General features: G+C 67.2%; 63 protein-coding genes (1 of these 63 running past the window's edge). 55 read left to right on the top strand and 8 right to left on the bottom strand.

Annotation, left to right across the window (positions count from 1 at the left end):
* The 3 genes from ACFVM3_RS00315 to ACFVM3_RS00305 all read left to right on the top strand — a co-directional run.
* On the top strand, positions 1-1,038 hold the 3' portion of the coding sequence (locus ACFVM3_RS00315) for an MCE family protein (RefSeq protein WP_378434179.1). It extends 228 nt beyond the left edge of the window; the window shows 1,038 of its 1,266 coding nt (coding positions 229-1,266); its start codon lies off the left edge, out of view; its stop codon occupies positions 1,036-1,038.
* Between the two features lie 31 nt (positions 1,039-1,069).
* Entirely contained in the window at positions 1,070-1,591 is a 522-nt protein-coding gene (locus ACFVM3_RS00310) for a hypothetical protein (protein ID WP_378434177.1), read from the top strand.
* Positions 1,592-1,861: 270 nt separating this feature from the next.
* Positions 1,862-2,623, top strand: a complete 762-nt coding sequence (locus tag ACFVM3_RS00305; RefSeq protein WP_378434175.1) for a hypothetical protein — start codon at positions 1,862-1,864, stop codon at positions 2,621-2,623.
* A 135-nt stretch (positions 2,624-2,758) separates the two neighbouring features.
* Here ACFVM3_RS00305 and ACFVM3_RS00300 read toward each other — a convergent pair whose 3' ends face one another.
* Positions 2,759-3,937: a hypothetical protein gene (locus ACFVM3_RS00300; RefSeq protein WP_378434173.1), complete on the bottom strand. Its 1,179-nt coding sequence runs from the start codon at positions 3,935-3,937 to the stop codon at positions 2,759-2,761.
* A gap of 646 nt (positions 3,938-4,583) precedes the next feature.
* Between ACFVM3_RS00300 and ACFVM3_RS00295 the strand changes: the two genes are divergently transcribed.
* From ACFVM3_RS00295 to ACFVM3_RS00255, 9 genes are all read left to right on the top strand, one after another.
* Positions 4,584-8,084, top strand: coding sequence for a DNA-directed RNA polymerase subunit beta (locus tag ACFVM3_RS00295; protein ID WP_219146135.1), 3,501 nt, complete (start codon positions 4,584-4,586; stop codon positions 8,082-8,084).
* Positions 8,085-8,175: 91 nt separating this feature from the next.
* Entirely contained in the window at positions 8,176-12,087 is a 3,912-nt protein-coding gene (locus ACFVM3_RS00290) for a DNA-directed RNA polymerase subunit beta' (protein ID WP_378434171.1), read from the top strand.
* Between the two features lie 191 nt (positions 12,088-12,278).
* On the top strand, positions 12,279-14,033 hold the full coding sequence (locus tag ACFVM3_RS00285) for a hypothetical protein (RefSeq protein ID WP_378434169.1): 1,755 nt from the start codon (positions 12,279-12,281) through the stop codon (positions 14,031-14,033).
* A gap of 827 nt (positions 14,034-14,860) precedes the next feature.
* The gene (locus tag ACFVM3_RS00280) at positions 14,861-16,705 is read left to right on the top strand and encodes a hypothetical protein (protein ID WP_378434167.1); all 1,845 of its coding nucleotides are present in this window, start codon (positions 14,861-14,863) and stop codon (positions 16,703-16,705) included.
* An 81-nt stretch (positions 16,706-16,786) separates the two neighbouring features.
* Positions 16,787-18,535 carry a hypothetical protein gene (locus ACFVM3_RS00275; RefSeq protein WP_378434165.1) on the top strand — a complete coding sequence of 583 codons (1,749 nt, stop codon included), beginning with the start codon at positions 16,787-16,789 and terminating at the stop codon, positions 18,533-18,535.
* 32 nt (positions 18,536-18,567) lie between these two features.
* On the top strand, positions 18,568-18,801 hold the full coding sequence (locus ACFVM3_RS00270; RefSeq protein WP_378434163.1) for a hypothetical protein: 234 nt from the start codon (positions 18,568-18,570) through the stop codon (positions 18,799-18,801).
* A gap of 26 nt (positions 18,802-18,827) precedes the next feature.
* Positions 18,828-19,061 (top strand): hypothetical protein, encoded by a 234-nt coding sequence (locus tag ACFVM3_RS00265; RefSeq protein ID WP_378434162.1) that lies wholly within the window; start codon positions 18,828-18,830, stop codon positions 19,059-19,061.
* Positions 19,062-19,115: 54 nt separating this feature from the next.
* Positions 19,116-19,634: a hypothetical protein gene (locus ACFVM3_RS00260; protein WP_378434160.1), complete on the top strand. Its 519-nt coding sequence runs from the start codon at positions 19,116-19,118 to the stop codon at positions 19,632-19,634.
* Positions 19,635-19,688: 54 nt separating this feature from the next.
* Entirely contained in the window at positions 19,689-20,189 is a 501-nt protein-coding gene (locus ACFVM3_RS00255; RefSeq protein WP_378434158.1) for a GNAT family N-acetyltransferase, read from the top strand.
* 4 nt (positions 20,190-20,193) lie between these two features.
* Here the strand turns inward: ACFVM3_RS00255 and ACFVM3_RS00250 are convergent, their stop codons facing one another.
* From ACFVM3_RS00250 to ACFVM3_RS00235, 4 genes are read right to left on the bottom strand one after another with little or no spacing between them, the layout of a single operon-like run.
* On the bottom strand, positions 20,194-21,630 hold the full coding sequence (locus tag ACFVM3_RS00250; protein ID WP_378434156.1) for a hypothetical protein: 1,437 nt from the start codon (positions 21,628-21,630) through the stop codon (positions 20,194-20,196).
* Positions 21,631-21,639: 9 nt separating this feature from the next.
* A complete protein-coding gene (locus ACFVM3_RS00245; RefSeq protein ID WP_378434154.1) occupies positions 21,640-22,803 on the bottom strand; it encodes a hypothetical protein in 1,164 nt (387 codons plus the stop codon).
* 13 nt (positions 22,804-22,816) lie between these two features.
* Positions 22,817-23,149 (bottom strand): hypothetical protein, encoded by a 333-nt coding sequence (locus tag ACFVM3_RS00240; RefSeq protein ID WP_340684760.1) that lies wholly within the window; start codon positions 23,147-23,149, stop codon positions 22,817-22,819.
* On the bottom strand, positions 23,146-23,724 hold the full coding sequence (locus tag ACFVM3_RS00235) for a YbaB/EbfC family nucleoid-associated protein (protein WP_378434152.1): 579 nt from the start codon (positions 23,722-23,724) through the stop codon (positions 23,146-23,148). Before ACFVM3_RS00235 ends, ACFVM3_RS00240 begins: the two co-directional genes overlap by 4 nt.
* A 160-nt stretch (positions 23,725-23,884) precedes the next feature.
* Between ACFVM3_RS00235 and ACFVM3_RS00230 the strand changes: the two genes are divergently transcribed.
* From ACFVM3_RS00230 to truA, 40 genes are all read left to right on the top strand, one after another.
* The gene (locus tag ACFVM3_RS00230; RefSeq protein WP_091597937.1) at positions 23,885-24,031 is read left to right on the top strand and encodes a hypothetical protein; all 147 of its coding nucleotides are present in this window, start codon (positions 23,885-23,887) and stop codon (positions 24,029-24,031) included.
* Between the two features lie 346 nt (positions 24,032-24,377).
* Positions 24,378-24,752 carry a 30S ribosomal protein S12 gene (gene rpsL / locus ACFVM3_RS00225; RefSeq protein WP_003102113.1) on the top strand — a complete coding sequence of 125 codons (375 nt, stop codon included), beginning with the start codon at positions 24,378-24,380 and terminating at the stop codon, positions 24,750-24,752.
* A complete protein-coding gene (rpsG, locus tag ACFVM3_RS00220) occupies positions 24,752-25,222 on the top strand; it encodes a 30S ribosomal protein S7 (protein WP_007031033.1) in 471 nt (156 codons plus the stop codon). Before rpsL ends, rpsG begins: the two co-directional genes overlap by 1 nt.
* A gap of 63 nt (positions 25,223-25,285) precedes the next feature.
* Positions 25,286-27,385 (top strand): elongation factor G, encoded by a 2,100-nt coding sequence (gene fusA, locus ACFVM3_RS00215; RefSeq protein ID WP_125679956.1) that lies wholly within the window; start codon positions 25,286-25,288, stop codon positions 27,383-27,385.
* 124 nt (positions 27,386-27,509) lie between these two features.
* Positions 27,510-28,703, top strand: a complete 1,194-nt coding sequence (tuf, locus tag ACFVM3_RS00210) for an elongation factor Tu (protein ID WP_034304241.1) — start codon at positions 27,510-27,512, stop codon at positions 28,701-28,703.
* A 408-nt stretch (positions 28,704-29,111) separates the two neighbouring features.
* The gene (gene rpsJ, locus ACFVM3_RS00205; RefSeq protein WP_003102098.1) at positions 29,112-29,417 is read left to right on the top strand and encodes a 30S ribosomal protein S10; all 306 of its coding nucleotides are present in this window, start codon (positions 29,112-29,114) and stop codon (positions 29,415-29,417) included.
* Positions 29,418-29,451: 34 nt separating this feature from the next.
* Positions 29,452-30,102, top strand: a complete 651-nt coding sequence (rplC, locus tag ACFVM3_RS00200; RefSeq protein ID WP_007031036.1) for a 50S ribosomal protein L3 — start codon at positions 29,452-29,454, stop codon at positions 30,100-30,102.
* 2 nt (positions 30,103-30,104) lie between these two features.
* Positions 30,105-30,791 carry a 50S ribosomal protein L4 gene (rplD, locus tag ACFVM3_RS00195; protein ID WP_034304244.1) on the top strand — a complete coding sequence of 229 codons (687 nt, stop codon included), beginning with the start codon at positions 30,105-30,107 and terminating at the stop codon, positions 30,789-30,791.
* Positions 30,788-31,099, top strand: coding sequence for a 50S ribosomal protein L23 (gene rplW / locus ACFVM3_RS00190; protein WP_126733348.1), 312 nt, complete (start codon positions 30,788-30,790; stop codon positions 31,097-31,099). Before rplD ends, rplW begins: the two co-directional genes overlap by 4 nt.
* 16 nt (positions 31,100-31,115) lie before the next feature.
* Positions 31,116-31,949: a 50S ribosomal protein L2 gene (gene rplB, locus ACFVM3_RS00185; RefSeq protein ID WP_005166779.1), complete on the top strand. Its 834-nt coding sequence runs from the start codon at positions 31,116-31,118 to the stop codon at positions 31,947-31,949.
* An 18-nt stretch (positions 31,950-31,967) separates the two neighbouring features.
* The gene (rpsS, locus tag ACFVM3_RS00180) at positions 31,968-32,249 is read left to right on the top strand and encodes a 30S ribosomal protein S19 (RefSeq protein WP_003102083.1); all 282 of its coding nucleotides are present in this window, start codon (positions 31,968-31,970) and stop codon (positions 32,247-32,249) included.
* Positions 32,250-32,278: 29 nt separating this feature from the next.
* Complete coding sequence (gene rplV / locus ACFVM3_RS00175; protein WP_007031038.1) at positions 32,279-32,695, top strand: 50S ribosomal protein L22; 417 nt, start codon at positions 32,279-32,281, stop codon at positions 32,693-32,695.
* Positions 32,695-33,546 (top strand): 30S ribosomal protein S3, encoded by an 852-nt coding sequence (rpsC, locus tag ACFVM3_RS00170; RefSeq protein WP_037314663.1) that lies wholly within the window; start codon positions 32,695-32,697, stop codon positions 33,544-33,546. The genes rplV and rpsC overlap by 1 nt, the downstream gene beginning before the upstream one ends.
* Before the next feature lie 3 nt (positions 33,547-33,549).
* The gene (gene rplP, locus ACFVM3_RS00165; protein ID WP_005166782.1) at positions 33,550-33,969 is read left to right on the top strand and encodes a 50S ribosomal protein L16; all 420 of its coding nucleotides are present in this window, start codon (positions 33,550-33,552) and stop codon (positions 33,967-33,969) included.
* Complete coding sequence (rpmC, locus tag ACFVM3_RS00160; protein WP_007031040.1) at positions 33,969-34,217, top strand: 50S ribosomal protein L29; 249 nt, start codon at positions 33,969-33,971, stop codon at positions 34,215-34,217. The genes rplP and rpmC overlap by 1 nt, the downstream gene beginning before the upstream one ends.
* The gene (gene rpsQ, locus ACFVM3_RS00155; protein WP_007031041.1) at positions 34,214-34,495 is read left to right on the top strand and encodes a 30S ribosomal protein S17; all 282 of its coding nucleotides are present in this window, start codon (positions 34,214-34,216) and stop codon (positions 34,493-34,495) included. The genes rpmC and rpsQ overlap by 4 nt, the downstream gene beginning before the upstream one ends.
* Positions 34,496-34,572: 77 nt before the next feature.
* Positions 34,573-34,941 carry a 50S ribosomal protein L14 gene (rplN, locus tag ACFVM3_RS00150; RefSeq protein ID WP_005166785.1) on the top strand — a complete coding sequence of 123 codons (369 nt, stop codon included), beginning with the start codon at positions 34,573-34,575 and terminating at the stop codon, positions 34,939-34,941.
* A 3-nt stretch (positions 34,942-34,944) separates the two neighbouring features.
* Entirely contained in the window at positions 34,945-35,259 is a 315-nt protein-coding gene (gene rplX / locus ACFVM3_RS00145; protein ID WP_005166786.1) for a 50S ribosomal protein L24, read from the top strand.
* A 2-nt stretch (positions 35,260-35,261) separates the two neighbouring features.
* Positions 35,262-35,825 carry a 50S ribosomal protein L5 gene (rplE, locus tag ACFVM3_RS00140; protein ID WP_007031042.1) on the top strand — a complete coding sequence of 188 codons (564 nt, stop codon included), beginning with the start codon at positions 35,262-35,264 and terminating at the stop codon, positions 35,823-35,825.
* 4 nt (positions 35,826-35,829) lie between these two features.
* Positions 35,830-36,015, top strand: coding sequence for a type Z 30S ribosomal protein S14 (locus ACFVM3_RS00135; RefSeq protein ID WP_005166789.1), 186 nt, complete (start codon positions 35,830-35,832; stop codon positions 36,013-36,015).
* A gap of 80 nt (positions 36,016-36,095) precedes the next feature.
* The gene (gene rpsH / locus ACFVM3_RS00130; protein WP_007031043.1) at positions 36,096-36,494 is read left to right on the top strand and encodes a 30S ribosomal protein S8; all 399 of its coding nucleotides are present in this window, start codon (positions 36,096-36,098) and stop codon (positions 36,492-36,494) included.
* 16 nt (positions 36,495-36,510) lie between these two features.
* Positions 36,511-37,050, top strand: a complete 540-nt coding sequence (gene rplF, locus ACFVM3_RS00125; protein ID WP_034304256.1) for a 50S ribosomal protein L6 — start codon at positions 36,511-36,513, stop codon at positions 37,048-37,050.
* A gap of 2 nt (positions 37,051-37,052) precedes the next feature.
* On the top strand, positions 37,053-37,451 hold the full coding sequence (rplR, locus tag ACFVM3_RS00120) for a 50S ribosomal protein L18 (protein ID WP_007031045.1): 399 nt from the start codon (positions 37,053-37,055) through the stop codon (positions 37,449-37,451).
* 34 nt (positions 37,452-37,485) lie between these two features.
* Positions 37,486-38,130, top strand: coding sequence for a 30S ribosomal protein S5 (gene rpsE / locus ACFVM3_RS00115; protein WP_007031046.1), 645 nt, complete (start codon positions 37,486-37,488; stop codon positions 38,128-38,130).
* Between the two features lies 1 nt (position 38,131).
* Positions 38,132-38,317, top strand: coding sequence for a 50S ribosomal protein L30 (gene rpmD, locus ACFVM3_RS00110; protein WP_378434148.1), 186 nt, complete (start codon positions 38,132-38,134; stop codon positions 38,315-38,317).
* Positions 38,314-38,760: a 50S ribosomal protein L15 gene (gene rplO / locus ACFVM3_RS00105; RefSeq protein WP_034304258.1), complete on the top strand. Its 447-nt coding sequence runs from the start codon at positions 38,314-38,316 to the stop codon at positions 38,758-38,760. The genes rpmD and rplO overlap by 4 nt, the downstream gene beginning before the upstream one ends.
* Positions 38,761-39,067: 307 nt before the next feature.
* A complete protein-coding gene (locus ACFVM3_RS00100) occupies positions 39,068-39,856 on the top strand; it encodes a hypothetical protein (RefSeq protein WP_378434146.1) in 789 nt (262 codons plus the stop codon).
* Positions 39,857-39,906: 50 nt separating this feature from the next.
* On the top strand, positions 39,907-40,539 hold the full coding sequence (locus ACFVM3_RS00095) for a LysE family translocator (RefSeq protein ID WP_378434145.1): 633 nt from the start codon (positions 39,907-39,909) through the stop codon (positions 40,537-40,539).
* 307 nt (positions 40,540-40,846) lie between these two features.
* Positions 40,847-42,154: a preprotein translocase subunit SecY gene (secY, locus tag ACFVM3_RS00090; RefSeq protein WP_034304262.1), complete on the top strand. Its 1,308-nt coding sequence runs from the start codon at positions 40,847-40,849 to the stop codon at positions 42,152-42,154.
* Positions 42,151-42,705, top strand: coding sequence for an adenylate kinase (locus tag ACFVM3_RS00085; RefSeq protein WP_378434143.1), 555 nt, complete (start codon positions 42,151-42,153; stop codon positions 42,703-42,705). The genes secY and ACFVM3_RS00085 overlap by 4 nt, the downstream gene beginning before the upstream one ends.
* A gap of 44 nt (positions 42,706-42,749) precedes the next feature.
* Positions 42,750-43,526: a type I methionyl aminopeptidase gene (gene map / locus ACFVM3_RS00080; RefSeq protein WP_378434141.1), complete on the top strand. Its 777-nt coding sequence runs from the start codon at positions 42,750-42,752 to the stop codon at positions 43,524-43,526.
* A gap of 540 nt (positions 43,527-44,066) precedes the next feature.
* Entirely contained in the window at positions 44,067-44,288 is a 222-nt protein-coding gene (gene infA, locus ACFVM3_RS00075) for a translation initiation factor IF-1 (protein WP_005166804.1), read from the top strand.
* Between the two features lie 36 nt (positions 44,289-44,324).
* Positions 44,325-44,438: a 50S ribosomal protein L36 gene (rpmJ, locus tag ACFVM3_RS00070; protein ID WP_004558882.1), complete on the top strand. Its 114-nt coding sequence runs from the start codon at positions 44,325-44,327 to the stop codon at positions 44,436-44,438.
* Between the two features lie 205 nt (positions 44,439-44,643).
* The gene (rpsM, locus tag ACFVM3_RS00065) at positions 44,644-45,024 is read left to right on the top strand and encodes a 30S ribosomal protein S13 (RefSeq protein WP_005166805.1); all 381 of its coding nucleotides are present in this window, start codon (positions 44,644-44,646) and stop codon (positions 45,022-45,024) included.
* Complete coding sequence (locus tag ACFVM3_RS00060; protein WP_005166807.1) at positions 45,021-45,206, top strand: hypothetical protein; 186 nt, start codon at positions 45,021-45,023, stop codon at positions 45,204-45,206. The genes rpsM and ACFVM3_RS00060 overlap by 4 nt, the downstream gene beginning before the upstream one ends.
* An 18-nt stretch (positions 45,207-45,224) precedes the next feature.
* The gene (gene rpsK / locus ACFVM3_RS00055) at positions 45,225-45,632 is read left to right on the top strand and encodes a 30S ribosomal protein S11 (protein WP_004558885.1); all 408 of its coding nucleotides are present in this window, start codon (positions 45,225-45,227) and stop codon (positions 45,630-45,632) included.
* 23 nt (positions 45,633-45,655) lie between these two features.
* Complete coding sequence (rpsD, locus tag ACFVM3_RS00050; RefSeq protein ID WP_007031054.1) at positions 45,656-46,261, top strand: 30S ribosomal protein S4; 606 nt, start codon at positions 45,656-45,658, stop codon at positions 46,259-46,261.
* A 127-nt stretch (positions 46,262-46,388) separates the two neighbouring features.
* Positions 46,389-47,462, top strand: a complete 1,074-nt coding sequence (locus ACFVM3_RS00045; RefSeq protein WP_005166811.1) for a DNA-directed RNA polymerase subunit alpha — start codon at positions 46,389-46,391, stop codon at positions 47,460-47,462.
* A 75-nt stretch (positions 47,463-47,537) separates the two neighbouring features.
* Complete coding sequence (rplQ, locus tag ACFVM3_RS00040) at positions 47,538-48,101, top strand: 50S ribosomal protein L17 (RefSeq protein WP_378434139.1); 564 nt, start codon at positions 47,538-47,540, stop codon at positions 48,099-48,101.
* Positions 48,102-48,174: 73 nt separating this feature from the next.
* Positions 48,175-49,008 (top strand): tRNA pseudouridine(38-40) synthase TruA, encoded by an 834-nt coding sequence (truA, locus tag ACFVM3_RS00035; protein WP_378434579.1) that lies wholly within the window; start codon positions 48,175-48,177, stop codon positions 49,006-49,008.
* Here the strand turns inward: truA and ACFVM3_RS00030 are convergent.
* From ACFVM3_RS00030 to eccE, 3 genes are all read right to left on the bottom strand, one after another.
* A complete protein-coding gene (locus ACFVM3_RS00030; RefSeq protein WP_378434138.1) occupies positions 48,978-49,940 on the bottom strand; it encodes an endonuclease domain-containing protein in 963 nt (320 codons plus the stop codon). The two genes, truA and ACFVM3_RS00030, sit on opposite strands and share 31 nt — an antisense overlap.
* A 245-nt stretch (positions 49,941-50,185) precedes the next feature.
* Positions 50,186-50,908, bottom strand: coding sequence for a hypothetical protein (locus ACFVM3_RS00025; RefSeq protein WP_378434136.1), 723 nt, complete (start codon positions 50,906-50,908; stop codon positions 50,186-50,188).
* Positions 50,905-52,086, bottom strand: coding sequence for a type VII secretion protein EccE (gene eccE / locus ACFVM3_RS00020; RefSeq protein ID WP_378434134.1), 1,182 nt, complete (start codon positions 52,084-52,086; stop codon positions 50,905-50,907). Before eccE ends, ACFVM3_RS00025 begins: the two co-directional genes overlap by 4 nt.
* A 540-nt stretch (positions 52,087-52,626) precedes the next feature.
* Between eccE and eccB the strand changes: the two genes are divergently transcribed.
* The 3 genes from eccB (at position 52,627) to ACFVM3_RS00005 (ending at position 55,772) form a co-directional block, all read left to right on the top strand.
* Positions 52,627-54,237 (top strand): type VII secretion protein EccB, encoded by a 1,611-nt coding sequence (gene eccB, locus ACFVM3_RS00015; RefSeq protein WP_378434132.1) that lies wholly within the window; start codon positions 52,627-52,629, stop codon positions 54,235-54,237.
* A 69-nt stretch (positions 54,238-54,306) separates the two neighbouring features.
* Positions 54,307-54,621 (top strand): hypothetical protein, encoded by a 315-nt coding sequence (locus ACFVM3_RS00010; RefSeq protein WP_378434130.1) that lies wholly within the window; start codon positions 54,307-54,309, stop codon positions 54,619-54,621.
* 5 nt (positions 54,622-54,626) lie between these two features.
* Complete coding sequence (locus ACFVM3_RS00005) at positions 54,627-55,772, top strand: WXG100 family type VII secretion target (protein ID WP_378434128.1); 1,146 nt, start codon at positions 54,627-54,629, stop codon at positions 55,770-55,772.
* The last annotated feature ends 54 nt before the right edge of the window (positions 55,773-55,826 follow it).

The raw sequence follows: 55,826 nt of genomic DNA, 5'->3' as shown, positions 1-55,826 counted from the left end.
GGGCTGGAGGCCGACCTCAACATCTCGCCGGACGCCCCGCAGGTGCCCGCCGATCTCGACGCCGTCGTCGCGAACCGGTCGGCGGTCGGCGAGCAGTTCGTCGACCTGAAGCCCAAGAGCGAGAAGGGACCGTTCCTGAACTCGGGTTCGGTCATCCCGGCCGACAAGGTCAAGACGCCCGTGCCGACCGAGCAGCTCATCGGTGATCTCGACAGCCTCGCGGCGTCGGTGCCGACCGACTCGCTGCGCAAGGTCGTCGACGAGTCGTACAACGCCTTCAACGGCACCGGCCCGGACCTGCAGCGGCTGCTCGACACCGCGCGGAGCTTCACGGCGACCGCGCAGGAGTACCTGCCGCAGACCGTCCAGCTGCTGGAGAAGGGTGGGCAGGTCCTCGAAACGCAGAACGACATGGCGAGCTCGATGAAGTCGTTCAGCGCGGACCTGAACAAGCTGTCCGGCACCCTGAAGAACTCCGACGCGGACATCCGGAAGCTGATCGGGATCACCCCGCAGGTGGCGAACCAGATCAGCTCGGTGCTCGCCGAATCCGGGCCGGGGCTGGGCGCGCTGACGGCGAACCTGCTCACGACGTCGAACCTGCTGGTGACCCGGCTCGACGGGCTCGAACAGGGCCTCGTGACCTACCCGATGCTCGCGGCCGGTGCCAACACCGTCGCCAACGACGGCACCGCGCACCTCGGGCTCGCGCTCAACCTGTTCAACCCGCCGTCGTGCACCAAGGGCTACATGGGCTTCGACAAGTACCGCGAAGGCACCGACACGACGCCTCGCGCGCCGAAGGACGACGCGTACTGCGCCGAGCCGAAGGGCAGCCCGATCAACGTGCGCGGTGCGCAGAACGCTCCGTACAACGGGGTCCCGCAGATCCCGTCGGAAGGCGACGTCGCGGCGAACGCCGGCCGCTCGGCCGAGGAACTGGCCAGCCTGCGCGCGGCACAGGGCATGCCGAGCGTCCTGCAGAGCCCCGGGGTCAGCCTGCCCACCCTCGGCGCGCTGCTGGGCCTGCCCGGCTGAGGCCGAGACCGTATATCTAACCTGGAGTGTCATGAGTTCTTCTCGATCGCGGACCCTGGTCCTCGGGGCGGCGGCGTTCGCGCTCGCGGCCTTCGTCGCCGCGGCGATCTTCGGTGTCATGTGGGCCGTGGCCGCGTCGGACGACAACGCCGACCTGGCGCGCTCGCGGGACGAGGTGGTCAAGGCGGGCGGCACCGCGATCAAGGCGTACACCGAGGTCGACTTCGAGAAACTCGACGAGTTCTTCGCCAAGCAGAAGGCCGTCTCCGACGACAAGATGAGCCAGCAGCTGGCCCAGCTGGAGCCGACCTACCGTAAGGCGCTCGGCGACGCGAAGACCAAGGTCGTGACCACCATCCAGGACATCGCGGTCGAGGAACTCGACGACCACGAGGGCAAGGCGAGCTTCCTCGCCGCCATCTCCACCCAGGTCACCCAGGGCGACAAGGCGAGCTCGAAGGCGCTGCGCCTGGAGGTCTCGATGACCAGGGTCGGCGATGAGTGGAAGCTGTCCGGGATCGACAACGTGCCCCTCGTCGCGGCCGGTCAGTAAGAGCGTCACCTAGAACGGAGCCACGTAGTGCCCCCCTCCCGTCGCCAGCCTCCTCGCAGCACTCCGCCGGTGCGCCGCCCCCGGGTGGCCGGCCTGCGACGGCCCGGTGCGTCTCCTGCTCCCGCGTCTCCGGAAGCCCCTGCTTCGGAGGTCGAGGTCGACGAAACGCCGACGCCGGTCCGCCGACCGTCGCCGCGGCCGGCTCCGCGTCCTGCGCCTGCGCCTGAAGCTGAGCCTGAGGTTGTTGAGCCCGCTGAGGCTGAGCCTGAGGTGGCGGCTGTCGAGGCCCCTGAAGAGCCCTCCGAAGCTCCTGAAGCCTCCGAAACCTCCGAAGAGGAGGTTGTCGCGAAGCCGAGCCCGCGCGCGAAGGTCCGCGCGGCTGCCGAAGAGAAGCCGGACGACCTCGAAGAGGCCGAAGCCGAGGTCGCTTCCGATGAGGATTCGGACTCTTCGGAGACCAAGAAGCCGGGCTCCAGGCAGCTGATCCTGGCGGGTGCGCTGGTCGTCGTCGGACTGCTGCTGGCCGCGACCGCGGTGCTGTTCAAGATCCAGGCCGACGAGGTGTCCAGCTCGACGAACAACACCGCGCTGCTGGACGTCGCGAAGACCGCGCAGGTCAAGGACCAGGTCGCGAAGGCGACCGAGGCGCTGTTCTCGTACGACTACAACAACATCGCGAAGACCGAGTCCGCGGCGGGCGACCTGTTGGTCAACGACGAGGTGCGGGCGAAGTACAACCTGCTGATGGGCGAGGTCAAGCGGCTGGCCCCGCAGCAGAAGATGGTCGTGACCTGCAAGGTCACCCGCAGCGCCGTCATCCGGCTGGAAGGCGACCGGGCCGACGTGATGGTGTTCGTCGACCAGAGCTCGACGCGGGCCGACACGAACAAGACCACCGCCGGGAGCGCGCAGCTGCACTTGAACGCGGAGCTGCAGGGCGACAAGTGGAAGATCACGGCGATGAACACCTACGCCGCTCCGCCCAACCCGGCCGCCTCCTCGCCCCCGGCCTCCCCTGCCCCCTCGAAGTGACCCCGGATCGCGTTTAGCCCGCTAAACGCGATCCGGGCGCCGACCTGCGTTTAGCCCCCTAATCGCGATCCGGTCCGCGACGTGCGCCCTCTCGCGGCTTTCCGGCACTCCCGCCCCCGACCTGCGTTTAGCGGGCTAATCGTGACGCGTCCGCGCGCCGCTCGACCGGAGCTTGAAACTCGCCGTGCGCGCCTTCTTGGCCATCTTCCGGTCCGGATGGCTCGCGCCGACGACGCTCAGGAGTTCGAGCCGGTCCGGATGGCCGGAGGACGTCAGCAGGTCCACGACGTCGAAGCCGTCGTCCATGTCGGCGAGCTGATGGACGAACGCGCCGAGCGCGTTCATCGCCGCGTAGTGGTCGGCCATCCCGAGGATGACCTCATCGCGAGTGATCGTTTCCCGGTCGACCGCGCCACGTTCGGACAGCCACATCGCGGCGGCCGCGCCGGCCAGACCGCCTTCGGCTCGGATTCCCGCAGCGGTCTCGAGGCCGATCTCCCCGGTTTCCCCGAGCGCGATCAAGGCGAACAGTCGTTCTTCGGGAAGCCGTGCCGTGCGGAGGAACTCACTCGCCTCTGCTGCCGCGTCGGAGGGCGACCGGTGCCGGGTCCAGGCCTTCAGCTCCGCGTCGATGATCTCCGGCGCGGACTCGGCGAGGCGTGGGCTCAGCTCGCCGAGACTCTTCTCCGCCGCCTCACCGATGACCGGTGCGTCCATTCCGGCCTCGCGGAGCGCCCTGTTGATCGCCCAGACGGCGATCGGGGTGAGGCTGAGGACGTAAGGGGAGGGATCGGGTTTCCCGGTGATCTCGGCGATCAGCGCGAGCCCGGCCGGGTCCGCGGTGCTCTTCTCGATCGCGCCGAGCCGTTCCAGCAGATCCAGCGCGACGCTTGTCGCGTACCGCGTCGGCTCGTCCGGTGCCTGCCCGAGTTCGACGGCTTCGAAAAGAAGCTCGACCGGCACGGCGACCGGACCCGACCGGTAGAGCGTGAGTGAGATCGTCGCGACCAGCCCGGGGCGCAGCGCCTCAGCCTCGCCGATCGTCGAAAACAGCCGCTCCCAGAGCCGGAGAACGTCGTCGACGAGCGTCGAGTTCTCCTCGACGGGCACGTGCTTGCCGTCGATGACGCGGACCAGCCCGGACACCTCCGCCCACCGAGGGATCAGCGGATCGCCGGCGTCCGACCCGGCGACGTAGCCGCGGACCTCGCCGAGAAGGGGGCTCTGTTCCGCAGCCTTCCGCAGCTCAGCTTCCGGCCGCAAGAGGACCGGGGGCATCTCGGAACCGGCGTCCTGCTCCCACGTTTCGCTCACGCCCCCAGTCTGGCAGCGTCCGCCCGGCGCGCGTCGCGATTAGCCCGCTAAACGCAGGTGCGCCGCCCTGCCTGTGCGCCGCACCAGACGGCCCACCGGTCACAACGGTCACACGGGCCGAGTTCGTCCGAAGCGCCCCGCCGCGAGCCTGGCCCGACCCGGTGACCGTCCGGGAAGCCCTGCCGGCCGGATCGCGATTAGCCCGCTAAACGCAGGTCGGCGCCCCAACGCCGTCACCTGCGGGTACCGGGCGGTAACCAGGATGACCGTCCTGTGAAGCGCTCCGCCGGGAGCTACTTCCACGCTGCGCCAACCGGCGGGACCACCGCGCGGCATCTTGACTCAGAGCCCCTGTGGGGTCACGCTTACAGGCAACGGTGAGAACCGGCGGTGCCCTTGCGGGAGGGACGGTCCGGGGAGGCCGAGGAGAGGCATACCTGAAGACGTTGCGATGCAGGCTGGGCCCCATCGGGAGCGCCCCCTGGACAGACCGCGACGTTCGGGCTAGACTGCTTCTTTGCGCTGCCCTCTTTCAGGCTGCCCGGAGCCGGTAGTTAGGATAGTGGGCACACGGCACCCTTGACAGACCGCATCAGCTGTTGCTGACGCGGCTGCTCACCGCTCATTGTCCCCGGAAGGACGCATCTTGGCAGTCTCTCCCGCGAACCAGGCCACTGCTGCGACCACCTCGGCTGTATCTCGCTCGGAGTCCACGGGAATCCCGGGAGCCCCCAAGCGGGTCTCCTTCGCAAAGATTCGCGAGCCGCTCAGCACCCCGAACCTGCTCGACGTGCAGATCAGGTCCTTTGAATGGTTCACCGGCGACGAGGCGTGGTTCGAACGCCGCGTCGAAGAAGGTGAAGAAAACCCGGTCGGTGGCCTGGAAGAGGTCCTCAACGAGATCTCGCCGATCGAAGACTTCTCCGGATCCATGTCGCTGTCCTTCTCCGACCCGCGCTTCGACGAGGTCAAGGCCTCCGTCGAGGAGTGCAAGGACAAGGACATGACGTACGCGGCCCCGCTGTTCGTGACCGCCGAGTTCGTGAACAACAACACCGGCGAGATCAAGAGCCAGACGGTCTTCATGGGCGACTTCCCGGTGATGACCGACAAGGGCACCTTCGTCATCAACGGCACCGAGCGTGTCGTCGTGTCCCAGCTGGTCCGTTCGCCGGGTGTGTACTTCGACACCAGCGTCGACAAGACCACCGACAAGGACGTCTTCAACGTCCGCGTCATCCCGAGCCGGGGTGCCTGGCTCGAGTTCGACGTCGACAAGCGCGACACCGTCGGCGTCCGCATCGACCGCAAGCGCCGCCAGCCGGTCACCGTGCTGCTGAAGGCGCTCGGCTGGACCACCGAGGCGATCCGCGAGCGTTTCTCCTTCTCCGAGACGCTGCTCGCCACCCTCGAGAAGGACCACACCGCCGGCACCGACGAGGCGCTGCTCGACATCTACCGCAAGCTGCGCCCGGGCGAACCGCCCACCAAGGAGAGCGCGCAGACGCTGCTGGAGAACCTGTTCTTCAAGCCGAAGCGCTACGACCTGGCCAAGGTCGGCCGGTACAAGCTGAACAAGAAGCTCGGCCTGACCACGCCGTACGACACCGGGACGCTGACCGAAGAGGACATCGTCTCGACGATCGAGTACCTGGTCCGCCTGCACGCCGGCGAGGACAAGGCGACCGTCGGCGACCAGGTCATCCCGGTCGAGACCGACGACATCGACCACTTCGGCAACCGTCGTCTCCGCACCGTCGGCGAGCTCATCCAGAACCAGATCCGCGTGGGTCTGTCCCGGATGGAGCGCGTCGTCCGCGAGCGGATGACCACCCAGGACGTCGAGGCGATCACGCCGCAGACCCTGATCAACATCCGTCCCGTCGTGGCGGCGATCAAGGAGTTCTTCGGTACTTCGCAGTTGTCGCAGTTCATGGACCAGAACAACCCGCTGTCGGGGCTGACGCACAAGCGTCGTCTGTCCGCCCTCGGCCCGGGTGGTCTGTCGCGTGAGCGCGCCGGCATGGAGGTCCGTGACGTCCACCCGTCGCACTACGGCCGCATGTGCCCGATCGAGACGCCGGAAGGCCCGAACATCGGCCTGATCGGTTCGCTCTGCTCGTACGCGCGGGTCAACCCGTTCGGTTTCATCGAGACCCCGTACCGCAAGGTCGTCGAGGGCCGTGTCACCGACCAGGTCGACTACCTCACCGCGGACGAGGAAGACCGCTACGTGAAGGCGCAGGCGAACGCGCCGATCTCGGAAGACGGCACCTTCGTCGAAGACCGCGTCCTGGTCCGTAAGAAGGGTGGCGAGGTCGAGCTGATCGACCCGCTGGACGTGGACTACATGGACGTCTCGCCGCGGCAGATGGTCTCGGTCGCGACGGCGATGATCCCGTTCCTCGAGCACGACGACGCGAACCGCGCGCTCATGGGCGCGAACATGCAGCGTCAGGCCGTGCCGCTGCTCCGCAACCAGGCGCCGTACGTCGGCACCGGTGTGGAGCTGCGCGCCGCGGTGGACGCCGGTGACGTGCTCGTCGCCGAGCAGTCCGGTGTCGTCGAGGAGCTCTCGGCCGACCTGATCACGATCATGCACGACGACGGCACGCGGAAGAGCTACGGACTGTACAAGTTCCGCCGCTCGAACCACGGCACCTGCTTCAACCACCGCCCGATCGTCAACGAGGGCGACCGGGTCGAGCAGGGTCAGGTCATCGCCGACGGCCCGTCCACCGAGAACGGTGAGATGGCGCTCGGCAAGAACCTGCTCGTCGCGGTCATGCCGTGGGAGGGCCACAACTACGAGGACGCGATCATCCTCTCCGAGCGCCTGGTGCAGGACGACGTGCTCACGTCGATCCACATCGAGGAGCACGAGATCGACGCCCGCGACACCAAGCTGGGCGCCGAGGAGATCACCCGGGACATCCCGAACGTCTCCGAGGAGGTCCTCGCCGACCTCGACGAGCGCGGCATCATCCGCATCGGTGCCGAGGTCCGCGACGGCGACATCCTGGTCGGCAAGGTCACGCCCAAGGGCGAGACCGAGCTGACCCCGGAGGAGCGCCTGCTCCGCGCGATCTTCGGTGAGAAGGCCCGTGAGGTCCGCGACACCTCGCTGAAGGTGCCGCACGGTGAGACCGGCAAGGTCATCGGCATCCGCGTGTTCTCGCGCGAGGACGACGACGAGCTGCCCCCTGGCGTCAATGAACTGGTCCGCGTCTACGTGGCCCAGAAGCGGAAGATCCAGCCGGGCGACAAGCTCGCCGGCCGCCACGGGAACAAGGGTGTCATCGGCAAGATCCTCCCCGCCGAGGACATGCCGTTCATGGAGGACGGCACGCCCGTCGACATCATCCTGAACACCCACGGTGTCCCGCGTCGTATGAACATCGGTCAGGTCCTGGAGCTTCACCTGGGCTGGCTGGCGTCGCAGGGGTGGAAGATCGAGGGCAACCCGGACTGGGCGAAGAACCTCAACGAGGAGCTCTACGACGTCGACCCCGGCACGAACACCGCGACCCCGGTGTTCGACGGCGCCAAGGAAGAGGAGCTCACCGGGCTGCTCGGCGCGACCAAGCCGAACCGCGACGGCGAGCGCATGGTCAAGCAGAACGGCAAGGCCACGCTGCTGGACGGCCGCTCCGGCGAGCCGTTCCCGTACCCGGTCTCGGTCGGCTACATGTACATCCTGAAGCTGCACCACCTGGTCGACGACAAGATCCACGCCCGGTCCACCGGCCCGTACTCGATGATCACGCAGCAGCCGCTGGGTGGTAAGGCGCAGTTCGGTGGCCAGCGGTTCGGCGAGATGGAGTGCTGGGCGATGCAGGCGTACGGCGCCGCATACACCCTGCAGGAGCTCCTGACGATCAAGTCGGACGACGTGGTCGGCCGCGTCAAGGTGTACGAGGCCATCGTCAAGGGGGAGAACATCCCCGAGCCGGGTATCCCCGAGTCGTTCAAGGTGCTCCTGAAGGAGCTCCAGTCGCTCTGCCTCAACGTCGAGGTGCTGTCGAGCGACGGCGCCGCGATCGAGATGCGCGACTCCGACGACGAGGACCTCGAGCGCGCCGCGGCCAACCTCGGCATCAACCTGTCCCGCAACGAGTCGCCCTCGGTGGACGACGTCGTGCACTGATTCGCGATGAGGCGGGAGCCTGCCTCCCGTGGGCTCCCGCCTCCGCTCGCCAACTCCTCTAGTCGCATCAACCCCAAGGGGATGTAAAGACGTGCTGGACGTCAACTTCTTCGATGAGCTCCGCATCGGTCTCGCCACCGCCGACGACATTCGTCAGTGGTCCTTCGGCGAGGTGAAGAAGCCGGAGACCATCAACTACCGGACGCTCAAGCCCGAGAAGGACGGCCTCTTCTGCGAGAAGATCTTCGGCCCGACCCGGGACTGGGAGTGCTACTGCGGTAAGTACAAGCGGGTCCGCTTCAAGGGCATCATCTGCGAGCGCTGTGGCGTCGAGGTCACCCGCGCCAAGGTGCGTCGTGAGCGGATGGGCCACATCGAGCTGGCCGCTCCCGTCACCCACATCTGGTACTTCAAGGGTGTTCCCTCCCGCCTGGGCTACCTGCTCGACCTGGCGCCGAAGGACCTCGAGAAGATCATCTACTTCGCGGCCTACGTGATCACTGGTGTGAACACCGAGCTGCGGCACAACGACCTGCCGACCCTCGAGAACGAGATCGGTGTCGAGCGCAAGAACCTCGAGACCAAGCGTGACGCGGACATCGAGGCACGGGCGCAGAAGCTGGAAGCCGACCTGGCCGAGCTGGAGGCGGAGGGCGCCAAGTCCGACGTCCGCCGCAAGGTCAAGGAAGGCGGCGAGCGCGAGATGCGTCAGCTGCGTGACCGCGCCGGTCGCGAGCTGGACCGTCTCGAGGAGGTCTGGACGACCTTCACGAAGCTCGACACCCGTCAGCTGATCGCCGACGAGCTGCTCTACCGCGAGCTCGTCGACCGCTACGGCGAGTACTTCACCGGCGGCATGGGCGCGGAGGCCATCCAGAAGCTGGCCACCGAGTTCGACGTCGCCGCGGAGGCCGAGAGCCTGCGCGACACCATCCGTAACGGCAAGGGGCAGAAGAAGCTCCGCGCGCTGAAGCGGCTCAAGGTCGTCGCGGCCTTCCAGGCCACCGGCAACGACCCGCGCGGCATGGTGCTCGACGCCGTCCCGGTGATCCCGCCGGACCTGCGCCCGATGGTCCAGCTCGACGGTGGCCGGTTCGCCACCTCCGACCTGAACGACCTCTACCGCCGGGTCATCAACCGGAACAACCGGTTGAAGCGGCTGATCGACCTCGGCGCGCCCGAGATCATCGTCAACAACGAGAAGCGGATGCTGCAGGAGGCCGTCGACGCGCTGTTCGACAACGGCCGCCGCGGCCGCCCGGTCACCGGTCCCGGTAACCGCCCGCTGAAGTCGCTGTCCGACCTGCTCAAGGGCAAGCAGGGCCGGTTCCGTCAGAACCTGCTCGGCAAGCGTGTCGACTACTCCGGCCGTTCGGTCATCATCGTCGGTCCGCAGCTGAAGCTGCACCAGTGCGGTCTGCCGAAGGACATGGCGCTCGAGCTGTTCAAGCCGTTCGTCATGAAGCGGCTGGTCGACCTGAACCACGCGCAGAACATCAAGTCCGCCAAGCGGATGGTGGAGCGGTCGCGGCCGCAGGTGTGGGACGTGCTCGAAGAGGTCATCACCGGCCACCCGGTGATGCTGAACCGTGCGCCGACCCTGCACCGCCTCGGTATCCAGGCCTTCGAGCCGCAGCTGGTCGAAGGCAAGGCCATCCAGCTGCACCCGCTGGTCTGTGAAGCGTTCAACGCGGACTTCGACGGTGACCAGATGGCCGTGCACCTCCCGCTGTCCGCGGAGGCGCAGGCCGAGGCCCGCATCCTGATGCTGTCGGCGAACAACATCCTTTCGCCGGCGTCGGGCCGTCCGCTCGCCATGCCGCGTCTGGACATGGTGACGGGTCTGTTCCACCTGACCCGCCTGACCGAGACCGCCGAGGGCGCGGGCAACGCGTACTCGTCGCCCGCCGAGGCGATCATGGCGTTCGACCGCAAGGCGCTGAGCCTGCACGCCCCGGTCAAGATCCGCATCACCGACCGTCAGCCCGCCAAGGCCGACGAAGCGGCGCTCGCGGAGAAGGGCTGGGAGCCGGGCAAGGCGTGGCTGGCCGAGACGACCCTGGGCCGCGTCCTGTTCAACGAGCTGCTGCCGGCGGACTACCCGTTCATCAACGAGCCGATGCCGAAGAAGCGTCAGGCCGCGATCGTGAACGACCTCGCCGAGCGCTACTCGATGACCCAGGTCGCGCAGACCCTGGACCGCCTGAAGGACGCCGGTTTCTACTGGGCGACCCGTTCGGGTGTCACGGTCGCCATTTCCGACGTCCTCGTCCCGACCGGCAAGAAGGCCATTCTGGACGAGTACGAAGGCAAGGCCGACCAGGTCGAGAAGCGGTACCAGCGTGGTCAGCTGTCGCACGCCGAGCGCAACAACGAGCTCGTCAAGGTGTGGACGCAGGCCACCGAAGAGGTCCACAAGATCATGGAGACGGCGCTGCCGGACGACAACCCGATCGCGATGATCGTGAAGTCGGGCGCGGCGGGCAACATGACGCAGGTCCGGTCGCTGGCCGGTATGCGTGGTCTGGTGTCGAACCCGAAGGGTGAGTACATCCCGCGTCCGATCAAGGCCAACTTCCGTGAAGGCCTGTCGGTGGCGGAGTACTTCATCGCGACGCACGGTGCCCGTAAGGGTCTGGCGGACACGGCGCTTCGTACCGCAGACTCGGGTTACCTGACCCGTCGTCTGGTGGACGTGTCGCAGGACGTCATCGTCCGCGAGGTCGACTGTGGCACCACCCGCGGTATCAACATGCCGATCGGCGAGGACATCGGCGACGGCAAGGTCCTGCGCGACCAGCACGTCGAGACCAGCGTGTACGCGCGGAACCTGGCGACCGACGCGGTCGACGCCAAGGGCAACGTCGTGCTCAACGCCGGTGACGACATCGGTGACCCGGCGATCGACAAGCTCATCTCGAGCGGGATCTCCAAGGTCAAGGTGCGTTCGGTGCTGACCTGCGAGTCGGCCGTCGGTATCTGCGCCACCTGCTACGGCCGGTCCATGGCGACCGGTCAGCTCGTCGACGTCGGCGAGGCCGTGGGTATCGTCGCGGCCCAGTCGATCGGTGAGCCGGGTACGCAGCTGACGATGCGTACGTTCCACCAGGGTGGTGTCGCCGGTGACGACATCACGACCGGTCTGCCCCGTGTCCAGGAGCTGTTCGAGGCCCGGGTCCCGAAGGGCAAGGCGCCGATCGCCGACGTCGATGGCCGCGTGCGCATCGAGGAGAGCGAGCGGTTCTGGAAGATCACGCTGATCCCGGACGACGGCAGCGAAGAGATCGTCTTCGACAAGCTGTCCAAGCGTCAGCGGCTCGCGAACACCCCGAACGGCCCGCTGGGCGACGGTGACCGCGTCGCGGTCGGCCAGCAGCTGCTCGAAGGCACGCCGGACCCGCACGAGGTCCTGCGGGTCATGGGGCCGCGCGAGGCGCAGATGCACCTGGTGGACGAGGTCCAGAAGGTGTACCGGGCGCAGGGTGTGTCGATCCACGACAAGCACATCGAGGTCATCGTGCGGCAGATGCTGCGCCGCGTGACGATCATCGACTCCGGTGCCACGGACTTCCTGCCGGGCGAGCTGCCCGAGCGGACCAAGTTCGAGGCGAAGAACCGGGCGTCGGTCGCCGAAGGCGGCGAGCCCGCCTCGGGTCGCCCGGTGCTGATGGGGATCACGAAGGCCTCGCTGACCACGGACTCGTGGCTGTCGGCGGCCTCGTTCCAGGAGACCACGCGTGTCCTGACCGACGCGGCCATCAACGGCCGCTCGGACAAGCTCGTGGGCCTCAAGGAGAACGTGATCATCGGTAAGCTGATCCCGGCCGGTACCGGGATCAACAAGTACCGCAACATCCAGGTGCAGCCGACCGAGGAGGCACGGGTCGCCGCTTACGCGATCCCGTCCTACGACGACGGCTACTACACCCCGGATGTGTTCGGCTCCACGCCGGGCGCCGCGGTGCCGCTGGACGACTACGACTTCGGCCGCGACTTCCGCTGACCGAAGCGAAATCCACGAGAAGGGCCCCCGCCGATCCGGCGGGGGCCCTTCCCGTTTCCCGGAATGTTCCAGTTTGAGTCCACCTCACCCGAAACGGGTACGAACCCTTCACCGATCTCGCTAATGTGACCGGGTTCTACGCGGTTCGGGGGCTCTGCGCATGTCCAACGGGTATTCAGGGGTGACTCTGCGTGAACAATTCACCTGGGGTGAGATCCATCGCGCGTACCGCGGGGGTCTATCTCGCGACGATCGCCGCCGGCGCGGCCCTGACCGGCGTGTTCGCCGCGCCCGCGCTGGCGGATCCGGAGCCTTCGGCCCCACCCTCCAGTGCGCCGGCGACGTCCGAAGCGTCGAGTAGCACTCCGGCCCCGACACCCAGCGCGCCGCCGGTCGAGAGTTCTTCACCCGCGGCGCCGAAGCCGCAGGCCGAGCGAGCGGAGGTCGAAGCTTCGGTCACGTTCGAGAAGTCGTCTTATCGGATCGACGAAGACGTCCGTTTCACCTTCAAGGTCAAGAACGTCGGTAAAACCCGCGTGGACGGCCTCCAACTGCACTATTTCTTCAGTGATCCGGGTGCGCTTTCGATCCCCTACGAGCCGGGTTGGGGGAAGCTGGGGCGCTCGCCGGGCGTGCCCCTTGAGCTGGGGGAGACCATCGAGATACCCGTCACCGGGCAGGTGGGAGACCTCGAGAGTGACTTCGTGAGCGTCCGAGGTTTCCTTTATGACAAGTCCTCGTTGAGCGTCGGCGAGTTCAAGTCCAGTGTCCCCGTCACGAAGGTCGCCGGCCGGGTGGCGGGTGTCGTGTTCGGCGACAAGAACGGCAACGGCAAGCTCGATGACGGCGAACAGCTGGCCGGTGTCCCGCTCACCCTGCGGTACACCGCCGGTGCCAAGGAGTACAAGGCCACCAGTGACGCCGACGGGAAGATCGATTTCGGGGACGTCCCGGCGGTCGAATATCTCCTCAGCAGTGGCGGTGATCCGATCAAGGGCTGGCTGTTCCCGCTGAAGACCGTTCGGGCCGGTGTGGACGCCAAGGATTTGCCCATCCGTGGAGTGCGGCCGTTGAACGGCGAGCTGAAAGCGTCGGTGTCCTTCACCAAGGACACCTACAAGACCGGCGAGCTCGCCCATGTCACGGTGAACCTGACGAACTATGGCCCCCTCCCACTCATCGGCATCGTCGCCGGCTGCAATCGCGCCGGGGTGGACTACGCCCTGAAGGGGGGTCCCGGCTGGGGAGACCTCGCGTACTTCGCAGGGGCGACGATCGCCCCTGGCCAGACCCGCTCCTTCGACGTGACCGAGAAGGTCCCGGACGCCGCGCTGAACCATGGCCGCGTCTCGGTGGCTTGTGACTTCGGCTATACCGACGTCGGCATCAACGGCAACCCGGTCGCGACCGACGAAGCCGCGGTGCCGGGCGGGATCGCCACCCTCGCGGGCCAGGTGGTCCGCAACGCCGATCCGGACAAGCCGGAGGGAGGGCTCGCCGGAGTCAAGGTCGTACTCGCCTCCGACGGCGACTGCCCGACCATCGTCGAGACGATGACCGACGCGGAGGGGCACTTCAAGATCAGCAACGTCGTGCCAGGGCCGAAGTACCGACTGTTCTTCGCCCCGCCGCAGGGTTGGCGGATCATGCAGGACAACCCGAAGTCGATCTACGTCGTCGGTCCGGCGGACAACCCTGCCCGGCTGCGTGTCGAAGCCGGGCACGGCGAGGAACCGCCGCCCACCTTGCCCACCCGGCGTCCTGGCTGTGACGCGTCCGGAACCGTCACACCGGCCCCCGGCGCGTCCGGTAACCAGGCTTCCGGCGGCGCAACGGGGCTGGCCCGCACCGGTGCCGACGTCCTCGGCCTCGGCGCCCTCGCCCTGGCCACCCTCGTACTCGGCGGGGGCCTGGTCTTCATCTCGCGCCGCCGCCAGGCCGACTGACCTGCGTTTAGCCCCCTAATCGCGATCTGCCACCTGCCCGCGCCCGATGCCACCGGACCGCGTTTAGCCCGCTAAACGCGATCCGGCGGCACTTGCGTTTAGCGGGCTAATCGCGATCCGGTAGGAGGGGCCGCAGGTCAGGAGGGTCGCGAGGGGGCACCACGGTCCGGCGAGTGCGGGGGCGGCCGCCGCGAGTGTGTCCGTTCGTCTGGCCTCGCTGGGGACCGGCGGGACGCGGGAGGGTGTCGAAGCAGTTGTGCCCGGTGCCGCATGTCGCACAAGGGAGACCGGCAGAGTTCCCAGAAAGTGTAACGAACACATAACGACACGGTTCGGGTCGGACGCGGGTTACTGGTCCGTTGTGACCTGCGGTAGTGCCGCCAGGTGGCGTAATTCCCAATGCTCGGAAAACGGCCACCCGTTCGGGTCAATGGGCCATCCGCATCGTGGGAAATTCACCCCGCCGGGGCACGTCCCATTCTTTGATCGCGAGATTGACACTCCAGCGGCCTCACACGAGTATTTCGCCCATGCAATCCCCAGTCGCCTTGGTGTGGCGCCGGCACGTTGACTTGCGGCAGCAGGCAAGCGCGCTGTGTATGGATTCCTGACCTATTCCGGGTTGGTCGCGCCGTAGGCGAATCCGCGTATCCGAAACGGATGCGCCCGTTGTTCGCGCGCTGACACTTTCCGCTGTGCCGCAACGGTTCCCCGCTGGAACCGGCGGTTGTTTGCTTTCCCTTTGATCCGCGCCGGTGACGCCTGCGCGAAAAGGGAGAGGTGTGCCAATTGTCTGGCGCTTCGGTAGCGAAAAACAGGGAGAAAGAATGCTATCCAACTCGCCAAAGTGGCGAAAAGTGGTGATCGGTGCCTTGGCGGCGGCGCTCGCCGTGGGCACGGTGACCTATACCGGCTCCACGACGAGCGCCTACGCCGACGTCCAGGTCGTCAAGGACGCGAAGAAGGCGGCCGACGGCAAGGAGTACTGGGTCCAGAACCACCTGGTGTCCAAGGACGTCGCGGCGTCCCGGAGCGCGGACGGCAAGCGCAAGAAGTGGCTGCTCGTCTGGGCCGGTGACGAGAACATCGCCGACACCCTGGTCAAGGACGTCAAGAACCTGCCGGGTTCGCTCGGCGGTGGTCTGAACAAGATCAAGAACGCGTTGCCCGGTCCGGACTTCCTCGCCGTGATCGACGCGACGCAGGGTTCCCAGACGTACGGCAAGGTCGTCAACACCGCCACCGTCGGACCGCTCGTCGAGAACGAGCCGCACCACATGCAGTATGTGTGGCACAAGGGAGACACGATCTACGCCGGCGCGCTGTTCGCCGCCGCGACGTACGCCTTCGACGTCTCCGCGTTGCCGCAACTGAAGCTCAAGGGCGTCAGTCTTCCCACGCAGACCCTCGGCGGCTCCGTGCCGGACGCGTACTGGGTGCTCAAGGACGGCACCGCCTACGGCACCTACATGGGTGGCCCGGTCGTGCCCGGCCCGCACACTTACGCCAACGGTTCCACGGTGGTGGGCAACGGTTTCGCCGGTAGTCCCGGCGAGGTCGTCCGCTTCGACCAGAACGCGCAGGTGCTCTCGGAGTCCCCGGCGGCCACACCGCAGGGCGACAACAGGAAGCTGTGCGACAACCTCCCGCAGCTGGACAAACCGACCTGCGCCAACCCGCACGGCATCCAGGCCCGTGAGGACCTCAACACCCTGGTCACCAGTGACTACGCCGAGCCGCGCAACATCATCCTCGATCCGGTGAAGCAGCCGTCGCCGTATCTGCGGCGGCCGACCGTCCGCACGTGGGACATCTCCGACCGCAACAAGCCGAAGCTCAAGGCGGTCTCGTACCTGCCGGACGGTCCGAGGGCCGATCCCGCGGACCCGCTGCACGCGGAAAGCCGCGCGGTCATGGAGACCACGGTGACCAACCTGCCGGGTCACAAGGGCGCCTTCGCTCAGACCATGCAGGGCGGCGCGGTGTTCTACACGCCGGACATCACCGCCAAGGAACCGCACTGGATCCAGGTGTTCGACGACGGCGCCGCCAACAAGGCGATCCACCCGAACAACGACTCCAACGGCGGCGGCTCCAACGGCGGCTGGATCCAGACCAGCCCCGACGACAAGTACCTCTATCGCGCGATCACGGGACGCTCCAAGGGCGCCCTCGGCCCGCACGACCCCGGCACCACCGGCGGCGTGTACGTCCTCGACATCCAGAAACTGGTCGCCGCGGGCGACAAGGTCGAGAACATCAAGGGCCGGATCGACACGAAGGAGAAGTCCCAGCAGGGCGGTGGCGGCGACCTGCCGACCGTCGTCGGCGCGGCGCCGATCAACCCGGGTACGCCCGGCGGCGGCCCGCACTGGGGCGCGTACGACAACTTCGTACTCGGCGACGACGGCTACTACCACGAAACCGACAAACCGCAGCACCTCGCGGTGTCGAACTACTTCGTCGCACGGTCCGGTTTGGACGGTGACCACAAGGTGAACCTGCTGAACCTCGGCGAGGACGGGAAGGTCGCGGTCGACCAGAACTTCCGGGACGAGTTCACCGGACAGGTCGGGATCAACTTCAACCGGAAGACCTGGCCGCACGGGTCCTTCGGCAACGCCAAACCGCACTCCGAACTGTTCGTCGTGGCGGACGCGGATCTCAAGTAACCCTGCTCGGCGCGGAAGGTCGTGGGTGGCGGGCGCACTCCGCCACCCACGGCTCCGCCGATCTGCTCGGAGAAGGTCTCCATGGATCACCACGTCATCCCGGCGAGCTCGGGTTCGGCCGGCGTCGGCATCGCCCTCGTCCTGCTCCGGCTCGGCCTTCTGCTGGCGACCGCTTTCCTCGCGGGCACAGGGATCCTGCGCCCACTGGTGGGTGAGCTGCCCCGACGGCTTCGGCTCACCATCGCCACCCTCGGCGTAGTTTCCGCCCTGCTGGCCGCAGTTTCCGCCTTCGCGACCGACGTCAACGTCATCGCGCTGATCGTGCATCTCCTGCTGGCACTGACGATTCCCGTCCTGATCCGGTGGCCGTCGGCGGGCCGCTGGGCGGCCCTCGCACTCGCCGCCTTGGTGGTGCTCGAAACCTCGCTCGGCCGGACAGGCGTCGAATTCGCCATCGACACCGTCTACGTCGCGGCCGCGGCCTTGTGGTTCGGCGTCACCGTGCTCTCCGCCTGGGTTCCCGCGGAGCAGTGGCGCCAGACGGACTTCCGGCTCGGCCCGCTTTCCTTGACACTGGGCGGGCTTCTTGTCGTCGCGGGAGCGGTCCAGCTGTTCACCTCCGGGCTGGGTTTCGATCGCAGGATCTACGGGACGCTCTTCGGCCTCACGTTGCTGGTGACCGCGGTGCTGCCGGCCATCGCCGGTTTCTTCGTCTCCCGCAACGATTCCACGCGTGTATACCGGTTCGGCGCGGCCGCTGTGGCCGTCGGCTTCGTTGCCTGGAGCGCCCTCGCGGCCATTCCCAAACCGCCCGAGCTCCCGGTTCCCGGTGTCGCGCTGCTCGCCGACGCCGCCCTCGGTGAACAGCGATTCCCCGTACTGGTGAGCCCGCAGCGGCCCGGCAAGAACCTCGTCCATTTCCCCGCGAGCGCGGGAGGAGACCTGTCCGCCGGAATCGAGGGCGGCCTGATCGGCAAGGCCACCGTGCGGCCCGGCGCCGAGGGCACCTGGGCCGAGGTCGACCTGCCGAAGGGGCGTAGCGACCTGGTCATCAGCCGCGGTGAGGAAAAGACGTCGATCGAGGTCGACGCCGGGGAGGAGCCAGGCCCCGCCATCGAGGACGCGGACGCGCCCGAGTGCGCTTCGGCGGCGCTGGGCGGCCTGATCGCCGACCGCCGCGAAGTTCTCACCTCCTGCCCGGCGGACGCGCTTTCGAGTGACGACAGCGGTTCTCTCGTCAAACTCGTCGAATTCCTCGCCGGGCGCAAGCCTTCCGCGCTCACTCTTGTCGAGGACACCTCGCCGCGTAGCGTGGCCGCCGCGAAACTGGTCCGCGAGACCGCCGCGCGTACCGGTCTGCCGGTACAGACCGAAGCGGGTCCGAACACCGCGCTGGTCGTCGTGTCCGGCTGGGCGGACGGTTACACGGCGATGACCCGCGCGGCCGAGTCCCAGCGGCTCAAGCCGACCCATCAATACGGCCTGTACCTGGCGCCCTGGCTGCTGAACGGGCCGATCGTCAACTCCGTCGCGAGTTCTTCGGTGCCACTGAGGTTCGACCCGCGCGAGCAGGTCGCCGTGAGTTTCGCCGTCGCGGCGGGCAACGCCTTCGGCGGCGAAAGTCCCACGCTCGGCGGTTTCCGGAGCTGGCTGGGCGACCAGGGGAGGTCGATCAATGGCGACGTCCAGATCTTCGCGGCGGCCCAGGTCAACGCGATGCCGATGTACCCGGGCGAACCGCACGCCGTCGGGATGGTCGCCGACCGGAACTACGCGGGGCAATGGATCCCCGACGGCACGATCGTGCCGGTCAGCTCGGTACTGCGGTGAAGTTCGATTTCAACGAAAGAATGGGAGAAGAAATGAAGCGAATCGCGGCCCGTGTGCTGCTGCCGCTCGCCGTCGCGAGCGCGCTGTCCGGACTCGCCGGCGGGGTCGCCGCGGCCGACCCGCTGCCGGGGCTGCCCACCGGCGGCGGCGACCCGGCGGTCTGGCTGATCCCCGGCCTCGACCTCGGCGGACTGCTCGGATCGACTGTCCCCGTGCCCACCGACCTCCTCGCCCCGATCTACGGGATCATCACGCCCATTTCGTAAAACCGTTATCAGCAAAGGAGAATCTCATGAAGAAGACCTTCGGCCGCGCGGTCGCCGGTGCCGCGCTCGCCGGCCTCGTCGTGCTCGGCTCGGCCGCTCCGGCGCTCGCCGCGCAGGACACCCCGAACGACGTCGTGGTCGTCGACGAACCCGACACGAGCGACCTCAACAACATTTGGACGTTCGCGCCGCTCGGCGTCCCGGTGCTGGGCCTCGTCCAGTCCCTCAACGGTGTCCCCGGCCGGCTGCTGCCGTCCTGACTTCCGCGGCGGCGCGGCTCTCGGGCCGCGCCGCCGCTTCGGCGAGGAGGACCGATGGCCGACAGACACCTGATCGGGCGGATCGCCATCGCGGGGATCGTGGTGGCCGCGCTCGCGACCTGTGTGGTGCTGCTCAACGGCGGCGAGGAGCCGCGAGCCGAGACCGTGGCCGTGGTCGGCGAGCCTGCCGAGGCCGCGCCGTCGCGGGGGCCGGACCGCACGATCACGCGGACGCTCAGCCGGCCGCAGCCGGTATCGAACGACTGGCGGATCACCTACGAGCTGGCCGGGACGGGGACCGCGACCGTGGTCTACGACTCGAACGGGCTGGGGCTCGTGCACCAGGAGCTGCAGGTGGCGCTGCCGTGGCGCAAGGAGCTCACGTGGAAGAACACCGGCACCCCGCCGACCGTCCAGCTGATGGGGCAGGGCGAGGGCGCCGTCGAATGCCGGGTGGCCGTGGGCGGCGCCGTCGTCGCCTCGGAGAAGTCGCCCCCCCCGGTGAGGTCGCCACCTGCGCCGGCCGCCTCGCCCCCTCCTGACCACCGCGCCGACCTGCGTTTAGCCCGCTAATCGCGATCTGGTGGCGGAGCGAAAACCGGTGGCCAGGATGGGCAGAATGTACCCATGACCTGGAGCTTCGAAGTCACCCCTGTCGATCACCCGGACGCCGCCCAGCTGCTGCGCGAGTACTTGGACGAGATCGCGTCGCGCTACTACGAGCGCCAGGTCACCGAAGAGGAACTCGACGACTTGCTCAAGGAGCACCACAGCCGGGACCTGGTCCCGCCGACCGGCACCTTCCTGCTCGCGTGGCGCGACGGGGTGCTCGCCGGTTGCGCCGGGCTGCGAGTCGCGGCCCCCGGCATCACCGAACTCACTCGCGTCTTCCTGCGGAAGTCCGAGCGCGGCAAGGGCGGCGCGGCGCTGCTCGTGGCCGCCGCCGAAGACGTCGCTCGCGGCCTCGGAGCCACGCTGATCCGCCTCGACACCCGCGACGACCTCGTCGAGGCGAGGGCGTTGTACGCACGCCTCGGCTACGAGACGGTCGAACCCTTCAACGACGAGCCCTTCGCGCACCACTACTTCGCGAAGTCCCTGGCCCCGGCCGTGCCGGATCGCGTTTAGCCCGCTAAACGCGACGCGGGCGCGGGGCGAAGGTCGCCTTGGCGAGGAGGGCACCGGCGAGGACGGGGGTGAGCCCGATCAGCAGCAGGAAGACGCCGGTGTCCTTGCCCTCGATCAGCGGATGCCACCACAGCGGCGTCACGGCGATGTCGACCACGTCACCCCGCTCCGGGAACGTCCCGAAGGACATCCACCGCAGATCCTTGACCTCGTGCGTCTCACCGTCGAGTTCGTAGGTGCCGTCCACCAGGTTGCCGTTGCCGCAGCTGGTGCAGCTCGACGTGCTCGCCTCCGCCCGCAGCGTCGCGGTCACGGTGAGCCGCGCCTCGGGCGCGAGCCCGGTCAGCGCGGTCAGCGAGTTCACCGCGAGCGCCAGCCCCGGCAGCACCAGCGCGAGCGCGACGACCGTGCGCGCCACGAGCGACAGCGTCGACAGCGGCTGGCGTCCGGCCGTTTCCCGGCGCCGGTTCAGCGGACCGCGGAGCCCGGCCAGCGGCCCTCGCCGTCCGCCGAGCCAGCCGGCCTCGCTGGTGTCGGACGCGGCCGCCACCGAACGAAAGCCCCCGTCTTCCCAGTCCACTTCGGACGCCAGGACGGCCAGACGGCGCGAGTCGGCGAACATCATCTCTTCGGTCAGCGTCCCGGCTTCGGAGGTCCACAGTGAACCGCCGTGGAAGGCGACCTCGCGAACCCGGAACCATGGATCGCCTTCGAACAGCGCGCGGACGCCGGGGGAGAGCAGAGCCTCGGCGAACTCCGGGTCGGACGTCGTCACGGTGAACCGGCGGTCGAACTCCGTGCCGGTCTCGAACCGCCGCAGCAGGGCATCCGGCTTCGGCGCCCCGACCGTGTTCCGCGTGATGCGGGCGTCCTCCAACGGCGTGAACCGCTCCGGCTCGAAAGCACCCGTCGCGGGGGTGATGACGACCGACGGCACGACCGGCGTCCGAAGCTGGATCAGGGCATACGTCCCATCGGTCAGGTCAGCTGTCCTGGCGAGGTCCGGGAAGTCCGCCGAACCACCGAGCCGGTACTCGACCCCGAGCAGCCGGTGCCCGTTGTGGTCGAACTCGACCGCGGTCACCACCGACTCGGGTGACGCGTGGGTGACGGCGATCCCCCGCGAGGGGAGTACGCCGAAGGTCGGCTCACCGGACCCGTCGAGTCTGCCGATCCACGTCTTCTGCCGATACCCTCGCCAGGCCGCCAGCGCCGCGATGACCAGTGGGAACGCGAACCACAGCCAGCCAGGCACCGCACTGCCGGACCCCGCCGAGAGCCAGTACAGCGACGTCTCGGAGACGAGGATCCCGCAGAGCGCGTAACTGACGGCGGCCGCGGTGGGCCGCCGTCCGTCGAAGCGCCCGCCGAGCAGCAACAGCGCCAGGGCCAGGGTGTATCCACCGGCGATGAGCCACGGCCCGGCCAGCTGATCGTCCATCGGGCGACCCTACTGGTCCATGTCGAGGTTCTCGCGCGTCTCCTCATCGCTGTGGCGCCCGCCGGTGCGGCCGTACTCCTGCCCGGCCGTGATGTTCTTGGTGTTGTCGATGACCTTGTTCGCGACGTCGAAGGCCGCCTTGCCCTGATACGCCGAACCCTTCGCCAGGTCGGCGGGATTGACCCCGACCACCTGCTTGATCGCCTGGTTCGGCACACCCTTGAGGACGTCCTTCGCGGCGTCGCCGAAGGTGCCCAGCTGGGACCCGGTGCCCTTCGCGAACGCGCCGACGATCGCCTTCTCCTGGCCGGGGGTCATCCCGACCTTGCCCGCCTTCGTCAGCTTCGAACCCTGTTTGACCAGGTCGTCGGTCCACTTGAGCATGAAGCCCATGAACTTGTCGAGCAGCTTGCCGAGTTTGCCGAGGTGCTTGGTGATCTTGCCCATCGCGCTCGCGGCCTTGGCGATCGTCGCGGTCATCGCGGCGGCCACCGACGAGCCGAGGCTCACCACCGAAGCGGCCAGCGCGGGCAGCCAGATGTAGATGGCCCAGGTGACCAGCTCGGAGATGATCGATTTGACGACCTCTTCGATGACGGTCATCACCATCGACCACATCTGCAGCGTCTCGGCCACCGTCCCGGCGCTGTTGCCGATGCCCTTGATGCCGACGGCGAAGTCGCCGAGCGCGTTCCTGGCGGCGTCGCCCGCGTCGCCAACCCAGTCCTTCAGGGATTCGTCGCCGGTCTTGACGAAGTCGTCGGCCAGCGTGACAAAGCCCTTGGCGATGTTGCCGAAGTTGCCAGCCGCGGTCTTCAGCGCCGGGCCGTCACCCGTGACGAAGTGCAGCGCGTCCTGCAGCGGCTGGATCAGCTCGATCAGGATGTTGAGGCCGTTGCTGACCAGCCAGCCGACCGGGTCGAGCACGAAGCTCGCGAGATCCGCCCCCGCGCCCGCGATGAACCCGGCGCCGTCCTGCACCAGCTGCCCGCCGGCGGCCGCCAGGTCGCCGGGGCCCTGCGCGGTGCTGAACTTCTCGTAGGCGTTGGCGACGGTGGTGACGCCCTTGCCCGCGATCGGGACCTTTTTCGCCGCGTCGAGCGCGTTCTTGCCGAAGCTGTCGTCACCCGTGATCTTGACGCCGGCGGCGATGCTCGCCTTCTCGTCGGTCATGCCGTCCCCCAGCTCACTTCGGTCCGTCGATCTTGGCTTCGTACTTCCCCAGTGTGATCGTCGCGTCGTTTTCGAAGCCGTTGTAGATCGACGCCGCCTGGGTCATCTTCCCGGAGAACGAATCGACCCCGGTCTTCATCAGTTCGAGCAGTTCACGCAGGTCGGCGAGTTTCCCGGTGTAGGTCTGCTTCACCGCGAGCCCGATCAGGCCCCACGATTTGTCCGTGACGTCGGCCTGGTCGACGAGATCGCCGAACTTGCCCGCCTCGTCCTTGTAATAGCCGAGCTTGTTCGCGTAGTCGGTCAAGGCCTGCGTCTTGACCGCGTGCCCACCCGGTCCGGTCATCGGTGATCCTCCTCGTCGAACAGGTTCTTGAGGAACTGGTCACCGGCCGAGTTCCCGCCGGACGGTGCCGGCCCGGGAGTCGGTTCGTCCGACCGCCGGAGCACCGTCTCCTCGCTGAAGTCGTCTTCGTTCCGAGGGCGGCGCGCGGTGTTCTGTGGTGGCTCCTCCGACATCTGAGACCGCAGATCGTCCGCCGTGGTTCCCAGTGCTTCCGCTTGGGCTTCGAGAACCTGTTCTTCGACGTTCAGGTGGAACGCCCCGCCGAACCGCGCGTCGACGATCCCCGCCTGCTTCCGCGCCGCGTCGGCCACCGCGGTGTGCAAAGTGGACAGAATGACGGCGGAGAGCTGTTGTGGTTGCTGCCGAAGGGCTTCCGGGCTGAGGCGAATGTCCTTCACGGACCCGCCGGGCCCCGCGACGACGGTGACCGAGCGGTCCGGCGACGTCGCCACCGACTCCAGTTCCGCCAGTTCGCCCTGCATCTCGCCGACCTTCGCGAACTGTGTCTCGGCCTGTTTGATCTTGGCTTGGAATTTCTCGTACTCGGCGACCAGCTGTTCGAACTCGGCCGACATGGAGCCTCCCCGTGTGATGCGTGTGACCGGTGTCATCGTGACCCATTCACCGGTTTGACGCGATGGTGTGCTTTCCGGATCCATCCGGCTCACCCGATAGGGGAATAGGTAGCGTGGTCCGCCGAGCAGGGCGGTATCAGTACGAACGAGGGGAGGCGTCGTGGACGCCGAGCAGAAGGAAAGCAGCGAAGAACCCAGGCGGGGGAGTCACGCGGCGCCGGAGGGGGCACCCGTGCATCCGTTGATCGATCTCTCCCGTGACCCGCATCCGGGCCGGGCGGACCACGCCAAGCCCGACGAGGAATGACGGCGGGCGCAGCGCCTCCGTCGATCGGCCCGAAACGCCGTTCCATCAGGGTCGCCGCGGCGTGACGCCCGGCACGATATAGTTACAGACCCCCCGATTTGGCCGGTCCGGAAGTGGCCGGGTATCTTTGGAGACCGTGCCCGGCAGGCGTCGGGCCGTCCCGTGTGCCGTGCGGCACGGACGGGGTGCTCAGGCATCCGGTCCGAAGGCTTCGCCCACGCGGGATCCGACGGAAAATCCCTACGGGAAGTTACCGGTCGCAAGACCGTGACGCGGGCCGACACGCCCGACCGCGGGGGCCGGAGACAACACGTAGTAGCAAGATCGCGAACAGAAAGCTGGTCCATTGCCCACGATCCAGCAGCTGGTCCGTAAGGGCCGCCAGGACAAGGCTGCCAAGCAGAAGACCGCGGCCCTCAAGGGGAGCCCGCAGCGGCGTGGCGTGTGCACTCGCGTGTACACCACAACCCCCAAGAAGCCGAACTCGGCGCTTCGCAAGGTCGCTCGTGTGAAGCTGACCAGCGGCATCGAGGTCACCGCCTACATTCCCGGTGAAGGCCACAACCTGCAGGAGCACTCGATGGTGCTCGTGCGCGGTGGTCGTGTGAAGGACCTGCCGGGTGTCCGTTACAAGATCATCCGCGGTTCGCTCGACACCCAGGGTGTCAAGAACCGTAAGCAGGCGCGCAGCCGGTATGGCGCGAAGAAGGAGAAGAGCTAATGCCCCGCAAGGGTCCGGCCCCGAAGCGGCCGCTGATCTCTGACCCCGTCTACGCATCCCCGCTGGTCACCCAGCTGGTGAACAAGGTGCTGAAGGACGGCAAGCGGTCCCTGGCCGAGCGCATCGTCTACGGCGCCCTCGAAGGCGCTCGCGAGAAGACCGGCACCGACCCGGTCGTCACGCTGAAGCGCGCCCTTGACAACGTGAAGCCCACCATCGAGGTGAAGAGCCGCCGCGTCGGTGGTGCCACCTACCAGGTGCCGATCGAGGTCAAGCCGGGACGTTCCACCACGCTCGCGCTTCGCTGGCTGGTCTCCTTCTCGCAGGCTCGTCGCGAGAAGACCATGATCGAGCGTCTGCAGAACGAGCTCCTCGACGCGAGCAACGGCCTCGGCGCCAGCGTGAAGCGGCGTGAGGACACCCACAAGATGGCCGAGTCCAACAAGGCCTTCGCGCACTACCGCTGGTGATGACCGCCCGGCTGCCGATCCAAGCCTTGCCGGGCCCCAATTTTGAGACAGGGGAACACTCTCGTGGCACGTGAAGTGCTGACCGACCTGAACAAGGTCCGCAACATCGGCATCATGGCCCACATCGACGCCGGTAAGACCACCACCACCGAGCGGATCCTGTTCTACACCGGGGTCAACTACAAGATCGGTGAAGTCCACGATGGCGCCGCCACCATGGACTGGATGGAGGAGGAGCAGAAGCGGGGTATCACCATCACCTCGGCTGCCACCACCACTTTCTGGGCCGATCACCAGATCAACATCATCGACACCCCCGGCCACGTCGACTTCACCGTCGAGGTGGAGCGTTCGCTCCGCGTGCTCGATGGTGCCGTCGCCGTCTTCGACGGCAAGGAGGGTGTCGAGCCGCAGTCCGAGCAGGTCTGGCGTCAGGCGGACAAGTACGAGGTTCCTCGTATCTGCTTCGTCAACAAGATGGACAAGCTCGGCGCGGACTTCTACTTCACCGTCCGCACCATCGAGGAGCGCCTCGGCGCCCGCCCGCTGGTCATCCAGCTGCCGATCGGCGCCGAGAACGAGTTCGAAGGCGTCGTCGACCTGGTCCGCATGAAGGCGCTGACCTGGCGCGGCGAGGTCCAGAAGGGTGAGGACTACGCCGTCGAGGAGATCCCGGCCGAGCTCGCCGACAAGGCGGCCGAGTACCGGGAGAAGCTGGTCGAGGCCATCGCCGAGACCGACGACTCCCTGATGGAGAAGTTCCTCGAGGGCGAGGAGCTGTCCGAGGCCGAGATCAAGGCCGGTATCCGGAAGCTCACCGTGAACCGCGAGGCGTACCCGGTGCTCACCGGTTCCGCGTTCAAGAACAAGGGCGTCCAGCCCATGCTCGACGCGGTCATCGACTACCTTCCGTCGCCGCTGGACGTCCCGGCCGTCGAGGGCACGCTGCCCGACGGCGAGACGGTCGTGTCGCGCAAGCCGTCGACCGAGGAGCCCTTCTCCGCTCTGGCGTTCAAGATCGCCGCGCACCCGTTCTTCGGCAAGCTGACCTACATCCGGGTGTACTCGGGCAAGGTCGCCTCCGGCGCGCAGCTGATCAACGCCACCAAGGAGCGCAAGGAGCGCATCGGGAAGCTCTTCCAGATGCACTCCAACAAGGAGAACCCGGTGGACGAGGCCCAGGCGGGCCACATCTACGCGGTCATCGGCCTGAAGGACACCACCACCGGTGACACCCTCGCCGACCCGCAGAACCCGGTCGTCCTCGAGTCGATGACGTTCCCGGCGCCGGTCATCCGCGTCGCGATCGAGCCGAAGACCAAGGCCGACCAGGAGAAGCTGTCCCTGGCGATCCAGAAGCTGGCCGAAGAGGACCCGACGTTCCAGGTCAACCTGGACGAGGACACCGGTCAGACGATCATCGCCGGTATGGGCGAGCTGCACCTCGAGGTGCTGGTCAACCGCATGAAGTCCGACTACAAGGTCGAGGCGAACATCGGTAAGCCGCAGGTCGCCTACCGCGAGACGGTGCGCAAGACGGTCGAGAAGCTCGACTACGTGCACAAGAAGCAGACCGGTGGTTCCGGTCAGTTCGCGAAGGTCATCGTCAAGCTCGAGCCGCTCGAGTCCACCGACGGTGCCCTCTACGAGTTCGACAACAAGGTCACCGGTGGCCGCGTGCCGCGGGAGTACATCCCGTCGGTCGACGCGGGCGCACAGGACGCCATGCAGTACGGCGTGCTGGCCGGCTACCCGCTCGTCGGGTTGAAGTTCACCTTGTTGGACGGCGCGTACCACGAGGTCGACTCTTCGGAAATGGCCTTCAAGATCGCCGGCTCCATGGCGATGAAGGAAGCCGCGAAGAAGGCCGGTCCGGTCATCCTCGAGCCGCTGATGGCCGTCGAGGTCACCACGCCCGAGGACTACATGGGCGATGTGATCGGCGACCTCAACTCCCGCCGTGGCCAGATCCAGGCCATGGAGGAGCGCGCCGGTACCCGTGTCGTCAAGGCACTGGTCCCGCTGTCGGAGATGTTCGGTTACGTCGGTGACCTGCGTTCGCGTACGCAGGGACGTGCCAACTACTCCATGGTGTTCGACTCCTACGCCGAGGTTCCCGCGAACGTCGCGAAGGAAATCATCGCGAAGGCGACGGGGGAGTAGTTCCCGTCCGCTCGCGGGCATAAGGAACACTCCTGAACGTCCGCAGCATCCGTCAAGAAACGAATCCCCGTCCGACAGCCACGTTGGCCGGTGAGTAAGCAAAACAGTCCAGGAGGACATTCCAGTGGCGAAGGCGAAATTCGAGCGGACCAAGCCGCACGTCAACATCGGGACCATCGGTCACGTCGACCACGGTAAGACCACTCTGACCGCGGCGATCACCAAGGTTCTGCACGACAAGTACCCCGAGCTGAACACCGCTTCGGCGTTCGACCAGATCGACAACGCGCCGGAAGAGAAGCAGCGCGGTATCACGATCAACATCTCGCACGTCGAGTACCAGACCGAGAAGCGTCACTACGCCCACGTGGACGCCCCCGGTCACGCGGACTACATCAAGAACATGATCACCGGTGCGGCGCAGATGGACGGCGCGATCCTCGTGGTCGCGGCGACCGACGGCCCGATGCCGCAGACCCGTGAGCACGTGCTGCTCGCGAAGCAGGTCGGCGTGCCCTACATCGTGGTCGCGCTGAACAAGGCCGACATGGTCGACGACGAGGAGATCCTGGAGCTCGTCGAGCTCGAGGTCCGCGAGCTGCTGTCCTCCCAGGACTTCCCTGGTGACGACGCTCCGGTCGTCAAGGTCTCCGGCCTGAAGGCCCTCGAGGGCGACGCCAAGTGGGGCGAGAGCGTTCTCGAGCTCATGGCGGCCGTCGACGAGAACGTGCCGGACCCGGTGCGTGAGCTCGACAAGCCGTTCCTGATGCCGATCGAAGACGTCTTCACGATCACCGGCCGTGGCACGGTCGTGACCGGCCGTATCGAGCGTGGCCGCGTCAACGTGAACGAAGAGGTCGAGATCGTCGGCATCAAGGAGAAGTCGACCAAGACCACCGTCACCGGTGTCGAGATGTTCCGCAAGCTGCTGGACACCGGCGAGGCGGGCGACAACGTCGGTCTGCTGGTTCGCGGTATCAAGCGCGAGGACGTCGAGCGCGGCCAGGTCGTCGTGAAGCCGGGCACCACCACCCCGCACACGGAGTTCGAGGGCTCGGTCTACATCCTGTCGAAGGACGAGGGTGGCCGTCACACCCCGTTCTTCAACAACTACCGCCCGCAGTTCTACTTCCGTACCACGGACGTGACCGGCGTCGTCACCCTCAAGGAGGGTGTCGAGATGGTCATGCCGGGCGACAACACGGACATCAGCGTCGTGCTGATCCAGCCGGTCGCCATGGACGAGGGCCTGCGTTTCGCCATCCGCGAGGGTGGACGGACCGTCGGCGCCGGCCAGGTCACCAAGATCATCAAGTGATTCAACGCCACCCGGGGGTCTGATACACCCCCGGGTTCAAGGCGTCAAATCACGTGTGCGACACTATTCAGGTTGCTCGTCCTGGGGCGGCCGAACTCGTACTTCTTCGGAAATCGGGTTCCGGCCGCCCTGGTATGAGCGGCCACGGTCCGCGGAGCACTTCCTTCGGGTGAGGCTAGCGGGCAAGGGCGTTTGAGACGGCGACCAAGCATTTCCGCCGGCTCGATGCCTCCTCACGTTGAGGAAGACCAGGCAAGACGAAGATCCCGCGGGATCCGTCTGTGCGTCGGGCTCGACACGCCCGACCGCGTGGACCGGGGACAGGGCCGTTGAACTGGGAAAACCTCAGTCAGACTGAGGTTTGAAAAGACAAAAGCGGCACGAGACGACAAGGAACGAGCAGCCACCATGGCGGGACAGAAGATCCGCATCCGGCTCAAGGCCTACGACCACGAGGCGATCGACACCTCGGCGCGCAAGATCGTCGAGACGGTCACGCGCACCGGCGCCCGTGTTGTCGGGCCGGTGCCGCTGCCCACCGAGAAGAACGTTTACTGCGTCATCCGCTCGCCGCACAAGTACAAGGACTCGCGCGAGCACTTCGAGATGCGCACGCACAAGCGTCTGATCGACATCCTCGACCCGACGCCGAAGACGGTCGACGCGCTCATGCGCATCGACCTGCCGGCGAGCGTCGACGTCAACATCCAGTAGCAGCGGCTGGCGAGCGGCGGAGAGTAAGAGACTCATGTCTGACAGGCAAGTGAAGGGCATCCTGGGCACCAAGCTCGGCATGACCCAGGTCTTCGACGAGAACAACCGGGTCGTCCCGGTGACCGTCGTCCAGGCCGGGCCGAACGTGGTCACCCAGGTTCGGACCCAGGAGAACGACGGCTACAAGGCCGTGCAGCTGGCTTTCGGCGCGGTCGACCCGCGCCGGGTGAACAAGCCGCGCACCGGCCACTTCGACAAGGCGAGCGTGACCCCGCGCCGTTACCTTGCCGAGCTGCGTACCACCGACGCCGAGACCTACGAGGTCGGCCAGGAGATCACCGCCGAGGTGTTCGAGGCCGGTATCGAGGTCGACGTGACCGGTACCAGCAAGGGCAAGGGCTACGCCGGTGTCATGAAGCGTCACGGCTTCAAGGGCCAGGGCGCGAGCCACGGTGCCCAGGCCGTGCACCGCAAGCCCGGCTCGATCGGTGGCTGCGCCACCCCGGGCCGCGTCTTCAAGGGCCTGCGCATGGCGGGCCGGATGGGCAACGACCGGGTCACCACGCAGAACCTGACCGTGCACGCGGTGCGTGCCGAGGACGGCCTGCTGCTGATCAAGGGCGCCGTGCCCGGTCCCAAGGGCGGCCTGCTGTTCGTTCGCAGCGCCGCGAAGGGTGGTAACTGAACATGACCAGCGTCGAGCTGAAGACCCCGGCCGGTAAAGCCGACGGCACGGTCGAGCTCCCCTCGGAGATCTTCGACGTGCAGGCCAACGTGCCCCTCATGCACCAGGTCGTGGTGGGCCAGCTGGCCGCCGCGCGCCAGGGCACGCATGACACCAAGACCCGCGGTGAAGTCCGCGGTGGTGGCAAGAAGCCGTACCGCCAGAAGGGCACCGGCCGCGCCCGCCAGGGTTCGACCCGTGCGCCGCAGTTCACCGGTGGTGGCGTCGTCCACGGCCCCACGCCGCGTGACTACACCCAGCGCACCCCGAAGAAGATGAAGGCCGCCGCCCTCCGTGGCGCCCTCTCCGACCGGGCCCGCGCCGGACAGCTGCACGTCGTCACCGAGCTGGTGACCGGCGAGAAGCCGTCCACGAAGTCCGCCAAGGCCGCCATCGCCGCGGTGACCCAGGCCAAGCGCGTTCTCGTGGTGCTGCACCGCGACGACGAGCTGAGCTGGAACTCGCTGCGGAACCTGGCCGAGGTCCACATCATCACGCCCGACCAGCTCAACACCTACGACGTGTTGGTCAACGACGACGTGGTGTTCACCAAGGCCGCTTACGACGTGTTCGTCGCCGGCCCCGTCCGGGGCAAGGGCGCGAAGGCTTCGGCCCGGTCGAGCGAGGTTGAAGGGAGTGACGAGCAGTGAGTGCGATCGCCATCCCCGATCCCCGCGACATCTTGCTCGCGCCGGTGATCTCCGAGAAGTCCTACGGGCTGCTCGAGGAGCACAAGTACACGTTCATCGTCCGCCCGGACGCCAACAAGACCCAGATCAAGATCGCGGTCGAGAAGGTGTTCGGCGTCAAGGTGGTCAGCGTCAACACGGCCAACCGCCAGGGCAAGCGTAAGCGGACTCGCGCCGGCTTCGGCAAGCGCAAGGACACCAAGCGCGCCATCGTGACTCTTTCGGCTGAGAGCAAGCCGATCGAGATCTTCGGCGGACCCACCGCGTAAAGGACTGAGCTGACACATGGGCATCCGCAAGTACAAGCCGACGACCCCGGGTCGTCGCGGTTCCAGCGTCTCCGACTTCGCCGAGATCACTCGGTCCACCCCGGAGAAGTCGCTGCTGCGTCCGCTGAGCAAGTCCGGCGGCCGTAACTCCAGCGGCAAGATCACCACCCGCCACAAGGGTGGTGGCCACAAGCGTGCGTACCGGCTGATCGACTTCCGCCGGAACGACAAGGACGGCGTTCCCGCCAAGGTCGCGCACATCGAGTACGACCCCAACCGGTCCGCTCGTATCGCGCTGCTGCACTACGCCGACGGCGAGAAGCGCTACATCATCGCCCCGGAGAAGCTCAAGCAGGGTGACACGGTGGAGAACGGCCCCCGGGCCGACATCAAGCCGGGTAACAACCTGCCGCTGCGCAACATCCCGGTCGGCACCGTGATCCACGCGATCGAGCTCCGCCCCGGTGGCGGCGCGAAGATGGCGCGGTCCGCCGGTGCCAAGGTGCAGCTGGTGGCGAAGGACGGGCCTTACGCCCAGCTTCGTCTCCCGTCGGGCGAGATCCGCAACGTCGACGTGCGCAACCGCGCCACCATCGGCGAGGTCGGCAACTCCGAGCACTCCAACATCAACTGGGGCAAGGCGGGCCGTAACCGCTGGCGCGGCAAGCGCCCCACCGTCCGTGGTGTCGTCATGAACCCGGTCGACCACCCGCACGGTGGTGGTGAGGGTAAGACCTCCGGTGGTCGCCACCCGGTGAACCCGAACGGAAAGCCCGAAGGCCGCACCCGCCGCCGCAAGGCCTCCGACGCCATGATCGTCCGCCGCCGGCGTACCGGCAAGAAGCGCTGAGCAGGGAGGTAGAAGAACATGCCACGTAGCCTCAAAAAGGGCCCCTTCGTGGACGACCACCTGCTCAAGAAGGTGGACGCACTCAACGAGTCGGGCAAGAAGACCGTGATCAAGACGTGGTCCCGTCGGTCCACGATCATCCCGGATTTCCTGGGTCACACGATCGCGGTGCACGACGGCCGCAAGCACGTCCCGGTGTTCGTCACCGAGGCGATGGTGGGTCACAAGTTGGGCGAGTTCGCCCCGACTAGGACCTTCAAGGGCCACATCAAGGACGACCGCAAGTCGCGCCGCCGCTGAGCGGGCACGAGAGAACAAGGAAGCTAGCGATGAACGCCCAGAACGACGTGGCCGAGGCATTGCCGACGGCTTACGCGCGGGCTCGCTTCGTCCGGGACTCGCCTACCAAGGTGCGCCGGGTGATCGAGCTGATCAAGGGACGTAGCGCCGCCGACGCCTTGGCCGTGCTCCAGTTCGCCCCGCAGGCGGCAAGCGAGCCGGTCGCGAAGGTGCTCGCCAGCGCCATGGCCAACGCCGAGAACAACCTCGATCTCGATCCGGACACCCTCTGGGTCAAGAACGCCTACGCCGACGAGGGCCCGACCCTCAAGCGCATCCGTCCGCGGGCCCAGGGCCGCGCGTACCGGATCCGCAAGCGGACCAGCCACATCACCGTAGAGGTGGAGTCGCGTCCGAAGGCCGAGGCCAAGAAGGCACAGGGCAAGAAGAAGGCAGGTGGCCGGTAGTGGGCCAGAAGATCAACCCGCACGGCTTCCGCCTGGGTATCACCACGGACTGGAAGTCGCGTTGGTACGCCGACAAGCAGTACGCGGAGTACGTGGCCGAGGACGTCAAGATCCGGAAGCTGCTGTCCACGGGCATGGAGCGCGCCGGGATCTCCAAGGTCGAGATCGAGCGCACCCGTGACCGGGTCCGCGTCGACATCCACACCGCCCGGCCGGGCATCGTCATCGGCCGTCGCGGCGCGGAGGCCGACCGCATCCGCGGCGCGCTGGAGAAGCTGACCGCCAAGCAGGTCCAGCTGAACATCCTCGAGGTCAAGAACCCCGAGGCCGACGCCCAGCTCGTCGCTCAGGGTGTCGCGGAGCAGCTGAGCAACCGTGTGGCGTTCCGCCGCGCGATGCGCAAGGCGATCCAGACCTCCATGCGTTCGCCGCAGGTCAAGGGCATCCGCGTGCAGTGCGGCGGTCGTCTCGGCGGTGCCGAGATGTCCCGCTCCGAGCACTACCGCGATGGCCGCGTCCCGCTGCACACGCTGCGTGCCGACATCGACTACGGCTTCTTCGAGGCCAAGACGACGTTCGGTCGCATCGGCGTGAAGGTGTGGATCTACAAGGGCGAGCTCGTGGGTGGACTCAAGGCCAAGGAGGCGCGTGACGCCGCCGCGGCCGCCGAGCGCGCCCCGCGCCGTGACCGTGGTGACCGTCCGTCCCGCCCGCGCCGCTCCGGCGCGTCGGGCACGACGCCGACCTCGACCGAAGCCGGTCGGGCTGCTGCCGCCGCCAAGAGCGACGACACCGCCCCCGCGGCCACCGAGGCCCCGGCTGCTGAGACTGCAGAAAAGACGGAGGGCTGACACGTGCTCATCCCGCGCAGGGTCAAGCACCGGAAGCAGCACTCCCCGAAGCGCCACGGTGCCGCCAAGGGCGGTACGAAGGTGAACTTCGGCGAGTACGGCATCCAGGCGCTTGAGCACAGCTACGTGACCAACCGGCAGATCGAGTCCGCTCGTATCGCCATGACGCGTCACATCAAGCGTGGCGGCAAGGTGTGGACGACCATCTACCCGGACCGCCCGCTGACCAAGAAGCCGGCGGAAACCCGCATGGGTTCCGGTAAGGGTTCGCCCGAGTGGTGGATCGCCAACGTGAAGCCGGGCCGCGTGATGTTCGAGATCTCGTTCCCGAACGAGGAGACCGCCCGTGAGGCGCTCCGTCGCGCGATCCACAAGCTGCCCATGAAGTGCCGCATCGTGACCCGTGAAGGTGGTGAGTTCTGATGGCGAAGGCAGGTGCCGCCCAGGCATCGGAGCTGCGTGAGCTCACCGCGGAAGAGCTCGTTCTGCGTCTGAAGGAATACAAGGAGGAGCTCTTCAACCTCCGCTTCCAGATGGCGACCGGACAGCTCGACAACAACCGCCGTCTGCGCACCGTCCGCACGGACATCGCGCGGATCTACACGGTCATGCGCGAGCGTGAACTCGGCCTGTCCGTTTCCCCTGACGCCGAGAGTGAAGGTGCCGCATGAGCGAGCAGCCCAACGCTGAGGCGGCCCCCCGCAACGACCGCAAGGTCCGTGAGGGTTACGTCGTCTCGGACAAGATGAACAAGACGATCGTGGTCGAGCTCGAAGACCGCAAGAAGCACCGTCGTTACGCCAAGGTTCTCCGCAGCACCAGCAAGGTCAAGGTGCACGACGAGAACAACGAGGCGGGCGTTGGCGACCGGGTCACCCTGATGGAGACCCGCCCGCTGTCGGCGACCAAGCGCTGGCGTCTGGTGCAGATCGTGGAGAAGGCCAAGTAAGTAGGGCTCTCTGAGTCCCTTAGTTCCGCAAGGCTCGCGTACTGACGCGAGAACCAGCGCGACATACAGGAGTAGACGTGATCCAGCAGGAGTCGCGGCTTCGGGTTGCCGACAACACGGGCGCGAAGGAAATCCTTTGCATCCGCGTTCTCGGTGGCTCGGGGCGGCGCTACGCGGGCATCGGCGACATCATCGTCGCCACCGTGAAGGACGCCATGCCGGCCGCCGGCGTGAAGAAGGGTGACGTCGTCAAGGCGGTCATCGTTCGCACGCGCAAGGAGCGCCGTCGTCCGGACGGTTCTTACATCCGCTTCGACGAGAACGCTGCTGTGCTCATCAAGAACGACAATGAGCCCCGCGGCACCCGCATCTTCGGGCCGGTCGGCCGCGAGCTGCGCGACCGAAAGTTCATGAAGATCATTTCGCTCGCGCCGGAGGTGTTGTAGAGCATGAAGGTGAAGAAGGGCGACACGGTCGTCGTCATCGCCGGCAAGGACAAGGGTGCCAAGGGCAAGGTCATCCAGGCCTACCCCGAGCGCGAGCGCGTGCTGGTCGAAGGCGTGAACCGGATCAAGAAGCACACGCGGATCTCCCAGACCCAGCGCGGCGCGCAGTCCGGCGGCATCGTCACGCAGGAAGCGCCCATCCACGTCTCGAACGTGATGGTCGTCGACTCCGACGGCAAGCCGACCCGGGTGGGCTACCGCATCGGCGAGGACGGCAAGAAGGTCCGGGTCTCGCGCCGGAACGGTAAGGACATCTGATCATGACCACCGCAGAGAAGATCGCCCCGCGCCTCAAGGTGCGGTACCGCGAGGAGATCAAGGGACAGCTCCAGCAGGAGTTCTCCTTCGAGAACGTCCACCAGATCCCGGGCGTCGTCAAGGTCGTCGTGAACATGGGTGTCGGTGACGCCGCCCGTGACAGCAAGCTGATCGAAGGCGCCATCCGCGACCTGGCCGCGATCACCGGGCAGAAGCCCGAGGTTCGCAAGGCTCGCAAGTCCATCGCGCAGTTCAAGCTGCGCGAGGGCCAGCCGATCGGCGCGCGCGTCACGCTGCGCGGCGACCGGATGTGGGAGTTCCTCGACCGGCTGCTGACCATCGCGCTGCCGCGTATCCGTGACTTCCGCGGGCTTTCGCCGAAGCAGTTCGACGGCAACGGCAACTACACGTTCGGTCTCAACGAGCAGTCCATGTTCCACGAGATCGACCCGGACGCCATCGACCGCCCGCGCGGTATGGACGTCACTGTCGTCACCACCGCCAACACCGACGACGAGGGCCGCGCGCTGCTTCGCAAGCTCGGCTTCCCGTTCAAGGAGAACTGAGTCGATGGCCAAGAAAGCACTGGTCCACAAGGCCGCGAAGACGCCGAAGTTCAAGGTTCGCGGTTACACGCGCTGCCAGCGGTGCGGTCGCCCGCACTCGGTGTTCCGCAAGTTCGGGCTCTGCCGGATCTGCCTTCGCGAGATGGCACACGCGGGCGAGCTGCCCGGCGTCCGCAAGTCCAGCTGGTAAGAGTCTTTTTTAACTCCCACTTCGCCACAGGCCCTGCAGTGAGTGCAGGGAACCAGGGCGAGAAAGGTTGACAGGTCACCATGACGATGACCGACCCCATCGCAGACTTCTTGACCCGTCTGCGTAACGCGAACTCGGCTTACCACGACGAGGTCGTGCTTCCCCACTCGAAGATCAAGGCGAACATCGCCGAGATCCTCAAGCGCGAGGGTTACATCTCGGGCTACCGCGACGAGCCGGGCGAGAAGCACAAGAACCTCGTCGTGGAGCTGAAGTACGGCCCCAACCGTGAGCGCAGCATCGCCGGCCTCCGCCGCGTGTCCAAGCCCGGCCTGCGGGTCTACGCAAAATCGACCGAACTGCCGTCGGTTCTCGGTGGCCTCGGCGTCGCGATCATCTCGACGTCGTCCGGCCTCCAGACCGACCGTCAGGCCAAGCGAAACAGCGTGGGCGGCGAAGTCCTCGCCTACGTCTGGTAAGGAAGGGGGCAAAGACATGTCACGCATTGGAAAGCTGCCGGTCGCCGTCCCCTCCGGGGTCGAGGTGACCATCGAAGGTCAGCAGATCAAGGTCAAGGGGCCCAAGGGCACCCTTGAGCACACCATCGCCGAGCCGATCACCGTCGAGAAGGCCGAAAACGGCACTCTCGAGGTGAAGCGTCCCGACGAGGAGCGCACCAGCCGTGCCCTGCACGGTCTCACCCGGACGCTGGTCAACAACCTCGTCGTCGGTGTGACCGAGGGCTACGAGAAGAAGCTCGAGATCCACGGTGTCGGTTACCGCGTGCAGGCCAAGGGCTCGGACCTCGAGTTCGCCCTCGGCTACAGCCACCCGGTGAAGATCGAGGCCCCGGAAGGCATCACCTTCAAGGTCGAGACCCCCACCCGGTTCTCGGTCTCGGGCATCGACAAGCAGAAGGTCGGCCAGATCGCCGCGGTCATCCGCAAGCTGCGCCGCCCGGACCCGTACAAGGGCAAGGGCCTGCGCTACGAGGGTGAGAAGATCCGCCGCAAGGTCGGAAAGACGGGTAAGTGATCATGAGCGACACGACTACGAAGCGCAAGCCGGTCGGCAAGGACATCTCGACCCGCCGCCGCGTCGCGAAGGCCCGTCGGCACTTCCGCCTTCGCAAGAAGATCAACGGCACGGACCAGCGTCCGCGCCTGGTCGTCAAGCGTTCGTCGCGGCACATCGCCGTGCAGCTGATCGACGACCTCGCCGGCAAGACCCTGGCGTCGGCGTCCACCCTCGAGGCGGACGTCCGCGCGCTGGAAGGCGACAAGAAGGCCAAGGCCGCCAAGGTCGGGGAACTCGTCGCCGCCCGCGCCAAGAACGCCGGTGTCTCGACCGTGGTGTTCGACCGTGGTGGCAACGCCTACCACGGCCGCATCGCGGCGCTCGCCGACGCCGCGCGTGAGGCGGGGTTGGAGTTCTGATGCAGCAGATGCTCGTGAATGGAAGGAAAGCCTGATGCCGGGACGTACACGGCAATTCGGCGGTGGCCAGGGTGGACCCGGCGGGCAGGGCGGCAACGACCGCAATGACCGTCGCGACCGCCGTGACCGGCGCGACAGCGGCCGTGGCGGGGCCGGCCAGGAAAAGACCCCGCACCTCGAGAAGGTCGTGACGATCAACCGCGTCGCCAAGGTCGTCAAGGGTGGTCGTCGCTTCAGCTTCACCGCCCTGGTGGTCGTCGGTGACGGCGACGGTCAGGTCGGCGTCGGCTACGGCAAGGCCAAGGAAGTTCCCGCGGCCATCGCCAAGGGCGTCGAGGAAGCGAAGAAGAACTTCTTCCGCGTTCCCCGCGTCGCCGGCACCATCCCCCACCCGATCCAGGGTGAGGAAGCCGCCGGTGTCGTGCTGCTCCGTCCGGCCTCGGCCGGTACCGGTGTCATCGCCGGTGGCCCGGTGCGCGCGGTGCTGGAGTGCGCGGGTGTCCACGACGTGCTGTCGAAGTCGCTCGGCTCCGACAACGCGATCAACATCGTGCACGCGACCGTGGCGGCCCTGAAGGGTCTGCAGCGTCCCGAAGAGGTCGCGGCCCGCCGCGGTCTCCCGCTCGAGGACGTCGCTCCGGCCCGGATGCTGCGTCAGCGCGCTGGCCAGGGGGTCTGACATGACTCAGCTCAAGGTGACCCAGGTCAAGAGCAAGATCGGCACGAAGCACGCTCACCGCGAGTCGCTGCGCACCCTCGGGCTGCGCAAGATCCGCCAGAGCGTCGTGCGTGATGACACTCCCGAGGTGCGCGGCCTTATCCACGCCGTCCGCCACCTGGTGGAGGTCGAGGAGGTCAAGGCATGACTGCCATCAAGATCCACCACCTTCGTCCGGCTCCGGGCGCGAAGCGCGACAAGATCCGCGTCGGCCGTGGTGAGGGCTCGAAGGGCAAGACCGCCGGTCGCGGTACCAAGGGCACCAAGGCCCGGAAGAACGTGCCCGCCGGTTTCGAGGGTGGGCAGATGCCCATCCACATGCGGCTCCCGAAGCTTCGCGGCTTCAAGAACCGCTTCCGTACCGAGTACCAGCCGGTGAACGTTGGCGACATCGCCCGCGTCTTCCCGGAGGGTGGCAAGGTCGGCGCCGAGGAGCTCGTCGCGAATGGTCTGGTCCGCAAGGGCAAGCTCGTGAAGGTGCTCGGCAACGGCGACGTGAACGGCGTCAAGCTGGACGTCACCGCCGACGCTTTCTCCGGCTCCGCCAAGGAGAAGCTCTCCGCTGCCGGTGGCTCCGCCACCACGCTCTGAGCTCTCTTCGCTCGCTTCACCGAAAGGCCCGCCCGGCTCCGCCCGGCGGGCCTTTCGCTTGCGCTCCCGCGCCGACCTGCGTTTAGCGGGCTAATCGCGATCTGGCCCGTCCGCCCCGGCGCTGGCGCGCCGACCTGCGTTTAGCCCCCTAATCGCGATCCGGCGGGCAGCCGCCGCCCCCGGTCCCCGACCTGCGTTTCGCGGGCTAAACGCGCTCCGCCGGTCGCCCAGGTGCCCGCCGCCCAGATCGCGATTAGCCCGCTAAACGCAGGTCGGCCGGCAGGCCGCGGGCGTGGCGGAAGGGGGAATGAGCTGGAAGGATCGCCGGGTGGCCATACCTCCCGGGCAGGATCCGCAGCCCTTCCAGCAGCAGGACGCCCCGCCGATGGTCATATCGGTTTCAGGGCCGATGGAGCCCGCAGACGAACCGGTGCGGTCCGGCCGGCTCGAGCCCCGCAGGCTTGTCGCAGCGGGCTTGGCCGCCTTGGCCCTGGTACTGACCGCCGTAGGCTGCTTCTTCCCGCACTTCAAGACCGAACATCGGTTCGCCTTCGACGTCAGCGAACAGATCGCGATCGTATTCGTGCAAGGCGCTTGGGACACCATTGCGTATCAGAGCGCCCAACCTCCCTTCACCACGTCGACGTCGCCTATCGGCATTCCGCTCCTGGTCGCCGCAGCGCTCCTTCTGGCAGCCACGGTCGTCAGCACGCGCGTCGCCGGGCGCCGGCATCCGGGCACTTTGGACAGGTGGCTCACCACTATCGCGGCGGTGTTCCTCGCCGGTGTGGTCAGCAGCGTCGCCACGCTGGGGAGCGGACGGCAGCTGGGAGACGACATCACAGTGACCATGACGCTCGAATCGGGTATGTGGGCCCTCTTCGCAGCGGTCGCCGCCGCAGCGGGCGCCGCCGTCATGAGTCACCGCGTCCAGGATGACGAACTCCCGGTGAGTGGCGACCCGAGTCTCGCGGACATGCCCACGCCGAAGGACGGCATCTCCATCACGGTGCTCCCACCGGAGCCTCAGCCGGAGACGCCGGACTATTCGGCCTTCGCGCCTCCGCCGGATCCTGGCGCGAAAGAGCGCGATTAGCCCGCTAAACGCGCTCGCGGTCGCCGATACGGTGGGGGAGGAGGTGGCCGATGACTTGGGCGGTGGTCTTTTTCGGAGCGGCGGTCCTCGTGGCTTTTACGCCAGGGGCGAACAATCTGCTCGGCATGCACCACGGCATGACACAGGGTGCCTGGAAAGGGCTCGCCGGGCTGTTAGGCCGATTGGCCGCATTCACGGTGTTGATCGCGGCTGTCGCCGCCGGACTCGGTCAGCTCCTCGCGGCCTCGGAGCTTGCACTCACAGTGATCAAATGGGTAGGCGTCGCCTACCTGGTCTGGATCGGCGGGCGCCTGCTGTGGTCGACGTTCCGTGCCGGGCGGACCGCGCTGGTCCAGGCGCCGCGAGGCAGTGAATCCGTACCCGCGCTCCGGATCGCGAGGAAGGAATTCGTCGTCGCGATCACGAATCCCAAGGCGATCCTCATCTTCACAGCGTTCGTACCGCAGTTCATCGACGCAGCTCACGGCTCCTTTCCCGCCCAGATCGCGATTCTCGGCGCCGTTTACCTGCTCGCCGAGTTCGTGGCGGGCGCGACCTACGTCTGTGCGGGCGCGCTCGTGAAGTCGCTCCGGTTGTCCCGCCGGGCAACTCGGAACGTCGATCGCGGCACCGGCGTTGTGCTCCTCGGCATGGCGGGCGCGCTCGCCACTTCGGGCTCCTGATCACGGTGCGTTTAGCGGGCTAAACGCGATCCGGTGGCCGAAAAGTGAGGAACGACAAGGCGATCTGTCAAGGTTCCGGAGCGAGAATCGGCAGTCGATCAACCCCGCGGACCAACCTTCGTCCGGAAAACCCACACGCACTGCGGACACGCCCTGTGAAGCTGTTAGAGTCGGCGACACGCTTCGGGACGAGTGTGCCCCGAAGCGTTCCTGGCTTGTGCCAGAAAGCTGTGTGTTCCCGCCGGCCTCCGGGTCGGCCAAGCCGATCGTCGGTAAGACAGCCGACGACGCCGAGGAGGTTCCCCGCGTGCTCAGCGCCTTCCGCTCGGCTCTAGCGACGCCGGATCTACGTAAGAAGATCCTGTTCACGCTAGCCATCGTCGCGGTCTACCGAATCGGTGCCACCATCCCGGCCCCGGGCATCTCGTATTCCGCCGTGCAGCAATGCACGGAGACCGGGTCGCAGGAGGGCGTCTATCAGCTGCTGAACCTGTTCAGTGGCGGTGCACTGCTGCAGCTGTCGCTGTTCTCGACCGGCATCATGCCGTACATCACGGCGAGCATCATCGTCCAGCTTCTCACCGTGGTCATCCCGCGGTTCGAGGAACTGAAGAAAGAAGGCCAGGCCGGCCAGGGCAAGCTGACCCAGTACACCCGGTACCTGACGATCGCCCTCGCGATCCTGCAGGCGACCGGTGTGGTGGCACTCGCCGACCGCAAGCAGCTCTTCCCGCAGTGCGACACCGCGATCATCCCGGACAACAGCGTCTACACGCTGGCCATCATCGTCATCACGATGACCGCCGGTACCGCCGTCATGATGTGGCTGGGTGAGCTGATCACCGAGCGCGGCGTCGGCAACGGCATGTCCGTTCTCATCTTCCTGAACATCGCGGCCCGCATCCCGATCGAGGGTGGCAACATCCTCAGCAGCGCCGGCCCGGTGGTCTTCACCCTGATCTGTGTGTTCGGCCTGGTGATCATCGCCAGCGTCATCTTCGTCGAGCAGGGCCAGCGCCGGATCCCGGTGCAGTACGCCAAGCGCATGATCGGCCGCCGCATGTACGGCGGGACCTCGACCTACCTGCCGATCAAGGTGAACCAGGCCGGTGTCATCCCGGTCATCTTCGCCTCGTCGCTGCTCTACCTGCCGGACCTGATCAGCCGCCTCGTCGGCGACGCCAACAGCAACGCGGGTTGGCAGGTCTTCATCCAGAACTACATCGTCAACCAGTCCAGCTGGGCGCACGTCCTGCTGTACTTCGCGTTGATCATCTTCTTCACGTACTTCTACATCACGATCACGTTCAACGTGGACGAGCGTGCGGAAGAAATGAAGAAGTTCGGTGGCTTCATCCCGGGTATTCGCCCGGGTCGACCCACCGCGGAGTACCTCAGCTACGTCCTCGGCCGGATCACCCTGCCGGGCTCGCTGTACCTGGGCATCATCGCGATCCTTCCGAACTTCTTCCTGTCCGTCACCGGCAGCGGGAACAACCAGAACTTCCCGTTCGGTGGCACGGCTGTGCTGATCATGGTCGGTGTCGGTCTCGACACCGTGAAGCAGATCGAAAGCCAGCTGATGCAACGTAACTACGAAGGGTTCTTGAAGTGACGCGCCTGGTTCTCGTTGGCCCTCCTGGCGCGGGCAAAGGTACTCAGGCGGTAGCACTGTCGGAGAAGCTCCGGATCCCGCACATCTCGACCGGCGATCTGTTTCGCGCCCACGTGGGCGAGCAGACGCCGCTGGGCCAGGAGGCCAAGCGCTACCTGGATTCCGGCGAACTCGTGCCCGACTCGGTCACGAACGAGATGGTGCGCGAGCGCCTAGCCGAACCCGACGCCAAGGTCGGTTTCCTGCTCGACGGGTTCCCCCGGAACACGAAGCAGGCCGACGTCCTCGGTGAGATCCTCGGCGAGGTCGACACCAAGCTCAACGCGGTCATCCAGCTCCAGGTCTCGGAAGACGTCGTCGTCGATCGGCTGCTGTCCCGCGGCCGTTCGGACGACACCGAAGAGGTCATCCGCCGCCGTCAGCAGATCTACGTGTCCGAGACCGCTCCGCTGCTCGAGTACTACTCGGACATCCTGGTCAGGGTCGACGGCGTCGGCTCGGTCGACGAGATCTCCGCCCGCGTGCTGGAAGCGCTGCGCGACCGCACGTGAATCTCGGAGGACTGCGTGTACTGCAACGGCTTCGTCGTGGGCGCATGATCGAAATCAAGACCCCTGGCGAGCTTCAGGCGATGCGGGCCGCCGGCCTGGTCGTCTGGCGCACCCTCACCGCGGTGCGTGAGCTCGCCAAGCCGGGGGTGACCACGGCCGATCTCGACGAACTCGCCGAGCAGACGATCCGTGACGCCGGCGCGGTGCCTTCGTTCAAGGGGTATCACGGCTTCCCGGCGTCGATCTGCGCTTCGGTGAACGAGCAGATCGTGCACGGCATCCCGTCGAAGACTCAGGTCTTGAACGACGGCGACATCATCTCGGTGGACTGCGGCGCCATCCTTGACGGCTGGCACGGCGACTCGGCGGTCACTCTCGCGATCGGCGAGGTGTCGAAGGCGGATCTCGCGCTCTCGGCCGCCACCGAGGCGGCGATGTGGGCCGGGATCGCCGCGGTGTCGTCCGGTGGCCGGCTCACTGACATCTCGCACGCGGTGCAGACCGCGGCCGAGAAGGCCGGCCGGGAAGACGGCGTCGAGTACGGGATGATCATCGAGTACGGCGGCCACGGTATCGGGCGCCAGATGCATATGGACCCGTTCCTGCCGAACCTGGGCAAACCGGGCAAGGGGCCGCGGCTCAAGACCGGCATGGCGCTCGCGATCGAGCCCATGCTGACCGGTGGCGGCGGGGAGACCGTCGAGCTCGAGGACGGCTGGACCGTCGTGACCGCCGACGGCTCGCGTGCGTCGCACTGGGAGCACACCGTCGCGATCACCGACGATGGCCCGTGGGTGCTGACCGCCCCCGAAGACGCCTGACCTGGCCGTTCGCCCTCCAGATCGCGTTTAGCCCGCTAAACGCAAGTGCGCCTGACCTGCGTTTAGCCCCCTAAACGCGATCACCGGAGCGCGTTGAGCCTGCTAAAGGCGAAGGCGCCCTGGATCGCAGTTAGGCCGCTAAACGCAAGTGCGCCCGCTGGTCGGTGGAGCGCTCCGGCCTGTCGGCGTGGCGTCCGCGCGCTGGCGCCATTGGGGTACACCTCGCCCGTCGAGCGCCGCAGGTCACGGGCCCGCCGGATCGCGGTTAGCCCGCTAAACGCAGGTCGGCGCGGGCGTACGATGGTGGAGGCCGCATCAGGCGGGCTCAGGGGTCACCTAACACAGTCACCCCCGTTTGGGGCTCGCGACACGGGTTGCGTACACTGTCAAGTCGGTGTACTCATCGCGCCCGGATCCTGCGCGCTCGTGAACTCTCGCGAACGAACATTGGACCCGGGCAGGAGTGTGCCGATGCACCACCCAGCCAAGCACTCAAGCTCTGACTGATAACACAGCGTAGCGACAGGAAATGCGGAGGACATGGGCAAGAAAGACGGGGCCATCGAGGTCGAAGGCCGCGTAGTCGAGCCGCTCCCCAACGCGATGTTCCGCGTCGAGTTGGAGAACGGCCACAAGGTCCTTGCACACATCAGCGGCAAGATGCGGCAGCACTACATCCGCATCCTGCCCGAGGACAGGGTTGTCGTGGAGCTCTCGCCCTACGACTTGTCACGTGGTCGCATCGTCTACCGCTACAAGTGATCACGACGAGTTAGCACAAGCAGGAGAGCAGGAGACGTGAAGGTCCAGCCGAGCGTCAAGAAGATCTGCGACAAGTGCAAGGTGATCCGCCGTCACGGCCGGATCATGGTGATCTGCGAAAACCTGCGGCACAAGCAGCGGCAGGGCTGATCACTCGCACTCGTACAGAGTGGATTGACGGCTACACAATCTCCCCGCACCTGCCGGGCCGTGCGAACGGCCCGGTTCACCCCCGGACTTCAGGCCGGGGCCGGGACACCCGAAGCGCAAGCCGAGGGCACGACAGGCGAGTCGGTCCCGGGACCGGACGGGGAGCAGACCTGAAGATGAATTCTATGAAGGAGCATCAACGCCAATGGCACGACTCGCTGGCGTAGACCTCCCCCGCGAAAAGCGGTTGGAGATCGCGCTGACCTACATCTACGGCATCGGCCGTACCCGCTCGAAGCAGCTCATCGCGGCTGCCGAGCTCAACGCGGACACTCGCGTCAAGGATCTGAGCGATGACGACCTCGCCAAGCTGCGGGTCTACATCGAGGAGAACTTCAAGGTCGAGGGTGACCTTCGCCGTGAGGTGAACGCCGACATCCGTCGGAAGATCGAGATCGGGTGCTACGAGGGCCTTCGCTGGCGTCGCGGACTTCCCGTCCGCGGTCAGCGCACCAAGACGAACGCCCGCACCCGTAAGGGTCCGAAGAAGACGGTCGCCGGCAAGAAGAAGGCTGGCAAGAAGTGAGCGTCCAGGGCAAGAAGGTCGTGCGGATGGGCGGCGTTCACCGCCGTGGCTCGGCTTGTGTCTCGCCCAAGGCGCTCTACGCCCGCCCGATGGCGCTCCGCAACCTGTACACCGACGCCGGTTCGATCATCCGGCGCGGCCAGGCCGAAGCGGTCGCCGCTCACCAAGAGAACGCGCGCTAACAGGAGAACCCTCAAAACATGCCACCGAAGTCTCGTACTGCGGCTGGGGCCAAGAAGGTCCGCCGTAAGGAAAAGAAGAATGTCGCGCACGGTCACGCGCACATCAAGAGCACCTTCAACAACACCATCGTCTCGATCACGGACCCGACCGGTGCCGTGATCGCGTGGGCGTCGAGTGGTCACGTGGGCTTCAAGGGCTCGCGTAAGTCCACCCCGTTCGCCGCGCAGATGGCCGCCGAGAACGCCGCCCGCAAGGCTGCCGAGCACGGCATGAAGAAGGTCGACGTCTTCGTGAAGGGCCCGGGTTCGGGCCGCGAGACGGCGATCCGCTCGCTGCAGGCGGCCGGCCTCGAGGTCGGCACCATCCAGGACGTGACCCCGCAGCCTCACAACGGCTGCCGCCCGCCCAAGCGGCGCCGGGTCTGAGGAACGGGGAGGAGTAAGAAGAAATGGCTCGTTACACCGGCCCCGCGACGCGTATTTCGCGTCGCCTCAAGGTTGACCTCATCGGCGGCGACCAGGCTTTCGAGCGTCGCCCCTACCCGCCGGGCCAGCACGGCCGCGGGCGCATCAAGGAGTCCGAGTACCTCCTGCAGTCGCAGGAGAAGCAGAAGGCTCGCTACACCTACGGCGTTCTCGAGCGTCAGTTCGTCCGGTACTACAAGGAAGCCGTCCGGCGTCCGGGTAAGACCGGTGAGAACCTGCTGCAGATCCTCGAGTCCCGGCTGGACAACGTGATCTACCGCGCCGGCATCGCCCGCACCCGCCGTCAGGCGCGTCAGCTGGTGAGCCACGGCCACTTCCTGGTCAACGGCGTCAAGGTCAACGTCCCGTCCTACCAGGTCACGAAGTGGGACATCATCGACGTGCGGCCGAAGTCGTTCGCGATGCTGCCCTTCGTCGCGGCCAAGGAGTCCTTCGGCGAGCGTCCCGTTCCCGCGTGGCTCCAGGTCGTTCCGTCCAACCTCCGTGTGCTGGTCCACCAGCTCCCGGAGCGCGCTCAGATCGATGTTCCGGTCCAGGAACAGCTGATCGTCGAGCTCTACTCGAAGTGATCCATCACCGGGCCGGGGAAACCCCGGCCCGGTGTGGGCACGGGCGGCGGCGCCCGGAGTGCGCCGCCGTTTCGCCATCCCTTTCGGTGTCATATGGCGGGCGCCGTTTGGAAAGGAATTAGGAAAGATGCTGATTTCCCAGCGGCCGGCTCTCGGCGAAGAGACGGTCAACGAGACCCGCTCCCGGTTCACCATCGAACCGCTGGAGCCCGGCTTCGGCTACACGCTCGGCAACTCGCTGCGGCGCACGCTGCTGTCGTCCATTCCTGGCGCGGCCGTGACGAGCATCCGCATCGACGGCGTGCTGCACGAGTTCACCACCGTTCCCGGGGTGAAGGAAGACGTCACCGACATCATCCTGAACCTCAAGGAGCTCGTGGTCTCGTCGGAAGAGGACGAGCCGGTCACCATGTACCTGCGCAAGCAGGGCCCCGGTGAGGTCACCGCCGCCGACATCGTGCCCCCGGCCGGTGTCACCGTGCACAACCCGGATCTGCACATCGCGTCGCTGAACGGCAAGGGCAAGCTCGAGATCGAGCTCGTCGTCGAGCGCGGCCGCGGTTACGTTCCGGCCCTGCAGAACAAGCAGGCGGGCGCGGAGATCGGCCGGATCCCGGTCGACTCCATCTACTCCCCGGTGCTGAAGGTGACCTACAAGGTCGAGGCGACCCGTGTCGAGCAGCGCACCGACTTCGACAAGCTGATCCTGGACGTGGAGACGAAGCCGTCGATCACGCCGCGGGACGCTGTCGCGTCGGCCGGTAAGACGCTGGTGGAGCTGTTCGGTCTCGCGCGCGAGCTGAACGTCGACGCCGAGGGCATCGAGATCGGCCCGTCGCCGCAGGAGGCGGACACCATCGCCGCCTACGCGATGCCGATCGAGGACCTGGACCTCACCGTCCGGTCGTACAACTGCCTCAAGCGCGAGGGCATCCACACCGTCGGCGAACTGGTCTCGCGCAGCGAGGCCGACCTGCTGGACATCCGCAACTTCGGTGCGAAGTCGATCGACGAGGTCAAGCTCAAGCTCGTCGGTCTCGGCCTCGCGCTGAAGGACAGCCCGCCCGGGTTCGACCCGACCGCGGCTGCGGCCAGCTACGACGGTGAAGGCTGGTCCGAGGGCGTCGACAGCATCACGGACGGAATTTCGGACAACGGCCACGACGATGGCCAGGACTACGCAGAGACGGAGCAGCTGTAAGGCCAGCTTCGGCTCCCTCACCGGTAGGGGTGGGGGAGCCCCGGCCTCCAGCTGTGAGCTGAACGAGGAGAACCGATGCCCACCCCCACAAAGGGACCCCGTCTCGGCGGGTCGCCCGCGCACGAACGGCTGATCCTGGCCAACCTGGCCACCCAGCTGTTCGAGCACGGCAAGATCACGACGACCGAGGCGAAGGCCCGGCGGGTGCGCCCGCTGGCCGAGAAGCTGATCACGAAGGCGAAGCGGGGCGACCTGCACAACCGTCGTCAGATCCAGCGCATCGTGCGCGACAAGGACGTCGTGCACAAGCTGATCGCCGAGATCGGTCCGTTCTTCGCGGAGCGTCCGGGTGGCTACACCCGGATCACCAAGACGATGGCGCGTAAGGGCGACAACGCCCCCATGGCCGTCATCGAGCTGGTGGCCGAGAAGACCGTCACCGCCGAGGCCGAGGCCGCGCGCAAGACGAAGTTCGCCAAGGACGAGCCGAAGGCTGCCGCCCCGGCCGCCGAGGAGACCACCGACGCCCCTGAGGTTGCCGACAAGGCCGCCACCGAGGCTTCGGAGGCCACCGAGGCTCCCGCCGCCGACGAGGCCGCTGAGGCCCCCGCCGCGGACGCGGACAACAAGAAGGACTGACGTCCTGACGGCACCGAACACCCCGGACGAGCCCGCCACTCCCACTGCGGAGGGCGGGCTCGTTCGTCTGCGTCTGGACATCGCCTACGACGGCACCGATTTCTCCGGCTGGGCGCGACAGCCCGGACGGCGCACGGTGCAGGGAGTCCTCGAAGAGGCGCTCGCGAAGCAGCCTCCAGGAGCCTCGGTCCCGAAGTCCGTCGTCGTCGCCGGCCGCACCGATGCCGGTGTGCACGCGGCCGGCCAGGTGGTCCACGTCGACGTGTCGCCTTTAGGGGGCAAAACGCGATCCGGCCGCCTGGAAGTGGACGAGCAGGGCATTCCTGACCTGGGACGGATGCGTCACCGCTGGAATCGGTACCTGCCGGGCGACGTGCGGGTGCTGGATGCCCGGATTGCGGCGCCCGGGTTCGACGCACGGTTCTCGGCCGTGCGGCGTCACTATCTTTACCGCGTTTCTGACGCGCCGTGGGGCGTGGATCCGTTGCGGCGTCACGACACCCTGGCCTGGGGCCGTCCGCTCTCGATCGACGCGATGAACGAGGCGTCGACGGCTCTCCTTGGCCTTCAGGACTTTGCGGCCTTCTGCAAGCAGCGTGAGGGCGGGACGACCATCCGCGAGCTGCAGCGGCTTGAATGGCGGCGAACCGGGCCGCACGCGGTCGAGGTCTCTGTCTCCGCCGACGCGTTCTGCCATTCGATGGTCCGCAGCCTGGTGGGGGCACTGCTCTTGGTGGGCGACGGGCGCCGTCCGCTGGGCTGGCCCGGTGACGTTCTGGAGAGCCGGACGCGCGACAGCGCCGTGGCTCCCGCGCACGGCCTGACGTTGATGGCGGTCGACTACCCGCCGGACGCGGAACTCGCCTCCCGTGCCGATCAAACGCGCGCCATGCGCACTCCCTCCTGACCCGGCCGTGGCGCGGTTAGCGGGCTAAACGCGCCACGGCGGCGCGCCCGCCAGACGGACTCGACGATGCCTCTGAAGTCGTTCGCCAGGTCCTCCGCGGTGACGATGACGAAATGCCAGCCTTCGGCCTCCACACGTCTTCGGCGCTTTCGGTCGTGGGCTCGTTGCTTCGCCGTGTTGTGCCATCGCCCGTCGTATTCGACGGCGACCTTGAACTTCTCGTCCCCCAAGTCGAGGCGAGCGAGGAAGCGACCGGCTCGGTCGGTGACCTCAAGCTGAGGCGTCGCCGTGATGCCGCCGGCGGCCAGTACGATGCGGACTTCCGATTCCGGAGGCGACTCGGCGCGAGGGTCGGACAGCCGTAAAGCATGTCTGGCCAAGCGGATTCCCCTGTTGCGGCGACCGTAGAACTCCCTGTTGAGATGCAGATCGGTCAGGCTCTCGGCTCTCATGAACTGATCCAGATCCGGCACGCCGATGCGAAGCCGTCGTACCCAGCCGGATTTGCGGGGAGAAAGCCGGAGCAGCAGATCCAGGGCGATTCGGCTTTTCCGCGCGATGCGAATGCCGTTCCACGGCCTCGATTCTTCGGGTTTGACTTCGGTACGCCGGACCTTGATGCCGACTATCGGGCCGAAGCGGTATTTCTCCGGCACGACCATCTCGACCGGATCGTTGGGGTTGGCCAGTTCGACGCCTTGAACGGTCGCGGCCGATCGCCCGGTCAGCACCGCTTCGGGAGGCGCCAGCAACGCGGCTCCCCGGCAGCGCAACTCGTGTGTGACCTCGACATCAGCGCGCGTGTAGACGTCCTGGAACAGCCTTCGGACACTCGAGCCGCGTAGCTGGCTGGCCGTGATGAGGCCCGCTTTGCGCGCTTCTGAGCCGCGGAAGACGTCGGGAAGATGAGATGAATCGAAGGGTTTGGTCATGTCGACACAGTGATCGACCTGACCGACAACCCATGGCCGAGTCCGCCTCTTCGGGGGTGCTTTATCCACAACCCCCGGCTTATCCACAGCCAGCGCGATTACCCCTTGACGGACAAATCCCACGCCCCGGATCGCGTTTAGCGGCCTAACCGTGACGCGGGCAGGACGCAAAACGGGGGCACCGTCCGAAAAGGACAGTGCCCCCGCGGAGCACGATTAGCCCGCTAAAGTCGACGCGGGCCGGGTTAGTCGCCGCGGCGCACGGGACCCAGGATCTGCTGCTCTTTCGCCGTGGTGACCAGGCGAAGTGGGCGCCAGAGGTTCCGGCCCAGAGCGACGACCTGGTCGTCCTTCAACGTCGTGAGCTGCTTCATCATCTGGGGCGGGAGCCGCCAGATCCGGGCGGCCAGCTCGGCCTGTCCCGGCGGGAGCCGCTGCATCAGCACCAGGTCGGCCGCGTTCGCGGTCGCCCCGGCCTGCGGATGCAGGTACGGCAGCACGTAGATCGTCGTCTGCCACGGCGACCGCGGCGGGAACAGGTCCTGCGGCGTCGGTCCACCATCCGTCACCACGAGCAGGGGCGCGTCCTCGGAGGGCCGCGGAAGGTCCACCGGCGACAGCCGCCGGATCTGCACCAGCGGCGAAGGCCTGCCGTTGGGCTGGTTCCCAGCGGCCTGGGGGAGCACCTGCCACGCGGCAGGCCGCCCGGTCGCCACGACGACCCACGCTCCGACAGCCATCGCCCGCAGCGCCACCTGGCGAGCCAGGTAGAGACCACCGACGAGCACGATCCGGGTCGGCGCCGAGCGCAGCGCGGAAATCGTCAGCGGCTCGCCTTTGAGCCCGGAGCCGAGGACGATCCCGCCGCGATCACCGGAAGGGCTGATCGCGTCGAGCATCGCCGGGTCGACGGTGAATTCCGGGGCGACACCGGCGCTCTGGCCTGCGTCGCGCATACGGGTGCTCATGCCGTGCCTCCGATCGGCAAAGTCGCGGAGAACCCGGAGATCTGCAGGCCGCGCAGCGGCGTCAGCGTCACACCCAGCCGATCCGAGATGCCCTGTAGCCGCTGGTCGGCCGCGTCCAGTTCACGCGGGTTCCGCGCGCTCAGGCGAACGATTCCCCGCAGGCCGATCTTGCCTTCGTCCGCGGACGGCGAGATCGACATCGCCACCGTCGCCGACAGCGCGCGGACACTGGTCAACGCGTTCAGGCTGCCGCTGATCTTGCCCTTCGGCCAGCTGGTGATGGCGTAGCTCGCGTGTCCGATACCGGCAGCGGTGACGCCGGTCCAGCGTTCCTGCAGGCCGACCTTCCCCTGCGAACCGGCGACCGCGGTGAGTTCCGCGGCCGAAATGCTGGACCGCAGCAGCTCGTCCGGGTCGAGCGGCCGCGTCGGCACGCCCTGCGATTCCAAGGCGTTGCGCACCCGCGAAAGCGCGCCGATCAGGGCGCGATGCGCACCCACGACGCCGCCGCCGCGTTCGCGGATGGCGGCCGGGCACCGGCGCGGGTCGAGCCTGATGGCGACCCACGTCGTCCGCCGAGCGGCCGCGGGAAGCGGGCCGAGCACCTCCATGTAGGAGCTGAGGGCAGGCGAATCCGACGGAAGCGCGGCGCTGCCCGGGTAGCAGTGCCAGATCATCTGGATCGAGTCGAGGACCACACCGCGGTCTTCGAGGCACGGCGCGAGCGCGGACAGCGGCAGGCTCGGCGCTCCACCCGCCTGGGTGATCAGCGCGGGCGCGGGTTCGACGAGCAGGACGGCGGTCCACGTCCCGTCGTTCCACGCGATGCCGACCTGCTGGCGTTCGTGGTCCACGCCGTGCGCGACGACGAGATCGGGAACGGCGAGGCGAAGCAGGTTCACGCGGGCGTCGTCGGGACCGGTGACGGCGTCCTCCTCGGCCGCGAGCGACTCGATGCTGCTCGGCGGAAGCGGATTCGCCACCCGATCGTGCGAACGGAACGTGTACCGCATGGTGAGTCCAGCCCATTGGGTGAACCAACGGCCGCCCCAGCGCAGGAACGCGATGATGATCGCGAACGCGAGCACGCCGATCGCGACCCACTTCATCTTCATGTCGATCGCGAGCAGGACGAGGCCGATCGCGAGCCCGAGTTCGAGCACGACCAGGTTCGCCACGGGCAGCGGGCCGAGGTTGATCCCGCCGGTCCGGCGTCGCGCGGGCGCGGCGATCCGTACCGCCGGAGTGGGCGGAGGACCGGACTGCGGGCCGGGGCCGCCGGACGGAGGACCGCCCGGGCCACCTGGCCCTCCAGGCCCACCGGGACCGCCCGGACCACCAGGTCCGCCGGGGCCCTTGGGCCCTCCAGGTCCACCAGGACCCTGCGGTCCGCCAGGTCCTCCAGGGCCCCCGGGACCGCGAGGAACACCGGGACCTCCCGGGCCTCCGGCCGGGCCGCCCGGGCCACCCGGTCTGCCGGGCCTTGGCGGCGGTCCCGGCGGACGACCAGGAGGTTGCGACCCCGGAGGGCCGGGCGGACGTGGAGGAGTGGTGACGGACATCCGCGCTTTCTCTTCCCCTCGTGCTTGCTGCGTACCCGGAAAGCCGGTCCCGAGGAACTTGACACTAGCTGGAGTTGGTAGAAACCCCACACCAGACGGTCCCCGTACGGCTATCCTGCGGAACCGTACCGCGACGGGGAGGACTGTAGGTCGAGAATGCCATCAACACCGACTACTAAGTCTCAAGTTCAGGCTTATCAGTTCGTTCTGCGACGGATGCAATCCGCGCTGGTCCGTCGTGACGCCGTCATGCTCCACGACCCGATGCGCACGCACACGCGGGCCACCATCGTGGGTGTCGTGCTGGCCGCGTTGGGGGTACTGGTCTTCGTCATCTGGGGCCTGCTGAGCCCGAAGCCGTCCGTGCCCGACGCGGGCAACATCGTCATCGGTGAGCAGTCCGGAACGGTCTACGTCGTGGCCGGGAATCCGAAGAAACTGATCCCGACCTTCAACCTCGCTTCCGCGCGGCTGCTGATCATCGCGCAGTCGAAGCAGGGGGCGCAGCAGGCGGGCGCCAAGCCTTCCGGGCCCACACAGGCCTCCGAAGTGAAGAACCCCACAGTCGTCTCGGACGAACAGCTGAAGAACATCCCCCGCGGTCAGCTCATGGGTATTCCGAACGGCCCGCAGCTGATGCCGACGGATACCCAGCGGGTCTCCCCGGACTGGGGTGTGTGCGATGAGGTCATGTACGACCCGTCGGTGCCCCAGCCGGACCTCACGAAGACGGAGACGACCGTCTACGCGGGGGTGAAGCAGCTCGGAAGCCGGGAACTCGGGCAGAACGAAGCCTTGCTGGCCAAGGGTGCCAACGGCCGCGAGTACCTGATCTACCGGCAGAAGCCGGACCCGAACGTCCGGAACGCGAACGCGGTCAAGGCAGAGATCCAGCCTGACGCCGACGCCGTCCGGTCCGCGCTGAAGCTGCCCAATCAGCCCCGCGGTATCTCGCAAGGCCTCCTGGACGCGATCCCCGAGGTGCCGGAGCTGAAGCTCCCGGACGTCCCGGGCAAGGGGGAGAACCCGAACTACGAAATCGAAGGCATGAGGGTCGGCGACGTGTTCTCCACGGAGCAGGCCGAAGGGCGGAAGGACTTCTACCTCATCACGAGGGAAGGCATCCAGGCCATCTCCCCGGCCGTCGCGGACATCGTGCAGACCGGGAAGAACGACGGCAGCACGTCGGTCAAGTCCGTGCCGCTCGGCGCGATCCGCAACCTCACACGGGTCTCCCAGGTCGTCGAGCTCGACGCGTACCCCCAGACCGTGCCGACGGTGCTCAACGCGACCCAGGGTTCGCGCGTCTCCTGCCTGAGCTGGTCCATCACCGGCGACGGCGCCTCACGGGACGCGCACACGGCCGTCTTCGTCGACGACAAGCTGCCGAAGGGCAGGAACGCCGACGGATCCGCTCCCGGCGTCAAGATCGGTACCCCCGGTCCGGTGGGCGCGCCGATCAACAGCTTCTACATGGAGCCCGGTTTCGCGGCTGTGGTCCAGTCGGCGACCGGCAAGGAGACCTTCGACAAGGGGCCGATCCAGCTGATCTCCGATCGCGGGATCCGATACGGCGTCCCCGACGCCGTCACGGCGGACTCGATCGGGCTCAACAAGCGGGTGCCGGCGCCCGAGTCCATCATCAGGATCCTGCCCACCGGCGCTTCGCTGAACACGCAGGACGTGCTCCGGACGTTCGACACGGTGCCGATCGACGACAGGGCGGGTTCGGTCGCCACGCAGTCGCAGGCTCCGGCGGGTAACTGATCAAGGGAACCCCCCGGACGGCGCGAGCGTCTCAACGCCCGAGCGGAATCGGGTGAGTGGAGGGGTGCAGTGGCCGGCCTGAAGATCGACGGCGACGTCGTCGGTGACTACGCGAAACGGGTGGACGCGGCCGCCGGAGAGCTCGACCTGGCGGCCGCTGAGGTGACGGGCGCGGGCGTCACCGTGGAGTCCCATGGCGCGCTGGGGGAGGAACTGGGCCTCGGCGCGTCCTACGGGCGTGCGGCCGAAGCCATCCGGCGTCAGCTGGTGGAAGGCGCGGCCGCGCTGAGGTCGGCGTCCGAGGCCCTGCACACCGTGACCGCGCGGCACGCCGGGCACGACGACGAGGCCGCGCAGACGATCAAGCGCGCAGTGGAGCTCTGAACCGCATGATCGCCGAATCGGAGAACCCGACGGATTCCATCCCGCACCCGATGGCGGCCGCACGCGCTACGGCTCCCGAGGCGCCCCCGATCGCGTTTAGCCCGCTAAACGCGACGGGGTCGGGCGGCGAGGAGCTGATCGAGGCCGCGGCACCGCATCTCGCCTTCGTCTCGGAGCTGTCCGGGCATCTGGGGCTGATCGATCCGGTCGAGACCTACCTGACCCCGCTGGCGGGGCGCTGGGAGGACTTGAAGGTCGAGGCGGACCTGCTCCGGAAAGCGGCGAAGTCCGCGGGCAACGTCTCGAAAGAACTGTCGGAGGATCTCGGTCGTCTCGACGCCGGGTGGTCCGGCAAGGACGCCGACGCCTTCGTCGCGTACATCGTGGACATCAACGCCGCCGGCTCCGACGTCGAAGACGCCCTCACCACGCTGGCGAGCTCGCTCGACGAACTGGTGCTGTCGATCCGCCGCATCCTGACCGACCTCGTCGAGGTCCTGGTCGACACGGCGGAACTGACCTCCGAGACCGCGATGCTGCCGGTCGGCGGCGTCCGGCGGGCGCGGACCCAGCTGGAGGAGGCGCAGGAGTCGGCCAAAGCGCTCTACGAAGCCGCGCGCAACGTCCTCGAAGGTTTCGTGCGGTTTTGTGACGGCGTCGACGATCCTGACGCCGGTTCGCGGAGCATTTCGATCGCGCACCGGTACCCGCAGGACGAATTCAAGCTTCACGACGAGTCCGAGGCGCAGGGCGCGCCGGTGCCTGAGAAGGCTTCAGCCGAGGCGGATTCCGGTGCGGCGGCCGAAGAGCAGTCGACATCGCCGTCCGCGGCCGATGGTAGGCAGACCGGGTCACAGGAGCCGCTGATCGAGCAGGGACAGGCACTGGTGCCGGAGGTCGCGCCCGTTCAGGCCGCCCCGGCTCAGGGGCAGGGGGTCACCGGGACCGGATCGGCGATGATGCCGATGGGGATGGCGCCGATGATGGGGATGGGCGGCATGGGCGGAGGCCAGACGGCTCACCAGTCCAAGACACGGCCCGCCTCGAAGCCGTCTGACGTGGTCGGTGAGCCTGGCCAGGTCGTCCCGCCCGTGATCGGCGAGGACGAGAAGCCAGCGAAGCCCGCGCCGAAGCCCAAGCCCGCCAAGTAGCAGAGCGACTTTCGCGGGCTAACTGCGATCTGGGTGGCCCAGATCCCAGTTAGC

The organism is Amycolatopsis sp. NPDC057786, assembly GCF_042797905.1.
In the GTDB taxonomy this organism is placed as follows: Bacteria; Actinomycetota; Actinomycetes; order Mycobacteriales; family Pseudonocardiaceae; genus Amycolatopsis.
Note: the sequence above shows the minus strand (reverse complement) of the source record. Positions and strands in the feature narration are given on the sequence as shown.

Bases quoted from the DNA above. Each gene is read 5' to 3' on its own strand.
- ACFVM3_RS00310 (WP_378434177.1), top strand. From the start codon at position 1,070: ATGAGTTCTTCTCGATCGCGGACCCTGGTCCTCGGGGCGGCGGCGTTC.
- ACFVM3_RS00280 (WP_378434167.1), top strand. From the start codon at position 14,861: ATGCTATCCAACTCGCCAAAGTGGCGAAAAGTGGTGATCGGTGCCTTG.
- ACFVM3_RS00275 (WP_378434165.1), top strand. From the start codon at position 16,787: ATGGATCACCACGTCATCCCGGCGAGCTCGGGTTCGGCCGGCGTCGGC.
- ACFVM3_RS00270 (WP_378434163.1), top strand. From the start codon at position 18,568: ATGAAGCGAATCGCGGCCCGTGTGCTGCTGCCGCTCGCCGTCGCGAGC.
- ACFVM3_RS00265 (WP_378434162.1), top strand. From the start codon at position 18,828: ATGAAGAAGACCTTCGGCCGCGCGGTCGCCGGTGCCGCGCTCGCCGGC.
- ACFVM3_RS00260 (WP_378434160.1), top strand. From the start codon at position 19,116: ATGGCCGACAGACACCTGATCGGGCGGATCGCCATCGCGGGGATCGTG.
- ACFVM3_RS00255 (WP_378434158.1), top strand. From the start codon at position 19,689: ATGACCTGGAGCTTCGAAGTCACCCCTGTCGATCACCCGGACGCCGCC.
- ACFVM3_RS00250 (WP_378434156.1), bottom strand. From the start codon at position 21,630: ATGGACGATCAGCTGGCCGGGCCGTGGCTCATCGCCGGTGGATACACC.
- ACFVM3_RS00245 (WP_378434154.1), bottom strand. From the start codon at position 22,803: ATGACCGACGAGAAGGCGAGCATCGCCGCCGGCGTCAAGATCACGGGT.
- ACFVM3_RS00240 (WP_340684760.1), bottom strand. From the start codon at position 23,149: ATGACCGGACCGGGTGGGCACGCGGTCAAGACGCAGGCCTTGACCGAC.
- ACFVM3_RS00235 (WP_378434152.1), bottom strand. From the start codon at position 23,724: ATGTCGGCCGAGTTCGAACAGCTGGTCGCCGAGTACGAGAAATTCCAA.
- rpsG (WP_007031033.1), top strand. From the start codon at position 24,752: ATGCCCCGCAAGGGTCCGGCCCCGAAGCGGCCGCTGATCTCTGACCCC.
- rpsJ (WP_003102098.1), top strand. From the start codon at position 29,112: ATGGCGGGACAGAAGATCCGCATCCGGCTCAAGGCCTACGACCACGAG.
- rplC (WP_007031036.1), top strand. From the start codon at position 29,452: ATGTCTGACAGGCAAGTGAAGGGCATCCTGGGCACCAAGCTCGGCATG.
- rplD (WP_034304244.1), top strand. From the start codon at position 30,105: ATGACCAGCGTCGAGCTGAAGACCCCGGCCGGTAAAGCCGACGGCACG.
- rplB (WP_005166779.1), top strand. From the start codon at position 31,116: ATGGGCATCCGCAAGTACAAGCCGACGACCCCGGGTCGTCGCGGTTCC.
- rpsS (WP_003102083.1), top strand. From the start codon at position 31,968: ATGCCACGTAGCCTCAAAAAGGGCCCCTTCGTGGACGACCACCTGCTC.
- rplV (WP_007031038.1), top strand. From the start codon at position 32,279: ATGAACGCCCAGAACGACGTGGCCGAGGCATTGCCGACGGCTTACGCG.
- rpmC (WP_007031040.1), top strand. From the start codon at position 33,969: ATGGCGAAGGCAGGTGCCGCCCAGGCATCGGAGCTGCGTGAGCTCACC.
- rpsQ (WP_007031041.1), top strand. From the start codon at position 34,214: ATGAGCGAGCAGCCCAACGCTGAGGCGGCCCCCCGCAACGACCGCAAG.
- rplX (WP_005166786.1), top strand. From the start codon at position 34,945: ATGAAGGTGAAGAAGGGCGACACGGTCGTCGTCATCGCCGGCAAGGAC.
- rplE (WP_007031042.1), top strand. From the start codon at position 35,262: ATGACCACCGCAGAGAAGATCGCCCCGCGCCTCAAGGTGCGGTACCGC.
- ACFVM3_RS00135 (WP_005166789.1), top strand. From the start codon at position 35,830: ATGGCCAAGAAAGCACTGGTCCACAAGGCCGCGAAGACGCCGAAGTTC.
- rpsH (WP_007031043.1), top strand. From the start codon at position 36,096: ATGACGATGACCGACCCCATCGCAGACTTCTTGACCCGTCTGCGTAAC.
- rplF (WP_034304256.1), top strand. From the start codon at position 36,511: ATGTCACGCATTGGAAAGCTGCCGGTCGCCGTCCCCTCCGGGGTCGAG.
- rplR (WP_007031045.1), top strand. From the start codon at position 37,053: ATGAGCGACACGACTACGAAGCGCAAGCCGGTCGGCAAGGACATCTCG.
- rpsE (WP_007031046.1), top strand. From the start codon at position 37,486: ATGCCGGGACGTACACGGCAATTCGGCGGTGGCCAGGGTGGACCCGGC.
- rpmD (WP_378434148.1), top strand. From the start codon at position 38,132: ATGACTCAGCTCAAGGTGACCCAGGTCAAGAGCAAGATCGGCACGAAG.
- rplO (WP_034304258.1), top strand. From the start codon at position 38,314: ATGACTGCCATCAAGATCCACCACCTTCGTCCGGCTCCGGGCGCGAAG.
- ACFVM3_RS00100 (WP_378434146.1), top strand. From the start codon at position 39,068: ATGAGCTGGAAGGATCGCCGGGTGGCCATACCTCCCGGGCAGGATCCG.
- ACFVM3_RS00095 (WP_378434145.1), top strand. From the start codon at position 39,907: ATGACTTGGGCGGTGGTCTTTTTCGGAGCGGCGGTCCTCGTGGCTTTT.
- map (WP_378434141.1), top strand. From the start codon at position 42,750: ATGATCGAAATCAAGACCCCTGGCGAGCTTCAGGCGATGCGGGCCGCC.
- infA (WP_005166804.1), top strand. From the start codon at position 44,067: ATGGGCAAGAAAGACGGGGCCATCGAGGTCGAAGGCCGCGTAGTCGAG.
- rpsM (WP_005166805.1), top strand. From the start codon at position 44,644: ATGGCACGACTCGCTGGCGTAGACCTCCCCCGCGAAAAGCGGTTGGAG.
- rpsK (WP_004558885.1), top strand. From the start codon at position 45,225: ATGCCACCGAAGTCTCGTACTGCGGCTGGGGCCAAGAAGGTCCGCCGT.
- rpsD (WP_007031054.1), top strand. From the start codon at position 45,656: ATGGCTCGTTACACCGGCCCCGCGACGCGTATTTCGCGTCGCCTCAAG.
- ACFVM3_RS00045 (WP_005166811.1), top strand. From the start codon at position 46,389: ATGCTGATTTCCCAGCGGCCGGCTCTCGGCGAAGAGACGGTCAACGAG.
- rplQ (WP_378434139.1), top strand. From the start codon at position 47,538: ATGCCCACCCCCACAAAGGGACCCCGTCTCGGCGGGTCGCCCGCGCAC.
- ACFVM3_RS00030 (WP_378434138.1), bottom strand. From the start codon at position 49,940: ATGACCAAACCCTTCGATTCATCTCATCTTCCCGACGTCTTCCGCGGC.
- ACFVM3_RS00025 (WP_378434136.1), bottom strand. From the start codon at position 50,908: ATGAGCACCCGTATGCGCGACGCAGGCCAGAGCGCCGGTGTCGCCCCG.
- eccB (WP_378434132.1), top strand. From the start codon at position 52,627: ATGCCATCAACACCGACTACTAAGTCTCAAGTTCAGGCTTATCAGTTC.
- ACFVM3_RS00005 (WP_378434128.1), top strand. From the start codon at position 54,627: ATGATCGCCGAATCGGAGAACCCGACGGATTCCATCCCGCACCCGATG.